We start from the raw sequence: 54587 nt of genomic DNA, 5'->3' as shown, positions 1-54587 counted from the left end.
GCCCCAGCGGAAGAAGGAGTCGTGGCCCTGGGGCTCCAGCGTTTCGACGGCGTAGCGCGCGTTGCCCTGCTTGAGCGGGATGAAGTAGTCACCCGGCTGCACGGTGAAGGTGGCGGTGCGTGCCTCCAACCGCACGTCGTCGTGGTACAGATGGCCTTCGTAGGCGTGCGGGCGCGAGCTCACGGAGACGATGTGGTAGTACTGTGCTTCCACCGTCTGCGCTTCGTCGAAGCGGGCCATTTCCACGCCGTTCCACTGCAGGCGCTCGATGGCTTCGCGCCACGCTTGCGGGACGATGTAGCCTTTCGGCGCGCGCACGGTGGCCGACGGCACGAAGCGGTTGTAGTAGGCGATGTCTTTTTCCCACGGCTGGCTGCGGTCATACGACAGGCGCTGGTAGTTGCCCAGCAGGCTGGCGCTGCGTTTGGCCGCGTAGCCCTTGAAGCAGAAGGTCGATGGATGGTCTTCGTCCATTTGCCAGCTGACGGTCCATTCGGTGGCGTTGGCCGCCTGCTCCTTGGCTTCGGCGCGCAGTTGCTTGATTTGTTCGCCGTGTGCGACCGTGAAGGCCAGGGTCACGTCCAGCAGCGCACGCATCGAGTCGTAGCGGTCCTTGAAGGGCTTGAGCATGTGCGTTTCCGGCATGAAGCCGATGACGTGGTGCAGGGCGGCGAAGCCGGTCGAGAAGCGCGGCACTTCGAGGAATTCGGCGATGCCGTCGTCCGGCGTGTCCTTGACCGGATTGACGTAGGGGCAGGTCGGCCAGCCCTTCGCTGCCATCTCCTGGTAGATGTGCGGCAGCATGGTGTCGCGCAGGAAGGGGCCGAGGCCGTAGCCCAGCTTGTCGGCCTGGGTGTGGATCAGCGTCATCGTGTACGGGTAGTCGGCGCCGTTGGAGGTGTGGGTGTCGACCATCACGTCCGGGTCCCAGCTGGTCAGCAGCTGGTTGAACAGCTGGGCGTTGTAGGTGTCGCACTTGATGAAGTCGCGGTTCAGGTCGAGGTGGCGGCTGTTGCCGCGGAAGCCGAACTGCTCGGGACCGTCCTGGTTGACGCGCGAGGTGTTGGCGCGGTTTAGCGCGCCGTCGACGTTGTACAGCGGCACGAACAGCAGCACGGTCTTGCCCAGCGCGGCCAGCTTGGCCGGGTCGAAGCACAGGTCGCGCACGATGGCCATGCAGGCATCCACGCCTTCCGGCTCGCCCGGGTGGATGCCGTTGTTGTTGAAGAAGACGGTGCGGCCCTCGGCCTTGATCTGGCTGCGGTCGTGGACGCCGTCGGCGCTGACCACGCCGGCGTGGATCGGGATGCCGGCGTCGGACAGGCCGATCTGCTCAAAGCGCAGCACGTGCGGGAAGCGCTGGGCCAGCGCCTCGTAGAAGGCGATGCATTCGCTCCACGTGGTGGTTTGGTTGTGATTGCCTTTTTCGTAAGGCGTCAGCATGTCGTGCATGGTGGTCTGAATCTCAGCGGGAATGGAAGGGAAGGCCGAGATTGTATCATCGTGCCCGTTTTTTGAGCGCCCGCAGCCGGTAGCTTGAGTTGCTTCAACGTAAATTTATCGCGGTCGTGCTGTACTGCTTGTCTGTTTCATTTGCCGGGAGAACAGCATGGGCTATGGCGTGCGAGCGGTACTGGTGGTGGCGTTGCTGGCGCTGGTGTGTCGCTGGGGCGTGGCGCAGGTGGGGCCGCGTTATGTGATCGAGTTGGCGGGCGCCACGGCGCCGGCAGCGTCGCGCGGGCAGTTGCAACTGGCTGGCAAGGGGCTGGTGCTGGTGCGCTTTCAGGATCTGCGCTTGCTGGTGGTGGAGGCGGATGGCGAGGCTTACAGCCAGTACGCGGTGCGGGGCTGGCCGGCTGCCGATCTGCTGCTGGTGCTGCCGGCCAGCGCCGGCCGTTACGACGGGCTGGCGCCGCTGCGGACGCTGCCGGATGGCATGCCGGTGGTGGTGGCGGAGCAGGGCGGGGCTGGCGCGGGCGATGGGGCGAAGGATGGGGCGACGGCCGGGGCCGGGGCCGGGCCGCGCTGGTATCCGATGCAGCCATGGAATGCGCTGGACTTGCGTAAGCACGGCACCCGGCTGCGCGTGACGGCCATGCCGGGCGCGGCGGGCACGGTCGCGATGGCAGGCTATCTGATCGAGGTGGGCAACAGCCGCGCGTCGTATCGGCTGTACGCGGGGGCGGCCGGTTTGACGGGCGTGACCGGCACAACCAGTGCGACCAGTGCGACCGGCGCGACCGGCACAACCGGCGCGACCGACGCAGCCGGAGCGCCCGGCGCCATTGGCGCGGCTGCGGCGGAGCTGGCCCGGCGTCTGCCCGGGGCGGACCTGGCGCTGCTGCCGGGGCAAGATGGCCCGCAACTGCTGGCGCTGAATCGCGGCGCGCCGCCGGCGCATGTGCAACCGGCCGCGCTGACGGCGGCCGGCCACGTCTTCACGCCGCTGCGGCGCTGATTACTTCGTCTTCGCGTTGGTCTCGACCCAGGTAGCGTAAGTGTCAATGAACTTCTTCAGGAACTGTTTGGTGCTGTCGTTGTTGATTTTGCCGTCGTCGCCCAGCAGCTTGGCGGCGCCGCCGATATACGCCTCCGGCTGCAGCAGGGTTGGCATGTCGAGGAACACCAGCGACTGGCGCAGATGGTGGTTGGCGCCGAACGCGCCGGTGGCGCCAGGGGAAACGCTGACGATGCCGGCTGGCTTGCCGCTCCAGATGCTGTGGCCGTAGGGCCGCGAGCCGACGTCCAGCGCGTTCTTCAGCGCGGCCGTGGTGGAGCGGTTGTATTCCGGCGTGAAGAACAGCACGCCCTCGTATTCCTTCATGCGGTCGCGGAATTGCGTCCACGCCTGCGGCGGCGTGACGCCATCGCCTTCCAGATCCTCGTTGTAGACGGCGAGTTCGCCGATTTCCACGATCTCCAGCTGTAGCGACTCCGGCGCCAGCGCCATGACTTCATGGGCAAACTTGCGGTTGAGCGACGCTTTGCGCAGGCTGCCGATGATGACGGCAATTTTCTTTGCGGACATAACATCTCCTTGCGATGGTGGACGGGACGTCGCCATACTGTAACCGATTATAATAAAAAGCCACGCTCTGTTTCCTGAGCGTGGCTTCCGACTATCGGGGGAAGACGCTTATTCGGCGCCCATTTCCTTCAGCAGGTTGTCGGCGTGGTCGACGTGCTTCATGTTCCACAGGATGTAGCGCAGGTCGACCTGGATGTCGCGGGTCATCTTCTTGTTGAAGTCCCAGTCCGAAATGATCGAATCCAGCGTGCCGTCGAATGCCAGGCCAATCCACTCGCCCTTGGCGTTCAGCGCGGCCGAGCCCGAGTTGCCGCCGGTGATGTCCAGCGTGGCCAGATAAGCCACCGGCACCGTCTTCAGGATCGGATCGGCGTACTTGCCGTATTCCTTGGCCTTGATCGCTTTCAGCTGCGCGGCAGGCGCATTGAACTCGCCCTGGCCGGTGGCCTTGGCGGCTACGCCCTCGACCGTGGTGAAGGCCTTCCAGGTGGTGCCATCGGCGCCCGGATCGCGGCCGGCGATCTTGCCGAAGGTCACGCGCAAGGTGCTGTTGGCGTCAGGGTAGACGGCCTGGCCCTTGCTGTGCATGTAGGCGATCTTGGCCTTCATGTAGTTGGCGTAAGCCTGCTGCAGCTTGCCGGCCAATTCCTCTTCCTGCGCCTCGTCCTTCAGGTCCGGCTCGTACAGCGCCACGGCAGCCTTGATGAAGCTGTCGTCGCTGGCCTTGAAGTCGGCCGGCTTGCGCTCCAGCCAGGCTTTGCGCTCGGCCGGATCGCCCAGCTTGCTGCCGGCGTACAGCTTGTCCAGCGCGGCTTGCAGGTCGGCCTTGCTCATGTTGTCCTTGATGCCGACCACGCTATCGAAGGCGGCGTTGCGCTGCGACGCCGGCTGGGCGGCGTACTTGGTCAGGCTGTTCAGCACCAGCGCCTTGTCGACCTTCTCGTCGTAGTTGCGTACCAGGCCATCGACCGAGGCCTTGATGCGCGGCACGTCACGCTGCTGGTAGCCGGCCTTGCGGTCGGCGTCTGGCTTGGTGTTTTCGTTGGCCAGGCGGTACAGCATGCGCGCGGTGTTCAGCAGGCGCGGCTTGGACGAGCCGAAGTAGTAGTCGCGCTTGATTTCAGCATCGCGCTGGGCGATCAGCTTTTCCACCAGGTCGATGTCGCCGGCGTACTCGGCCTTACGCTTGGCGTCGGCGTTGATCCACTGCTTGAGCGCCTCGTGCTCGGCGCTCTTACGCTTCAGCATGTCGCTGTTGGCGTAGGAATCCAGCATGCCCTGGCGGTTCTTGTAGTAGTTGTTGATGCCGGCCACTTGCGACGCGTATTTCAGCGCGGTGTCCTTGTTGTCCTTGGTGGTATCGGCGATGATGGCCAGGCTCTCGGCCGACTGCTTGACGAAGGCCGGATAGTTCCAGTCGAAGGTGAACGCCACTTCGGACGGCAGGCGGTGGCGGTTGGTGCGGCCCGGGTAGCCCAGCACCATGATGAAGTCGCCTTCCTTGACGCCTTCCTTGGCCAGCTTCAGGTAATGCTGCGGCACGTAAGGGACGTTGTCCTTGCTATAGTCGGCGGCCTTGCCGTCCTTGCTGACGTAGGCGCGGTAGAAGCCGTAGTCGCCGGTGTGGCGCGGCCACATCCAGTTATCGGTATCGCCGCCGAACTTGCCCACGCCCTCGGGTGGCGCGTGCACCAGGCGGACGTCGCGGATTTCCAGCTGCTTGATCAGGTAAAACTCCAGGCCGCCGTAATACGACGACACGGTGCAGCGGTGGCCGGGATCTTTTTCGCAGTCGGCCTGGATGGCCTTCTGGTTCTTTTCGATCGCATCGATGCGCGCCTTGCCGCTCAGCTTGGCCACTTCCGGCGTGATCACCTGCTTGCTGACGTCGGTCACCGCCTTGGTCACGAAGATGCGGCTGCCCGGCGCGGCCGGCAGTTCCTCGGACAGGTTATGGGCCAGGAAACCGTTGGCCAGCAGATTGCGTTCCGGCGTCGAGTTATGGGCGACGCTGCCGTAGACGCAGTGGTGGTTGGTGGCGACCAGGCCCTGCGGCGACACGAAGGACGCCGAGCAGCCGCCCAGGCTGACGATGGCGCCCATCGGGAATTCGGTCAGTTTGGTGAGGGAGGCGGGGTCCAGCTTGAGGCCGGCGGCTTTCAGTTCCTTGGCTACTTGTGGCAGCTGTTGAGGCATCCACATGCCTTCATCCGCGTGGGCGGCGGTGCTCAGGATGGCGAGCGCGATCAAAGATTTTTTCATGTCTCGTTGTGAAGTGGTTGAACGGCGCTCAACAGTATAACAACGAACTCCGGGGTCAGGTCCTCCATTTCTACACGGCCTCTGCCGTAGCGAACGCTACGGCAGAGGCCGTGTAGAAATGGAGGACCTGACCCCGGAGGGGGGCGGAGGGTTAGTCGGCCTTGATGGCTTCGATCTGGATCGCCAGTTTGACTTCCGGCGAGAAGGCTGGCAGGCCGAAGTTCATGCCGAAGTCGCTGCGCTTGAACTCGGCGCTGGCGTCGGCGCCGCATACTTCTTTCTTGTAGCGCGGGTGCATGATGCACTTGAACTTGTTGACCTTCAGCGCCACCGGCTTGGTCACGCCCAGCATGGTCAGCTCGCCGTCCACGCCCACCAGCTGGTCGCCGTCAAACTTGAACGATTTGCTGGTGTAGGTGATGGTCGGGAACTTGGCCACGTTGAACATGTCGTCGCCCTTGGCGTGCTTGTTCATCGCTTCCAGGCCGAAGTCGATCGAGGCCGGGTCGATCTTGATGTCCAGCGCGCCGGTCTTGGCAGCGCGATCCATCGTCACCGTGCCGCTGGTCTTGTCGAACTTGCCGCGCCATACCGACAGGCCCATGTGGTCGGCCTCGAAGCTCGGGTAGGTGTGCGTCGGGTCGATGTTGTAGGTGGCGGCGATGGCCGATGTGGCCGAGGCGGCCAGCAGCGTGGCGATCAGGATCTGTGCTTTCATCTTCTTCAGTCTCCGTGGTGGTGGTCAGTGGTCTTATTGGCCGGCGACGACGTGGAATTTGATGGTGACGTCGTCCGCCACCATGCTGGTGTCCTTCCATTCGCCTTCGCCGATGTTGTAGGTCAGGCGCTTGATCGGCAGCACGCCGTCAAACACCTGGTTCTTGCCGTCGGCCTTGACGGTCAGCGGGAAGCTGACGTCGGCGGTCTTGCCCTTGATGGTCAGCTTGCCGGTCACGGTCAGCTTGCCGGCGCCGGCGCTCTTGATCGACGATGATACGAAGGTCGCTTTCGGGAACTGGGCGGCGTTGAACCATTCTTTCTTGGCCACTTCCTTGTTGTACTCGGCGTCGCCCAGGTCCATGCTGCCGGTGTCGACTTCGACGGTGGCCTTGGCGGCGTCCGGCTTGGCGGCGTCGTAGTCGATGTTGGCGCTGAATTTCTTGAACTTGGCGTCCACCGGCACGTTCATTTGCTTGAAGGTGGCGGTGACGGTGCTCTTGGCCGGATCGGTTTTCAGCGCGGCGGCGCTGGCGGCAAAGGCGACACCCAGCAGCGAGACGAGGGCGATTTTTTTGATGGTGTTCATGTGAGGCTCCAGTGGGGGGGTGGGATTACAGCGGCAACATGCGCTTCAGCGTCACGTCGCGGTCGATGAAATGGTGCTTCAGCGCGGCCAGGGCATGGGCGACGACAGCAGCGGCCATGGTCATGGTCAAAACATAATGGACATTTTGTAAAACTGGCTTAAGCTCGGCATTGGCTGCCATCACCGCCGGCATCTGCCACAGGCCGAGGTAGACCACCGGCACGCCGGCGGCGTAGGTGTAGAAGTAGCCGGAGATCGGCACCGCGAAGATCAGGAAGTACAGCAGGTAGTGCATGCCTTCGGCGATCTTGTGCTGCCAGTCCGGAATCGACGCCAGCTTGGCCGGCGGCTGGTGGGTGACGCGCCACAGCACGCGCAGCACGGCCAGCGCGAAGACAGTGACGCCCATCCACTTGTGCCAGGAGAAGTACTTCAGCTTGGTGGGCGAGAAGCCGTGGATGGCAACCATCGACAGGCCGAGGAAGAAGGTGGCAATGATGAGCAAGGCAACTAGCCAATGCAGCAACATGGCAATTTTGGTATAGCGTGGCATAAAAGCGGCTCCGAAGAATTAGTACGTGTTAGAACTAAATATACCAAAGAAATCCCATTTGCGCTTGCCGAGACGAAAAAAAGCCCCGGACGTCGCCGGGGCTTTTAGTGTAGTGCAATTTTATTACGCGGATCAGATGGCTTTAGCCAGAGCCGCCGCGAGGCCGGTGTAGTTGGCCGGGGTCATGGCCAGCATCAGGTCCTTGGCTTCCTGCGGCACGGCCAGGCCGTTGATGAATTCCTGCAGCGCGGCTTTGGAGATGCCTTTGCCGCGGGTCAGTTCCTTCAGCTGCTCGTACGGGTTGGCGATGCCGTAGCGGCGCATCACCGTCTGCACCGGCTCGGCCAGCACTTCCCAGTTGGCGTCGAGGTCGGCTTCCAGGCGCTGCGGATTGACTTCCAGCTTGTTCAGGCCGCGCAGGCAGCTGTCGTAGGCCAGCAGCGCGTAGCCGAGGCCGACGCCGATGTTGCGCAGCACGGTCGAGTCGGTCAGGTCGCGTTGCAGGCGCGACACCGGCAGCTTCTCGGACAGGTGTTTCAGTACCGCGTTGGCCAGGCCCAGGTTGCCTTCCGAGTTTTCAAAGTCGATCGGGTTGACCTTGTGCGGCATGGTCGACGAGCCGATTTCGCCGGCCTTCAGCTTTTGCTTGAAGTAGCCCAGCGAGACGTAGCTCCAGATGTCGCGGTTCAGGTCCAGCAGGATGGTGTTGGCGCGCGCGAAGGCGTCGAACAGCTCGGCCATGTAGTCGTGCGGTTCGATCTGGATGGTGTACGGGTTGAACACCAGGCCCAGGCGCTGCTCGATGACGTTCTTGGAGAACGCCGGCCAGTCGAACGACGGGTAGGCCGACAGGTGGGCGTTGTAGTTGCCGACCGCGCCGTTCATCTTGCCCAGAATCTCAACCTGTTCGATGCGCTTGATGGCGCGCTGCAGGCGGGCCACAACGTTGGCCATTTCCTTGCCCAGCGTGGTCGGGCTGGCGGTCTGGCCGTGGGTGCGCGACAGCATCGGCAGTTCGGCGTTGGCGTGGGCGATTTCGGTCAGCTTGGCGATCACCTTGCGCAGCGACGGCAGCATGACGCTGTCGCGCGCGGCCTTCAGCATCATGCCGTGCGAGGTGTTGTTGATGTCTTCCGAGGTGCAGGCGAAGTGGATGAACTCCGACGCGGCCACCAGTTCCGGCACATCCTTGACCTGCTCCTTCAGCCAGTATTCCACCGCCTTGACGTCGTGGTTGGTGACGGCCTCGATTTCCTTGATGCGGGCGGCGTCGGCTTCGGTGAAGTCGGCGGCCAGCTTGTCCAGCAGGGCGTTCGCCGCGGCCGAAAACGGCTTGATTTCGGCGAAGCCGGCCTGCGACAGCGCTTGCAGCCAGGCGATTTCTACTTTGACGCGGTGGTGCATGAAGCCGGATTCGGACAGGATGGGGCGCAGCAGATCGGTTTTACCGGCGTAGCGGCCATCCAGTGGCGACAGCGCCGACAGCGTGGAGTAAGGAGTAGTGGTCATGATGGAAAGAACGGGAAGTTGAAAGAGCAGACCGTGATTTTACCATTGGCCGACGACCACCCCGCCGATGTTATACTGGGGCTTGTTCTTCCTCTCTAAGTGTCTATGAAACTCATCGGTTCCCTCGCCAGTCCTTATGTCCGCAAGGTGCGCGTTGTTCTGGCGGAAAAAAAGCTCGATTACCAGTTTGAACTGGAGAACGTGTGGGCGGCGGACACCACCATCAGCCAGCTGAACCCGCTCGGGAAGGTGCCGAGCCTGGTCATGGAAGATGGCACGGTGATGATCGACTCGCGCGTCATGGTCGAGTACCTCGACACGCTGACCCCGGTCTGCAAGCTGCTGCCGCCCAACGGCCGCGACCGCGCCGACGTCAAGTGCTGGGAAGCGCTGGCCGACGGCATGATCGACGCCGCCGTCAGCGTGCGCCTGGAGCGCACCATGCGCCCGAAAGAGCTGCAGAGCGAGGAATGGATGGCGCGCCAGATGCGCAAGGTCGAGCTGGGCATGAAGTCGCTCTCGGACAAGCTGGGCGACCAGCCGTACTGCACCGGCATCCATTACTCGCTGGCCGACGTGGCGGTGGGTTGCACGCTGGGCTGGCTGGCGTTCCGCTTCCCGGACATCACCTGGCGCGACGATTACCCCAACTTGGCGCGGCTGTACGACAAGCTGTCCGAGCGCCAGTCGTTCAAGGACACGGTGCCGGCCTGACGGGCGGCCGCCTTTCATGCCCAAATCCACGCCGCCAGAGGCCGAGAGCCGGCGCCTGCAAATGGCCGACATCGCGCGGCTGGCCGGCGTGTCCACCTCCACCGTCTCGCGCGCGCTGGCCGGCAGCAAGCTGATCAGTGAAGAGACGCGCACCCGCGTCATGGAACTGGCGCGCTCGCTCAAGTACAACATCAACATCGGCGCGCAGAACCTGCGCATGAAGCAGAACCGCACCGTGGGCGTGGTGGTGCCGTACGACCCGGCCACGCGCCAGCACCTGTCCGATCCGTTTTTCCTGTCGATGCTGGGCAGCCTGGCCGACGCGCTGACCGAGCAGGGCTTCGACATGCTGGTGTCGCGGGTCGACGCCAGCGAACTGGACGCCGCCGCCGCGCCGTTCGACACCGGCCGTGTCATCGGCATCGTGCTGATCGGCCAGTGGCGCCACCATGACCAGCTGAACCAGCTGGCGGCGCGCCATGTGCCGATCGTGGTGTGGGGCGCGCAATTGCCGCAGCAGCTGTACTGCACCGTCGGCGGCGACAACCTGGCCGGCGGCGAGCTGGCCGGCGCCCACCTGATCGCGCAAGGGCGCCAGCGCATCGCCTTCTTCGGCGACATCAACCTGCCGGAAATCGGCCAGCGCCACGAGGGCCTGTGCAACGCCTTGCGCAAGGCCGGCATGGCGGTCGATCCGCAATGGCTGATCCCGGCCTCGTTCGTGCCGGACGGCGGCCGGCTGGCGGTCGAGCAACTGCTGGCCAGCGGCGTGCCGTTCGACGCCATCTTCGCCGGCAGCGACCTGATGGCGATGGAAGCCATCAACGCCCTGCGCCAGCGCGGCATGGACGTGCCGGGCCGCGTGGCCGTGGTCGGCTACGACGATATTCCTCTCTCCAGCTACTTCCACCCGCCGCTGACCACGGTGCGCCAGCCGATGCCGGAGGCCGGCCGGGCACTGGTGGCGTCGCTGCTGGCGCTGGCCGACGGCCAGGCCGCGCCATCGGTCCGGCTCCCCACCCAACTGATCATCCGCGCCAGTACTGTGTGATTGATGCAACCGATTGCATCGCGGCTGAAAGCCGTTACAAAAAAGTATTTTGCATTTCAATGCAATCGATTGCATAATGCGTTCACCTGCTTAATAAAGCAGCAAAAACGACAATACTGGAGACGACACATGGAACATCGCACCCTTAAACTGGGCGGCATTGCCGCCGCCGTTGCAACCGCTGTCCTGCACCTGTCCGCGAGTGCGCAGGAGGCCGCGCCGGCCGCGGCCCCGGCCGACGGACTGAACATGGAACGCGTGGTGGTCACCGGCACCAGCGGCGCCTCGTCCAAAATGAAGAGCAGCGTGTCGATTTCCACCCTCGAAGGCGACGCCATCAAGAACGCCGCGCCGCTCAGCGCCGCCGAAGTGCTGCGCTCGGTGCCGGGCGTGCGCTCGGAATCGTCGGGCGGCGAGGGCAACGCCAACATCACCGTACGTGGCGTGCCGATTTCGGCCGGCGGCGCGCGTTACGTGCAGATCCAGGAAGACGGCCTGCCGGTGCTGCAGTTCGGCGACTTCAACTTCACCACGCCGGACAGCTTCGTCAAGATCGACGGCACGCTCGACCACCTGGAAGTGGTGCGCGGCGGCTCGGCCTCGACGCTGGCGACCAATGCGCCGGGCGGCATCGTCAACTTCATCACCAAGACCGGCGAGGAGAAGGGCGGCCACATCGGCATCAGCCGCGGCTTGGGCTATGACGAGACGCGCTACGACTTCGACTACGGCGCGCCGATCTCGGACAAGACCCGCTTCTTCATCGGCGGCAGCTACCGCACCGGCGAAGGCGTGCGCAACACCGGCATGAGCACCGAGGACGGCGGCCAGATTCGCGGCAACATCACGCATGACCTGGACAATGGGTGGATCCGCCTGTCCTTCAAGCACCTGGACGACAAGGCGCCGACCGCGCTGCCGGTGCCGGTGACGGTGGTGAACCAGCAGATCCGCGAAGTCCCCGGCATCGATCCGCGCACGGTCAGCTTCTACTCGCCGTACTGGGTGCGCGACGTGGTGCTGAGCAAGAACAACACGCCGGTATCGACCGACATCAACGACGGCCTGCACGTGAAGAGCAACACCTTCGGCATCGAAGGCTCGTTCGATCTGGGCGATGGCTGGAATCTGAGCGACAAATTCCGCACCGCGAATAACAGCGGCCGCTTCGCGGGCGTCTTCGCCGGCAACAGCGGCACGCTGGGCAATTACGTGTTTGCCACCGGCCCGCAGAAAGGCCAGGCCTACAATGGCCGCGCCTTCTCGGCCGTGGTGTTCAATACCTCGATCGACGATGCCGGCAACACGCTGAACGACACCAAGCTGGCCAAGACCTTCAAGCTGGCCGACGGCAGCAAGCTGACCACCACCGCCGGCTTGTACCTGTCGACCCAGAAGCTGGGCCTGACCTGGAACTTCAACGAATACCTGATGCAGGAAACCGGCGCCAAGCCGGCGCTGCTGCAAACGTCGAGCGCCACGCCCGGCCTGGTCGGCCCGGCCTTCGGCGGCTGCTGCTCGCGCGCGGTGGACATGGAATACAAGTTCACCTCGCCGTACGTGAACGTCGGCTACGAGACCGGCCCGCTGAGCGTGGACGCCAGCTTCCGCCAGGACCGCCAGCAGGCCACCGGCACCGCCAACATCGCCACCGCGTCCGCCGCGGCCGGCGGCGCGCTGCGCTACGATCCGGCCACGCAGCAGTTCATCGACTACAAGCTGAATCACAATTCGTACTCGGTGGGCGGCAACTACGCGTTCACCAGGAACCTGTCGGTATTCGCGCGCGCCAGCGACGGCGTGGCGTTCAATGCCGACCGCATCTTGTTTGGCACGCCGCTGGACGGCACGGCGCCGATCAACATCAACACCGTCAAGCAGATCGAGGGCGGCGTGAAATGGCGCAGCGGCGGCGTGAGCACCTTCGTCACGCTGTTCCAGGCCAAGACCGACGAGAGCAACTACGAAGCGACCACCCAGCGCAGCACTTCCAACAAGTACGACGCCAAGGGCGTGGAGCTGGAGGGCGCGTACAGCGCCGGCGGCTTCCGCGTTACCGGCGGCATGACCTACACCGACGCCAAGATCACCGGCACGGCGCCGGCGGACGTGGCCAACATCGGCAACACGCCGCGCCGCCAGGCCAGGTACATCTACCAGATCGCGCCAAGCTACAGCTTCGAGAACGCCACCGTCGGCGCCAGCCTGATCGGCACCGGCAAGTCGTGGGGCGACGATGCGCACACCATCATCCTGCCGGCGTATGAAGTGGTCAATGCTTTCGTCAACTACAACCTGACCATGAAAGCCACACTGTCGCTGAGCGTGAATAATTTGTTCAACAAGATCGGCTACACCGAAGTGGAAAGCGACGGCCACGCCGCGCGTTCGATCTCCGGCCGTGCCGCCAAAGTCAGCCTGACCTATGCTTTCTAACGTGATGTCGGATCGCCTGCTCGCGGTCCTGCCCGATGCGCTGCGGGCGCAAGCCTTGCGGCGCCTGGCCGTGCACGAGCCGGTGCTGCGCAAGCTGCTGGCCGGCCTGTATGGCCAGCAGGCGGATTTCGACGCCTGGCTGGGCGCCTTGATGGCGTCGCTGGGCGAGTTGTACGCGGCGCGCCCGGCGCCGTTGCGGGAGCTGGATGCGCAACGCGAGGCGCAGCCGGAATGGTTCCTCAGCCAGCGCATGCTGGGCTACTGCGCGTACGTGCAGAACTTCGGCGGCACGCTGAACGGCGTGGCGGAGCGCATCCCGTATCTGCGCGAGATGGGCGTCAGCTATCTGCATCTGCTGCCCTTCCTGCGCGCCCGCGAGGGCGAGAATGACGGCGGCTTTGCCGTCTCGGATTTTGATGACGTGGAGCCGGCGCTGGGCAGCAATGCCGATCTGGTGGCGCTGACCACGCGGCTGCGCGAGGCCGGCATCAGCCTGTGTTCGGACTTCATCCTGAATCACGTGGCGGACGACCATGCATGGGCGCTGGCCGCCAAGGCCGGCGACGAGCAGGCGCGCGCCATGTTCCTGTGCTACCCGGACCGCGAGATGCCGGACCGCTACGAGCGCACGCTGGGCCAGGTGTTCCCGCAGGTCGCGCCGGGCAATTTCACGCCGGCGCTGGGCGGCTGGGTGTGGAGCACTTTCTACCCCTACCAGTGGGACCTGAACTACGCCAATCCGGCGGTGTTTTCGGCGATGGCGGCGACGCTGCTGCGCCTCGCCAATCGCGGCATCGAGGTGTTCCGCCTGGATTCCACGGCCTTCCTGTGGAAGCGCGAAGGCACCAACAGCATGAACCAGCCGGAGGCGCACCAGATCCTGCAGGCGCTGCGCGCGATCGTCGACATCGTCGCGCCGGGCGTGCTGCTGAAGGCGGAGGCCATCGTGCCGACGCGCGAGCTGCCGGCCTACCTGGGCAGCGCCGACGCGCGCGAATGCCACATCGCGTATCACAGCAGCCTGATGGCGGCCGGCTGGCTGGCCTTATCCGAGCAGGGCACGGGCGTGCTGCGGGAAGTGATCCGCAACACGCCGACGCTGCCGCCGTCCGCCACCTGGCTCAGTTACGTGCGCTGCCACGACGACATCGGCTGGAACGTGCTGCGCGCCGAGGCGGCGGCCGATGGCAGCGACGCCACGGCGCGACTGGCGCGCGCGTCGCGCTTCTTCGCCGGCGCCGAGGGCAGTTACGCCGCCGGCGCGGCGTTCCAGAGCACCGATCCCAACGCCGCCCACGGCAGCAACGGTTCCGCAGCGTCGCTGGCGGGCCTGGAGCGCGCCGACTCGGAGGCCGCGCGCGCGCTGGCGCTGCGCAGGCTGCAGCTGCTGCACGGCCTGGCGCTGAGCTTCGGCGCCTTGCCGGTGCTGTACATGGGTGACGAGCTGGCGATGGAAAACGACTACAGCTACCGGCACCGCCCGCAGCATGCGATGGACAGCCGCTGGCTGCAGCGTCCCTTGTTCGACCAGGCGCGCTGGCGGGCGCGCGACGATGCCGGCGACAGCGCCGGCCAGATGTACCAGTCGCTGCTGCGCATGGTGCGGCTGCGGCGCCAGCACGACGCACTGGCGGCCAACGCCCCGCGCACCTTGCTGGACGACGCGCCGGACGCCGTGCTGGCGCTGGCGCGCGGCGAACGCTTTGTCACCCTGATGAATTTTTCCGGCGAACCGCAGGCCTATGCGCTGCAAGGCCGCTGGACCGACTGCATGGACGGGAGCATACTGGATGGCGCGCTGACGCTGGCGCCGTATGCGATGCATTGGCTGGAACGTGGAGCGACAGCATGAGCAAACAAACCATCGCCGTTTTTGGCGAGGCATTGGTGGACGATTTCGTCACCGAACAAGTGGTGGGCGGCGCGCCGTTCAACGTGGCGCGCAATCTGGCGGCGTTCGGCGTCGCCACGCTGATGGTCACGCGCATCGGCGCCGACAAGAACGGCGCGCGGATCTGCGACGAATTCACGCGCTTCGGCATGAGCGAGGCGGGCTTGCAGGTCGATGAGCGCGGCGCCACCGGCCGCGTGGTGGTCGAGCGCAGTGCGGGCGGCCACCGCTTCATCATCCTGCCCGACCAGGCTTACGATTACGTGGACACCGACCAGGCGCTGGCGGCGCTGGCCGCCGCCCAGCCGCGGGTGATCTATTTCGGCACCATGGCGCAGCGCCACGCGCAGTCGCGCGCCGCCTTGCGCGCCATGCTGGACGCCAGCGACGCGCAGCGCTACCTGGATCTCAACGTGCGCGAAGGCCAGGTCACCGAGCGCATCGCCCACGAGTCGCTCAAGCTGGCGGACATCGTCAAGGTCAACGAGGACGAGCTGAAGGACCTGTTCCGCTGGTACACCCACACCCAGCCCGGCACCGCCGCCGACAGCCCGGAAATGCGCGACGCCTGCCTGACGCTGATGCGCAGCTTCGGCCTGCAAGGCCTGATCGTCACGCTGGGCGAACGCGGCGCGATGTATTTCAGTGCCGACGGCGCGGTGGTCGCCAACCACGAGTGTCATGCGCCCGAGCGCATGGTCGACACGGTGGGCGCGGGCGACGCCTTCTCCGCCGTGTTCCTGTTCGGCCAGTCTCAAGGCTGGCCGATCGCAACCACACTGGCGCGCGCCAACGCGTTTGCCGGCGCCATGTGCGGCATCTCCGGCGCGGTGCCGGCGGACATGGCTTTCTACGCGCCGTGGGTACTGGCCTGGCGCGCGGGAGAGGACGCATGAAACCGCGCCTGTCGTTCTGGCAGATCGTCAACATGAACATTGGATTCTTCGGCATCCAGTTCAGTTTTGGCCTGCAGCAGAGCAGCATGAGCCCCATCTACAAATACCTCGGTGCCGATGAAGCCAGCCTGCCGTACCTGTGGCTGGCCGGACCGATGACCGGGCTGCTGGTGCAGCCGCTGATCGGCGCCATGAGCGACCGCACCGTCACGCGCTGGGGCCGGCGCACGCCGTACTTCCTGATCGGCGCCATCCTGTGCAGCCTTGGCCTGCTGGCCATGCCGTTCAGCCCCACGCTGTGGATGGCGGCCAGCCTGCTGTGGATACTGGACGCCGCCAACAACGTCACCATGGAGCCGTACCGCGCCTTCGTCAGCGACAAGCTGGCGCCGCAGCAGCATGCGGTCGGCTTCCTGACGCAGAGCGCCTTCACCGGACTGGGACAAACGCTGGCCTACCTGACGCCGTCGCTGCTGGTCTGGCTGGGGATGAACAAGGACGCCGTCAACGGCAGCCATATTCCGCACATCGTCATCGTCGCCTTCATGATCGGCGCGGTGTTCTCGATCGCCTCGGTGCTGTGGACGCTGAAGACCACCAAGGAGAATCCGCTGACCAGCGAAGAGCTGCAAGCCCTGCGCGCCAGGCCGTCCGGCTGGCGCCACGCGCTGGGCGACATCGCCAGCGCGGTGCGCGAGATGCCCGCTACCATGCGCCAGCTGGCTTGGGTCAAGCTGTTCCAGTGGTACGCCATGTTCTGCTACTGGCAGTACATCATGCTGTCGCTGGCGACCACCCTCTACGGCACCACCGACCAGTCGTCGCAAGGTTTTCGCGACGCCGGCCTGCTGGCCGGGCAGGTGGGGGCGTTCTACAACTTCATCGCGTTTGTCGGCGCGCTGGCGCTGGTGCCGTTCACGCGCCGTTATGGGCCCAAGCTCACGCACAGCGCCTGCCTGGCGCTGGCCGGCGTGGCCATGTTCAGCATCCCGATGATACACACGCCGGCGCTGCTGTTCGTGCCGATGGTCGGCATCGGCCTGGCATGGGCCAGCATCATGGGCAATCCGTACGTGATGCTGGCGGGTTGTATTCCACCGGAGCGCACCGGCGTCTACATGGGCATCTTCAACATGTTCATCGTGATCCCGATGATCATCCAGATCTTCACGCTGCCGCTGTACTACCGCAGCCTGCTGGGCGCCAATCCGGAGAATGTGATCCGGCTGGCCGGCGTGCTGATGTTGTGCGGCGCGGTGGCGGTGCTGATGGTGAAAATAAAAAAGCCGCAAGCAAGCTTGCGGCCTGTGGGTGAGCCGGCGCTGTAATTACTCGTCGCCACTCATCTGGCTTTGCAGGTAGTTCTGGATGCCCACTTTGCCGATCAGGTCGATCTGGGTTTCCAGCCAGTCGATGTGTTCCTCGGTGTCTTCCAGGATCATCAGCAGCAGGTCGCGCGACACGTAGTCGGCCGCCTTCTCGGCGGCGGCAATGCCTTCCTTGACGGTGATCTGCGCGCCTTTTTCCAGCTTCAGGTCGCAGTTCAGCATCTCCTCGGTGTTCTCGCCGACCAGTATCTTGTGCATCGCTTGCAGGTTGGGCAGGCCGTCCAGCATCAGGATGCGGTCGATCAGCTTGTCGGCGTGCTTCATTTCGCCGATCGATTCTTCGTACTCTTTCTTGCCGATCTTTTCCAGGCCCCAGTGCTTGTACATCTTGGCGTGCAGGAAGTACTGGTTGATCGCGGTGAGTTCGTTGGTCAGCTGTGCGTTGAGCAAGCGGATGACTTCTTGGTCGCCCTTCATGGGATGGTCTTTCTGTGATGGTTGCGAATGGCGCCATTGTGCCATGAATGCCATGGGCTGTGTGGCCAATGTCTGATAATTTCGGCGAACTACCCATTAAGTTCGGTGATTGAGAGCGCTGGCGCAAATGAAAACCATTAGCATTCGTAGTGGTGGCAGTGTGCGTCATCCCACTGTGCCGCCGGGCTGGCGCCGTTACCATCAAAGCTCAACCTTCAGGAGCTCACCATGGATTCGATCAACGCTAATCAACCAGAACACAATCACCAGGACTTGGTCGGTGAAGACGCCGTCCGCAAGATCCGCGATTTCGTCGACAGCACCCCGGGCTGCTTCTTTTGCACCAGCGACGCCAGCGGCGGTCCCGGCGACGCGCGGCCGATGACGGCGCTGCAGGTCGATGAGCTGGGCAATCTGTGGTTCATCAGCGCCAGCGACAGCCTGAAAAACCAGGAGCTGGCGGCCGACCCGTCGGCCACGCTGTACTTCCAGGGCTCGGCCCATTCCGAGTTCATGCACCTGGAGGGCATCGCCACCGTGCTGCGCGACCCGGTCAAGATCAAGGAGCTGTGGAGCTTCACGATGAAAACGTGGTTCACCGGCGGCGAGGACGATCCGCGCGTCACGCTGATCAAGTTCGCGCCGACCTACGGCTATTACTGGGATACCAAGCACGGCAAGGCGGTGGCCAGCGTCAAGATGCTGCTGGGCGCCGTGATCGGCAAAACCCTCGACGATTCCATCGAGGGCAGGCTGGACCTGTGAGCCGGGCCTAGCCGAGCTGGAAGTTCACCGGCACCAGCACGTACACGGGGATGGCCTTGCCGTCCTCGATGAACGGCTTGTACAGCGCGCGCAGCGCGGCCTGGCGGCCGGCTTCATCCAGGTTGGCGGAGCCCGATGATTTGTGCACCGTCACCTGTTCCGCATTGCCTTTTTCCCCGATCAGCACGCGCAGCATCACGATGCCGGTTTCGCCCATGCGTTTGGCGATGCTGGGATAGACCGGCTGCGGCGCGCGGATGTATTCCACCGCCGAGACCGTCCTGGGCGCCACCGGCGCCGGCGGCGCGGCCGGCGCCACCTGCGCGCTGGCCGGCGCGGCCTGCGCCGGTGCCGGATCGGCCGGGCGCGCTGGCGGCGGCGGCAGCGTGATGGTCGGCTCGGTCTGGACGATATTCATCTGCGGCAGCGGCGGCACAAAGGTCTGCTTCGGCTGCGCCAGCGGCACTTCCTTGGGCTGCGGGGCCGGCTTCAGCGGCTCCGGCGCGGCCACGAAGGTGACATTCACCACCCGCGGCGTGACCGCCTGCGTGACCGAGCGCAGCATGCCCGAATAGCCGAGGTAAAACACCACCACATGACCCACGACGATCGCCGCCAGCGGCGTCAGCTGGCGACGGCGCTTGCGCGCGCCGCCTTGATCGCCGGCGGACAGCGAGGTCGCCCGGCTGTAGGTCAGGGTGTTCATCATCAGTTGGAGAAGACCGGGCGTTTCAGCACCGTTTCCTGGATATTGGCGGCAGCGGCGACGGCCAGTTGTTCGTTGAGGATCTCTTCCGCGCAGGAGAAGCACTGGCCGCAGCACGTGGCCACGCCCAGCGCGTCACGCAGCTCGTCCATCGACGTGATTCCCAGTTCCATGGCTTGACGGATTTCGCGATCGGAGATGTTGTTGCACACACAAACAATCATTGATGCACCTTCTGGCTAGGCAAAATAAGGCAAAGAGGCAATAAGGCCCGGTTAAGACTCTTCTGACATGATTGCTAGTAACTTAATGCGAATCATTATCATTAAGCGTATACTGCCCTATTTTTCAGCGGTATGCAAGCTAAATAGAAGTCATTCGCATTACCGTTTATAATGCTAGTATTCATTCCGGCGGGAACGCACCATTGCATCCCCGCCGGCAGCGCCGCAGCCCTCCTTGCCAGCGGCCCTACGACTGGACTTTGCCATGACGCACGCTGTTCCCCCGATTACCCTCGACACCATGCCGGTCGGCGCGACCGCGACCGTGGTGCACGTTTCGCCTGGCGCCATCGCCGATGGCGGCGCCGGCCTGGCGCGCCGGCTGATGGAGCTGGGCTTTGTGCCCGGCGAAAAAATCCGCATGCTCAAGCGTGGCATGCCGGGCGGCGAACCGCTGGCGATCAAGGTCGGCAACGCCACTTTTGCCTTGCGCCGCTTTGAAGCCGCGCTGGTGTCGATTCAACCGGAATAAAACCATGGGTGCAGTAGATAAACAGGTGGCGCGGCCGCAGGCGGAGAGCCTGGCGCGGACGCCGATGATGGCCTTGCTGGGCAATCCGAATTGCGGCAAGACGGCCTTGTTCAACCGTCTGACCGGCGCGCGCCAGAAAGTGGCCAACTACGCCGGCGTGACCATCGAACGCAAGGAAGGCGCATTCACCACCAGCGGCGGCCACAACTTCCGCGTGCTGGACCTGCCCGGCGCCTACAGCCTCAACGCCCACACGCCGGACGAGGAAATCACGCGCGACGTGGTGGCCGGCCTGCGCAAGGGCGACGCCGCGCCGGACGTGGTGGTGTGCGTGGTCAACGCCACCAACCTGCGCCTGAACCTGCGCCTGGTGCTGGAAATCAAGCGCCTGGGCCTGCCGATGATCCTGGCGCTGAACATGGTGGACGTGGCCAAAAAACGCGGCATCAGCATCGACGCCGACCGCCTGGCGCAGGAACTGGGCATGCCGGTGGTGGAAACCGTGGCGGTGCAGGCCGGCGGCGAAAAGTCGCTGCTGCGCGCGCTCGACCAGATGTGGCCGCTGTCCGAGGGCAAGCCGCAGCCCTTGTCGGCCATCGACGCCGTCAGCGTGGAAGACACGCAGCGCGAGGTGCGCCGCATTCTCGACCTGACCGTCAAGGCGCCGGCCACCACCGACGACGCGCTGTCGGAGAAGATCGACAACGTGGTGCTGCACCCGGTGCTGGGCCCGATCATCCTGGCGGTGCTGATGTTCCTGGTGTTCCAGGCCGTGTTCACCTGGGCCACGCCGGTGATGGACCTGATCAAGGACAGCGTCGACCACCTGGGCGGCATGGTCCGCGACGCCATGCCGGACGGCGTGCTGCGCGGCCTGCTGGTGGATGGCATCCTGAGCGGCGCCGGCAGCGTGCTGGTGTTCCTGCCGCAGATCCTGATCCTTTTCTTCTTCATCCTGGTGCTGGAGGACTGCGGCTACCTGCCGCGCGCGGCCTTCCTGCTGGACCGGCTGATGGGCGGGGTCGGCCTGTCGGGCCGCGCCTTCATTCCGCTGCTGTCCAGCTTTGCCTGCGCGATTCCGGGCGTGATGGCGGCGCGCACCATCCAGAATCCGCGCGACCGCCTGGTGACCATCATGATCGCGCCGCTGATGACCTGCTCGGCGCGGCTGCCGGTGTATGCGCTGATCATCGCCGCCTTCATACCGGAGCGCCAGGTGTATGGCTTCCTCAGCCTGCAGGGCCTGGTGCTGTTCGCGCTGTACTTCGCCGGCATCTTCTCGGCGATGGCGGTGGCGTACTTCTTCAAGCGCGCGCTGGGCGCCAACCAGCAGCAGCCGCTGATGCTGGAGCTGCCGGCCTACCACTGGCCGCACCTGCAGAACCTGGCGCTGGGCCTGTGGGAACGCGCCAAGATCTTCCTGACCCGCGTGGGCACGGTGATCCTGACGTTGATGGTGCTGCTGTGGTTCCTCAGCTCCTTCCCCGGCGCGCCGGAAGGCGCGACCCATCCGCCGATTTACTACAGCCTGGCCGGGCTGCTGGGCCGCGGCCTGGAATACATCTTCGCGCCGATCGGCTTCAACTGGCAGATCTGCATCGCGCTGGTGCCGGGCCTGGCCGCGCGCGAGGTGGCGGTGGGCGCGCTGGGCACGGTGTACGCGCTGTCGCAGACCGGCGAGGAGCTGGCGCAGTCGCTGGAGCCGATCATCGCCTCGTCGTGGGCGCTGCCGACCGCGCTGTCGCTGCTGGCGTGGTATGTGTTTGCGCCGCAGTGCCTGTCGACGCTGTCGGTGGTGCGGCGTGAAACCGGCAGCACCCGTTATGCGCTGCTGATGGCCGGCTACATGTTTGCGCTGGCGTACATCGGCTCGTTCCTGACGTATCGTATTTCGCTGGCCGTTCTGGGAGGCTAATATGTGGCAAGAGATGATCGTGGCGTTGATCGTGGCGGCGGCGCTGCTGCACTTCAGCACCAAATACCTGCCGGTGGCGTGGCGCCGGCGCATTGTTTACACGCTGGGCAAGCGCGGCTTCAACGAAGTCAAACTGGCCAAATTTTTCAAGACGCAGGGCGGCGGCGGTTGCGGCGACGACGGCGGCTGCTCCAGCTGCGGCTCGTGCGACACCACGCCCACCAAGACCAACTCCGCCACCCAGCACCGCGTGATCAAGCTGCACGTGCAGCGCTGAATTTGTTCACGGTCTCAAAGGTCGGACCGAAGGAAGCTGCAACGACCGGCAATCCGGTCAGCATTTCGAGATCGCCCATCATGTGCCGCGCGCCGGTGATGATGTCCGGCGCCAGATCCTGCCCTGCGCTGAGGCGCAACTCCCTGATTCTTCCCTCATTATCGCGTACGCCGGGCAGGACCGGAGAACGTGGCCAGGGCCACTACCAGCTCATGCTCACTACCAGCTCATGCTCATGCAAGGCCGGCAGGACGGCGTCGACGGTGCAGTTTTTTTCTCGCTGTCCGCCGCTTTTAGCTTTGACTGGGATGACGCGGTTATCTGGCCGGCCCTTAGGTACCATTACGCGGAGCCACGAGAGTGCGCTTTGGGATTTGTGGGAAATCACCTTTATTTCTTGGTGTTTGTTGATGAGTCTTGCAGCAGGCGCATCATCAGTATGCGCCCTGCAAGCAAAGGAGAGGTGAAGAAATATGTACCGCAGAAAACGTGAAATCGTCTGGCCAACCGACGAGGAGGATGCGGCCATCGTCGCTGCGGCACTGTCCGATCCGGACGCGCAGCCATTGACGGAGGACGAACTGGCGCAGTTCAGGCCATGGCGGGCGCGCTTGCTGGCGCCGCCGGGGGCGCCGACAGTGACGCTGACCATGGAGTTTGACGCCGCCACCATCGCGGCCTTTCAGCGGTAGGGGGAGGACTGGCAACAGGGTATCAATGCCGTGCTGCGCGAGTGGGCCATCCGGCGCGGCTATGTGCCGTTTCCCGAATAATCAACCGCAGTATGGATCAAACGACTCGGCCTGCGCCATCGGCCAGTACTGGCCGAACACCGGCGGCAGGCGCGACAGCTGGCTCGGGTCGAGCAGCTGGCCGGCTTCCAGGTAGGGCAGCAGCGCCGAGGCCAGCTTGACCTGGTTCTCGGAAAGGCGCCGCACCAGGTGGCGCGGACGCAGCTGCGACGGATGCGTCAAGCCGGCGGCGGCGATCAGCTGGGCCAGCGCCTCCATCGTGTTCTTGTGGAAGTTGGCCACGCGCTCGATCTTGTCCGGCACCACCAGCGCGCGCTGGCGCCCCGGGTCCTGCGTCGCCACGCCGGTCGGGCAGCGGTCGGTGTGGCAGCTTTGCGACTGGATGCAGCCCAGCGCGAACATGAAGCCGCGCGCCGAGTTGCACCAGTCCGCGCCCAGCGCCAGCGTGCGCGCGATGTCGAACGCGGTGATGATCTTGCCCGAGGCGCCGATCTTGATCTTGTCGCGCAGGTTGGCGCCGACCAGCGTGTTATGCACCAGCAGCAGCCCCTCCTGCAGCGGCGTGCCGATGTGGTCGGTGAACTCGACCGGCGCGGCGCCGGTGCCGCCTTCGCCGCCATCGACCACAATGAAGTCCGGCACGATGCCGGTGGCCAGCATGGCCTTGACGATGCCGAAGAATTCCCACGGGTGGCCGATGGCCAGCTTGAAACCGGTCGGCTTGCCGCCCGACAGCGTGCGCAGGCGGTCGATGAATTCCAGCATTTCCACCGGCGTGCCGAACGCCGAGTGGCGCGCCGGCGAGATGCAGTCGCGGCCGACCGGCACGCCGCGCGTCTGCGCGATCTCGATGGTGACCTTGGCGCCCGGCAGCACGCCGCCGTGGCCGGGCTTGGCGCCTTGCGACATTTTCAGCTCGATCATCTTGACCTGCGGCGCGCTGGCGTTGGCGGCAAAGCGTTCTTCCGAGAAGCTGCCGTCGTCATTGCGGCAGCCGAAGTAGCCGGAGCCGATTTCCCACACCAGGTCGCCGCCGTGCTGGCGGTGATAGGGGCTGATGCTGCCCTCGCCGGTGTCGTGCATGAAGCCGCCTTTTTTTGCGCCGCCATTCAGCGCCAGGATGGCGTTGGCCGACAGCGCGCCAAAGCTCATCGCCGAGATGTTGAACACGCTGGCCGCGTAGGGCTGGGCGCGCGGGCAGTCCGGGTGGTTGCCGATCTCGATGCGGAATTCGGGGTCCTGTTCCAGCGCTGGCGCGATCGAGTGGTTGATCCATTCGTAGCCGGGGGCATAGACGTCGAGCTGGGTGCCGAACGGGCGCTTGTCGCTGTCCTGCTTGGCGCGCTGGTAGACGATGCTGCGCTGGTTGCGCGAGAACGGCTCGGCCACCATGTCGTCCTCCAGGAAGTACTGGCGGATTTCGGGGCGGATCGATTCGAAGAAGAAGCGGAAGTGCGCCAGGATCGGGTAGTTGCGGCGCAGCGCGCGCTTGGTCTGGACCAGGTCGCTGATGCCGACGATGGTGAGGAAGGCGGCGACAGCGGTGATTTCCCACGGCGCCTTCAGGGCCAGCGAGGCCAGCAGGGTGACGACAGATGCGGTGAAGGCGAGATAACGTGGCGACAGCAAATTCATGAATACTCCGGCGGCGGCTTTGAACTGTCGAGTGTACTGCTGTTTCTGGGAGGAAGCTATCTCCGAACTGGGGAGGCGCGGGCGGGCGCCGATAGTGCTAAGCTAGCGGGGTGACGGCGCACGGCCGTTCTTTTTCTCGGGATATGCCATATGATCGTTGTCCATCACTTGAATAATTCACGCTCGCAGCGGGTGTTGTGGCTGCTGGAGGAACTGGGCCTGGAGTACGAGATCGTGCGCTACCAGCGCGATCCGCAAACCATGCTGGCGCCGCCGGAACTGAAGGCCATCCATCCGCTCGGCAAGTCGCCGGTGCTGACCGACCATGGCGTGACGGTGGCCGAGTCGGGCGCGATCGTCGAATACCTGATCGAGACCTATGGCAACGGCCGCCTGGTGCCGCCGGCCGGCACCGAGGAGCGCCGCCGCTGGACCTACTTCCTGCACTACGCCGAAGGCTCGGCGATGGCGCCGCTGCTGATGAAGCTGATTTTCGACCGGGTCGAGACCAGCCCGGCGCCGTTCTTCGTCAAGCCGATCGCGCGCGGCATCGCGCAGAAGGTCAAGGGCAGCTACATCCTGCCGCAGATCGGCATGCACCTGGACTACCTGGAGAGCGAACTGGGCAAGGCGCCCTGGTTCGCCGGCAACGAGTTCACCGCCGCCGATATCCAGATGAGCTTCCCGCTGGAAGCGGCTTCCGCGCGCGGCGGCCTGGACGAATCGCGGCCCAACCTGGCCGCCTTCCTCAAACGCATCCACAGCCGCCCCGCGTTCCAGCGCGCGCTCGAACGCGGCGGCCCGTACGAGTTGCTGAAGTAAGCCTTGATGCGGCGCAGGCCGCCGCATCAGCCGGGTCGGGTAGAATGGCGGCTTGACCAAGCCCGGATGAAGTTGAACATGGGTAGACTCCTTGCCATCGACGGCCTCAATATTGTGCGCCGTGTCTACGAAGCCAGCCCCGAACCTGACAGCGCCGAAAAGGCCGAGATCGCGCTGCGCCACGCGCTGTCCTCCTTCCGCACCCTGGTCCACGACCATGAACCGACCCATGTGCTGCCGGCCTTCGACTTTGGCGGCCGCACCTGGCGCCACGACCTGTACGCCGGCTACCGCGAGGGCCGCGCGCCGATGCCATCGCCGCTGCGCGAGGCACTGCCGGCCTTTTACGACAAGCTGCGCGGCATCGGCATGCATGTGGTGTCGCTGCCCGAGGTCGAGGCCGACGACGTGATCGGCACCGTGGTGCTGCGCTGGCTGGCCGAGGGCCGCGGCGAGGCCACCATCGCCAGCACCGACAAGGACCTGCACGGCCTGATCGCCCACGGCGCCCGCGTGTGGGACCACTTCAAGAGCGAATGGCACGACCACGCCTGGGTCGAGAAGAAGTGGGGCGTGCCGCCCGACCAGCTGCCCGACCTGCTGGCGCTGATGGGCGATGTGACCGATGCCATCCCCGGCGTGTCCAAGGTCGGCGTCAAAACCGCCGCCAAACTGTTGCGTACATACGGCACTCTGGACGCGATCATGGCCGGCGCGGGCATTCTTAAAGATTCCCTCGGGGAAACGCTACGAAAAGAACGTGAAATGCTGTATCTTTCTCGACAACTGGTGCAGTTAAAAACAGATGTGCGGATCGGCGTCACGTGGAACATGCTGGCGTGGTCGCACTAAGAACAAGGTTTGCAAGATGTTAAAAGCAGTCATTATCGACTCCAGCGCCGTCGCGCGCGGCCTGCTCAACACCGTGCTGCTGGACGGCGGTTATGATGTTGTCGGCCAGGCCCACACGGTGGCCGCCGGCGTGACCCTGCTGATCAAGCACAATCCGCATATCGTGTGCATCGCCAAGGAGCAGGTGCAGGCCAATGAGCAGGAGGTGCGCGAGCTGCACGCGAAGTGGCCGAAGGCGCTGATTTTCATGGTGTCCAGCGAGATGGACGCGGCCACCATTCAGTCGGCGCATGCGATGGGCGTGAGCGGGTTTATCGTCAAGCCGTTCAAGGCCGATACGGTGCTGAATACGATCCGCAATGTGGTGATCGCCATGGTCAAGCGCCAGCGGGCGGCGATGGCCAAGGCCGAAGCGCCACCAGCCGCGGAAGGCGCGCCAGGCGGCGAGCCCGCGGCCTCTTGACCCGGGGCCTGCGGCCGTAAGGGGTCTGACCCCTGCGGGGTCAGACCCCGGTGTGCGCAGTGCGGGGTGAGACTGGTGTGCTACTGGCCGGTCAGGCGATGATGCCGCCGCCGAGGCAGACGTCGCCGTCATACAGCACGGCCGACTGGCCAGGCGTCACGGCCCACTGGGCGTCCATGAATTTCAGCGCGAAATCCGATTCGCCTTCCGGCGCCACTTCGCACGCCACGTCGGCCTGGCGGTAGCGCGTTTTGGCCGACAGCGCGCGCGCTTCCGGCGCCTCGCCGGCGATCCAGCTGGCCTGGTCGGCGCGCAGCGCCGATGACAGCAGCCATGGATGGTCGTGTCCCTGCACGATGTACAGCACGTTGTTGGCCACGTCCTTGCGCGCCACGTACCAGGCGTCGTTGCTGCCGTCGGCGTTCTTGTACGCCTTCAGGCCGCCGACGCCGATGCCCTTGCGCTGGCCCAGCGTGTAGAACGACAGGCCCACGTGCTCGCCCACCACCTTGCCGTCTGGCGTCATCATCGGCCCCGGCTTGTACGACAGGTAGCGGTTCAAGAACTCGCGGAACGGCCGCTCGCCGATGAAGCAGATGCCGGTCGAATCCTTCTTGGCCGCATTCGGCAGCTTGAGCTTCTCGGCGATCTTGCGCACTTCGGTTTTCGGAATCTCGCCCAGCGGGAACAGGGTCTTCGACAACTGCGCCTGGTTCAGGCGGTGCAAGAAGTAGCTCTGGTCCTTGGTGTGGTCGACCGCCTTCAGCAGCTCGCTCTTGCCGTCGTGGTGGCGCACGCGCGCGTAGTGGCCGGTGGCGATCAAGTCCGCGCCCAGCGACATCGCGTGGTCGAGGAAGGCCTTGAACTTGATTTCGGCGTTGCACAGCACATCCGGGTTCGGCGTGCGGCCGGCCTGGTATTCGCGCAGGAAGTCGGCGAACACGCGGTCCTTGTATTCGCTGGCGAAGTTGACCGCCTCGATGTCCACGCCCACCACGTCCGCCACCGAGGCGGCGTCGATCCAGTCCTGGCGGGTGGAGCAGTACTCGGAGTCGTCATCGTCTTCCCAGTTCTTCATGAACAGGCCGACCACGTCGTAGCCCTGTTCCTTCAGCAGCCACGCCGAAACCGAGGAGTCCACCCCGCCCGACATGCCGATCACGACCCTTTTTTTGCCCGACCCGTTGCTCATTACTTATCCATTCGCAGTGCTTACCGCTTCCCGATAGACGGAAGCGTGTGTTTGTACCAGTTCCAGCGGCGCCCGGTGGCCCGCCAGGTATTCGTCGACGCATTGCAGCACCGTCGGGCTGCGATGACGGTCGGCGCAGGCGGCCAGCTCGTCGCGCGTCAGCCACATGGTGCGCAGGATGCCTTCGTCCAGCGGACGGTCATGCTTCTCGCCTGGATAACCGCAGAAGGTGAAGCGCAGATACGTCACTTCCTCGCCGGTGCGGTTGGAGGTGTAGCGCGACATGTACATGCCCACCAGCGCGGTCGGCGTGAAGTCGTACGCGGTTTCCTCCAGCGTCTCGCGCACCACCGCCTGCTGCAGCGACTCGTACGGGTCGAGATGCCCGGCAGGCTGGTTGATGCGGATGCCATCGCTGGTCTCTTCTTCGATCAGCAGGAACTTGCCATCTTTTTCGACGATGGCGGCAACAGTCACAGAGGGTTTCCAGATACGCGGCATGTGTCATCCTTGAAAGAGCCGATATTTTAGCTTGTTCCAGGCTTTTGGTTTGCGCTGGAACAAATTTAGAGGGGAATTAATGACAAATAGTTATACTTGAATTGACGAAATCATTAAGTATGGGCAAAGAATTCCTCTCTAAGATTGTGTCCAAATGAGGGGCGCCACGCCCCACGTTCCATGTTAGATTGTAGTCAGTTTATTAATCGAATGGAGGCACCATGAGAATAAGCGTACCGGCCGAAACACGGCCGGGGGAAACCCGGGTGGCTGCCACGCCCGAAACCGTCAAAAAACTCGCCGCCAAGCACCAGGTGCTGGTGCAGGCCGGCGCCGGGCTGGCCGCCTCCGTCACCGACGCCGCCTACGCGGCGGCCGGCGCCCAGATCGTCGCCGCCAGCGAGGTGTGGTCGGCCGAAGTGATCCTCAAAGTCCGCGCGCCCAATGCCGAGGAGCGCGCCCAGATCCAGCCGGGCACGGTGGTGATCGGCATGCTCAACCCCTTCGACGCCGACAACAACGCCGCCATGGCGGCGGCCGGGCTGCAGGCGTTCGCGCTGGAGGCCGTGCCGCGCATCACGCGCGCGCAGTCGATGGACGTGCTGTCGTCGCAGGCCAATATCGCCGGCTACAAGGCGGTGATGGTGGCGGCCAATATTTACCAGCGCTTCATGCCGATGCTGATGACGGCGGCCGGCACGGTGAAGGCGGCGCGGGTGCTGATCATGGGCGTCGGCGTGGCCGGGCTGCAGGCGATCGCCACCGCCAAGCGCCTGGGCGCGGTGATCGAGGCGTCCGACGTGCGGCCGCCGGTCAAGGAGCAGGTGGAGTCGCTGGGCGCCAAGTTCATCGACGTGCCCTATCTGACCGATGAGGAAAAAGAGATTGCGCAGGGCGTGGGCGGCTACGCGCGGCCGATGCCGGCCGACTGGATGCGGCGCCAGGCCGAACTGGTGCACGAGCGCGCCAAGCTGGCCGACGTCATCATCACCACCGCGCTGATCCCGGGCCGTCCGGCGCCGGTGCTGATTTCCGAGGAGACGGTGAAGGCGATGAAGCCGGGCTCCGTGATCGTCGACCTGGCGGTATCGCAGGGCGGCAACTGCCCGCTGTCGGAGCTGAACAAAACGGTGGTCAAGCATGGCGTGCATATCGTCGGCGAGCCGGATCTGGCAACCCACGTGGCGGCCGACGCCTCGGCGCTGTACGCGCGCAATGTGCTGGACTTCCTCAAGCTGATCATCGACAAGGAAGACAAGTCGGGCGGCGAACCGCTGGTGATCGACCGCGAGGACGAGATCATCAAGGCCACGCTGCTGTGCAGCGGCGGCGAATTGCTGCGTAAATAAGGGGACGACAAATGGAAGTCAGCCACACCATCATCAATCTGATTATTTTTGTCCTGGCGATTTACGTGGGCTACCACGTGGTCTGGACGGTGACGCCGGCGCTGCATACGCCGCTGATGGCGGTCACCAATGCGGTATCGGCCATCATCATCGTCGGCGCCATGCTGGCGGCGGCGCTGACCGAGGGCCTGGTCGGGCAGATCGCCGGCACGGTCGCGGTGGCGCTGGCCGCCGTCAATGTGTTCGGCGGGTTCCTGGTCACACAGCGCATGCTGGAGATGTTCAAGAAGAAGGAGCCTAAAGCCAAAGCGGGAGAGAAAGAATGAATTTCATCTCCATGAATCTGGTGACGATGCTGTACCTGATCGCATCGGTGTGCTTTATCCAGGCGCTGAAAGGCCTGTCGTCGCCGGCCACGGCGCGCCAGGGCAATGCCTTCGGCATGACCGGCATGGCGATCGCGTTCGTCACCACGGTGGCGCTGATCCTCAAGCTGCGCGCGGAAGCGGCGGCCGGCACGGCGGGCCTGGGCCTGCCGCTGGTGGCGCTGGGCGTGGTGATCGGCGGCGGCATCGGCGCGGTGCTGGCCAAGAAGGTCGAGATGACCAAGATGCCGGAGCTGGTGGCGGCCATGCACTCGCTGATTGGCCTGGCGGCGGTGTGTATCGCGGTTGCGGCGGTGTCCGAGCCGCATGCGTTTGGCATCGCGGCGGTGGGCGAAGCGCTGCCGTTCGGGAATCGCATCGAGCTGTTTATCGGGACGTTTGTGGGCGCGATTACGTTCTCCGGTTCGGTGATCGCGTTCGGCAAGCTGTCGGGCAAATACAAGTTCCGCCTGTTCCAGGGGGCGCCGGTCAGCTTCGCCGGGCAGCATTTGCTGAACCTGATCCTGGCGATTGTGATGGTGGCGCTGGGGCTGGTGTTTGTGGCCGATAGCGGCACCGCGCCGGCGTGGGCGCCGTTCCTGCTGATGACGGCGATCGCGTTTGTGCTGGGGGTGCTGATCATCATTCCGATCGGCGGCGCGGATATGCCGGTGGTGGTGTCGATGCTGAACTCCTATTCCGGCTGGGCGGCGGCGGGCATCGGCTTCTCGCTGAATAACGCGATGCTGATCATCGCCGGTTCGCTGGTGGGATCGTCGGGCGCCATCCTGTCGTACATCATGTGCAAGGCGATGAACCGGTCGTTCTTCAATGTGATTCTGGGCGGCTTTGGCGGTGCGCCGGCGGACGCCGGTGCCGGCGGGGCGAAGGAGCAGCGTCCGGTCAAGTCGGGATCGGCGGATGATGCGGCCTTCATTCTGGCGAATGCGGAGAGTGTGATCATCGTGCCGGGCTATGGCCTGGCGGTGGCGCGCGCGCAGCATGCGCTGAAGGAGCTGGTGGCCAAGCTGACCCACAATGGCGTGACGGTGAAGTATGCGATTCACCCGGTGGCCGGGCGCATGCCGGGGCATATGAATGTGCTGCTGGCGGAGGCGGAGGTGCCGTATGACCAGGTGTTCGAGATGGAGGATATCAACGGCGAGTTCGGGCAGACTGACGTGGTGCTGATTCTGGGCGCGAATGACGTGGTCAACCCGGCCGCCAAGGACCCGAAGTCGCCCATCGCTGGGATGCCGATTCTGGAGGCGTACAAGGCCAAGAGCATCATCGTTAATAAGCGGTCGATGGCGTCCGGTTATGCGGGCCTGGACAATGAGCTGTTTTACCAGCCCAACACCATGATGGTCTTCGGCGACGCCAAGAAGGTCATCGAGGATATGGTGAAGGCGGTCGAGTAGCGCCTAACCCGCACGGCCTGGCGGGGTCTGACCCCGTACGGGGTCAGACCCCTAAGTGGTAGGGCATGCGTATCGCTAAAAGCGTGCGGGGTGGCTTTAGCGGCGGCCGTACATCATGAGTTCCGCCAGCAGGCCGCGCGCGGGACCCGCCATGTCGATGGCGGCCAGCGACAGGCCTAGCAGCGCCTGGGCCGGGGTGTCGTTGGCGAAGACGCGGGCCATGGTGTCGGTGAGGCGCACCGTCGTCCTGCGGTCGCGTTGGCGCATCACCACGTATTGCGACAGATGCTCCGGCGTCGCGCCTTGCGCCAGCAGGCGCGCCAGCACCGTGACGTCGCGCAGCCCCAGGTTCAGGCCTTGGCCGGCTACCGGGTGCAACGTCTGCGCGGCGTTGCCGATGGTGACGGTGCGCGCGGTGGCGTGGCCTGCCGCGTTCAGTCCCAACGGGAAGCCGAGACGCGGCGTGGTGTGCGTGAAAGCGCCCACGCGGTCGCCGAAGGCTTTGCCCAGCGCCGACAGGAAATCGGCGTCGTTCAACGCCAGCAGCGTTTGCGCGTTGTCCGGACGCACGCACCACACCAGCGAATATTCGTCATCCTGCGGCAGTAGCGCCAGCGGGCCTTGTTCCGTGAAGCGTTCGTAGGCGCGGTGCGGCGGCGGGGTGCTGCTGCGCACCTGCGCGATGATGGCGGTCTGCTGGTAGTCGCGGTTGATCGCGCGCACCTGCTGTTCGTTGAACAGCCCCCCTTCGGCTTGCACCACAATCGCCGCGCGCAGCGTTTGCGGCGTGCCGTTGACGTCCACAATCAGCGTGACGGCATCAGCGTCTTCGTCCAGCGTCAGCACGCGCGCGGGACGCAGCGAGGCGATGCCGGCGCGCTCGCACACGGCGCCCAGCGCGGTGACGATGTTGCCGTAACGGGTGACGTAGCCCAGCGCGGGCAGGTCGTAGTCCTTGCGGTCGATCAGGCTGCGGCCGAATTGTCCACGTCGCGATACGTGAATCTGTTCGATGGCGGTGGCCGCTGTCGGCCAGGCGTCGATCTCTTCGAGTATCTGCCGGCTGCCCCAAGACAGCGCCAGCGAGCGCGGGTCGGTGCTGGCCTGCGCCAGCGTCTTGGCGTCGATCAGGGCAATGCGGTGGGCGGCGACGCCGCGCTTGACCAACAGCGCCGCCAGCGCCATGCCGGCCGGGCCGGCACCGCAGATGGCGATGTCGTAGGTGATGTCTGTCATGGTTGCTGCATCAGTTGTTCGATGTCGGCCACGGTCTTGGGGGCGGCCGCGCTCAGGACGGTGTGGCCGTCGGCGGTCACCAGCACGTCGTCTTCGATGCGGATGCCGATGTGCCAGTATTCTTCCGGCACGCCCTCGGCCGGCCGCACGTAGATGCCCGGTTCCACCGTCACCACCATGCCCGGCTGGAGCGCGCGCGATGGCTTGTCGGCCTGCGTGACGTCGCGGTACTGGCCGACGTCGTGCACGTCCATGCCCAGCCAGTGGCCGGTGCCGTGCATGTAGAACTGCGTGTAGCGCTTGGCGGCGATGATGTCTTCCAGCTCGCCCTTCAGCAGGCCCAGGTCCAGCATGCCTTGCGCCAGCACCCGCACCGCCGCCTCGTGCGCGCCGGCGTAGGGCAGGCCGGGGGCGATGGCCTTGAAGGCGGCTTCCTGCGCGGCCAGCACCAGTTCATACAGGCGCTTTTGCGGCGCGCTGAATGTGCCGTTGACCGGGAAGGTGCGGGTGATGTCGGCGGCGTAGCCATCCAGCTCGCAGCCGGCGTCGATCAGCACCAGGTCGCCGTCGCGCGATGGCGCGTTGTTGGCGCTGTAGTGCAGCACGCAGGCGTTGGCGCCCGCCGCGACGATGGCGTTGTAGGCTGGCGCCTGGGCGCCGTTGCGGCGGAATTCGTACAGCAATTCCGCTTCCAGTTCGTATTCGTGTACGCCGGCGCGGGCGGCGCGCATGGCGCGGATATGCGCTTGCGCAGAGATGTCGGCCGCGCGTTGCATGATGGCTTGTTCGTGCGCGTCCTTGATCAGCCGCATTTCGTCCAGCAGCGGCAGCACGTCGGCGGCGACCGACGGCGCGGTCACGCCAGTGCGGGCCTTGGCGCGCACGGCGGACAGCCAGCCGGCCACGCGCACGTCGAGCGTGCCGCCCAGCGCGTAGTACAGCGCCGGCGCGTCGGACAGCAGCGCGGCCATGCGTTCGTCCAGCGTGCCGATGGCGTGGGCTTCGTCGAAGCCGAAGGCGGCGCGCGCGGCCTCCGGGCCGTGGCGGTAGCCTTCCCAGATTTCGCGCTCGATGTTTTTCTCGCGGCAGAACAGGATGGCGCGCGCCGGCGCGTCGCCGTCGGCGGCCACCAGCACCAGCGCCGCTTCCGGCTCGGTAAAGCCGGTCAGGTAGTAGAAGTAGCTGTCGTGGCGGTACAGGTATTCACTGTCGGCGTTGCGCGTGACTTCGGGCGCGGTCTGCAGCACCGCCACCGCGCCGGGCGGCAGTTGCGCCAGCAGGCGCGCGCGCCGGCCGGCGTAGATGCCCGCGTCGACAGCGGCCGCCATCACTGCACACCCTTGCTGGCCGGCGCCAGCGCGGCCAGCGGCGCGTTCAGCAGGTCGAGCTGCTGCACGGTGCCGACGTTGTGCCATTCGCCTTCGTACACTTCGCCGCCGACCTGCTGCTTGTCGGCGTATTCGCGGATCAGCGGGCCCAGCTTGGCGTACTCGCCGGCGGCGATGCGGTCGAACATCTCCATGCGGTAGACGCCGATATTCCCGAAGGTCCATTTCGGCGAGCCATCGTTGGTCAGCGAGTACATGGTCATGCCGAAGTCGCCCTCGGGATGCCAGTCGGGATTGGGCACCATGTACAGCCAGCAGATGTCGCGCTTGTCGGGCGGGTAGGGATTGCCCCACATGTCCTTGTCGTGCAACACGTCCTTGACCTGCTCGAAATCGAAGTAGGGCACGTAGATGTCGCCGGAGATGGCGACGAACGGTTCCTCGCCCAGCAGCGCGCGCGCCTGGGCGATGCCGCCGGCGGTTTCCAGCGCCTGTTCCTCGCGCGAGTACAGCAGTTTCGCGCCGAACTGGCTGCCGTCGCCCAGCGCCTGCTCGATCTGTTCGCCCAGGTGGGCGTGGTTGATGACGATCTCGGTGATGCCGGCCTTGACCAGGTTGAGGATGTGCCAGACGATCAGCGGCCGGCCGCGCACCTTCAGCAGCGGCTTGGGCGTGGTGTCGGTCAGCGGACGCATGCGTTCGCCGCGTCCGGCGGCGAATATCATCGCTTTCATGCGCGCCGCCTCAGAAGGTGTAGCCGACTTGCGGCTGGCGGTCTTCCAGCAGGTCCAGCAGCTTGATCAGCGGCTTCAGGTCCTTGTAACGCGACGCGGTCTTGCGCACGTAGTCCATCACGGTCGGCAGGTCGTCCAGGTACTGCGCCTTGCCGTCGCGGTAGTTGAGGCGGCAGAACAGGCCGAGGATTTTCAGGTGACGCTGCAGGCCCATGTACTCGAAGTCCTTGTAGAAGGCGTCGATGTCCTTGTTGACCGGCAGGCCCAGCGACTTGGCGTGTTGCCAGTAGCGGATCGCCCAGTCCAGCACCAGTTCCTCGTCCCACTGCACGTAGGCGTCGCGCAGCAGCGAGGCCAGGTCGTAGGTCATCGGGCCGTACAGCGCGTCCTGGAAGTCCAGCACGCCCGGATTGCCGGCGTCCACCACCATCAGGTTGCGCGAGTGGAAGTCGCGGTGCACGTACACCTGGGCCTGGGCGGTGACGTTGGCCAGGATGGCGTCGAACACGCCTTGCAGCTCGGCGGTCTGCTTGTCGGTCAGCGTGGCCTTCAGGTGCTGGCCGATGTACCACTCGGGGAACAAATTCATTTCGCGCAGCAGGAAGGCGCGGTCGTATTCGGGCAGCACGTCCGGGCGGCTGGTGATCTGGAACTTGACCAGCGCCTCCAGCGCCTCGGCGTACATGGTCGAGGCGTTGTCGTGGTCCAGCGCCGCCAGGTAGGTGGTGGTGCCGAGGTCGGACAGCAGCATCAGGCCGGCCTCGTAGTCGGTGGCGATGATGCGCGGCACGGTGACGCCGGCATGCGTGAGCATTTCGTCAACTTTGACAAAGCCGAGCACGTTCTCGCGCTCGGGCGGCGCGTCCATGGCGATCAGGGTGGCGCCCAGCGCCGCTTGTTGTTCCGGCAACACGTCGAGGCGGAAGTAGCGGCGGAAGCTGGCGTCGGCCGAAGCGGCGCGGATGCTGTCGACGTCGACCACGTTCAGGCCGCGCAGCCACGTGACCAGCAGTTGCAGACGGGTATCGGAAGTTAAATTCTGTAATAAAGACATTGAAGCGTGCCGCGGAAACCGGCGTGAGGTGAAGATTCCCATATAATAAGGGATTCACATTAAAAAATCGCCTTTCATGGTGTCTTGCTCCTTCTTTTCATGATCCGCATGCCCCAACCGAAGCGCTTGGCGTATGCCCTGTCCGCTATCTTCACTGTATCGGCGTTGCCGATCTACGCCCATGCCCAGAGCGCGCCGCCCAAGCAGCGCGCGCCGCGCGTCGAGGACAAGAGCGCGCCCACCATCGTCAAGGCCGAGGACATCAGCGGCCGCCCCGAGCGCGAGATCACGCTGGAGCGCAACGCCGAGGTGATCCAGGACAAAACCAAGGTCAACGCCGACAGCGCCTGCTACCGCCAGGTCGAGGACGAGGTCGAGGCCAGGAGCAACGTCCGGATCTGGCGCTACGGCGACTATTTCACCGGTGACGAGCTCAAGCTGAACATGGACACCGGCAAGGGCTATATGCTCAATCCGACCTACCAGCTGGAGGCCAACCAGGCGCGCGGCAAGGCCGAGCGCATCAACTTCGTCAACGAGGACGAGGCGGTGGTGGTCAACGGCACCTACAGCACCTGCCAGAGCCCGGACCCGGACTGGTATCTGAAGTCGGACACGATGAACCTCGATTCCGGCCGCGACGTCGGCACCGCCGGCAAGACGCTGATCTACTTCAAGGACGTGCCCATCCTCGGCACGCCGGCGATGTCGTTCTCGCTGTCGGGCGCGCGCCGCTCGGGCTGGCTGTCGCCGACGCCCGGCTTCGGCTCCAAGAACGGCGCCGAGCTGGTGGTGCCGTACTACGTCAACATCGCGCCCAACCGCGACCTGACGCTGTACCCGAAAATCATCGCCAACCGCGGTTTCCAGATCGGCGCGCTGGGCCGCTACCTGGGCGAGACCGACGGCGGCCTGTACAAGGGCGAGACCTACCTCGAGTTCATGCCGCACGACCGCGAGTACGCGCAGGCCAACCCGAACGAGAAGAGCGACCGCTGGATGGTGCGCTCCAGCCACAGCCAGGACATCACCCAGCAGTGGGACTTCAGCTGGAACTTCAACGCCGCCTCGGACAACAACTATCCGAACGACTTCTCCAAGAACGTCACCAGCTCGACCGACCGCCAGCTGCTGCGCGAACTGCGCACCGACTACCACGGCGACTTCTGGACGCTGACCGCGCGGGTGCAGAAGTACCAGGTGCTGCAGGACCCGGAATCGGTGGTCGACCCGACGCTGTTCGTGTCGCGCCCGTATGACCGGCTGCCGGCCATCAACTTCAACGCCGCGCAGTACGACGTCGCCGGCGGCTTCGACTGGGCCTTCAACGCCGAGCTGACCCGCTTCTACCACCCGACGCTGATCAACGGCACCCGGCTGGTGGCGATTCCGCAGCTGAGCTACCCGATCATCGGGCCGAGCTACTTCATCACGCCGAAGGTGATGCTGAACGCCGCCACCTACCAGCTGGACGCCTACCAGGGCGCGAGCTCGCAGAACCTGTCGCGCTCGGTGCCGACGTTCTCGCTGGATTCCGGCCTGGTGTTCGAGCGCGACATCAAGTTCCTCGGCAAGAGCATGACGCAGACGCTGGAGCCGCGGCTGTTCTACGTCAACACGCCGTACCGCGACCAGAGCAAGCTGCCCAACTTCGACACCGACCTGGCCACCTTCAACTTCAGCCAGATCTTCAGCGAAAACCGCTTCGTCGGCTCGGACCGCATCGGCGACGCCAACCAGCTGACCGCCGCGCTGACCTCGCGCTTCCTCGACGCCAACGGCGCCGAGGCGCTGCGGCTGGCGTTTGGCCAGCGCTTCTACTTCCGCGACCAGCGCGTGCAACTGGACTCGTCGACGCCGACCGGCGACAGCCGCTCGGACATCCTGCTGGCCGCCACCGGCCGCATCTCGGACACCTGGGCGTTCGACAGCGCGGTGCAGTACAACCAGGGCGAGCGCCGCGTGGTGTCGGAGAGCTATACCGCGCAATGGATACCCGGGCCGAAGAAGGTGCTGAACCTGGGCTACCGCTACCTGCGCGACAGCTTCAAGAACATCGAGCTGTCGAGCCAGTGGCCGATCTTCCAGCGCTGGTACGGCGTCGGCCGCATCAGCTACTCGCTGCAGGACAAGAAAATCCTGGAAAGCCTGGCCGGCCTCGAATACAAGGCCGACTGCTGGGTGTTCCGCACCGGCGCCCAGCGCTTCGTGACCACCTCCACCAAGGCCTCGACCCAGATCTTCTTCCAGCTGGAGCTGAACGGCCTGTCCCACCTGGGCCTCGGCAGTCCGCTGGAGGCGATGAAGGCCAGCATTCCGGGCTATCAGCGCCTGAATGAGGGCTATGGCCGCTAACCGATGTACACTTGGCGTCCGCCGCGCAAAAACGCGTCGGCGCCCCCTTGTCCTTTTTACACCTGACTCTTGAGCGTTCTACCATGCGTAATGCCAGTAAGTACCAGATGAAACTCCTCGCAGTCCTGTTGTGCACGGCCGCCCTGAGTGGTTGCAGCCTGTTCTCGTCGAAGAAGAAAGCCGAGCCGGCCCCGGCGCCGGCCGCCCCGGCCGCCGCTACGGCCGCCACCGCCGCGCCGGCCGCCACCGCCGCGCCGGCCGCCAAGCCGGCCGAGAAGAAGGACGGTGCCGGCTTCCTGCCGCCGGGCGAGTCGGGCAACGTGGCGATCGACTCGATCGTGGTGGTGGTCAATGACGACGTCATCACCCAGCGCGAGCTGAACAACCGCATCAAGACCGTCACCGCGCGCATGAAGGCGCAGAACGTGCAGATGCCGGACCCGGCCGACCTGCGCCGCCAGCTGCTGGAGCGCATGATCGTCGAGCGCTCGCAGCTGCAGATGGCCAAGGACATGGGCGTGCGCGTCGACGACCTGCAGCTCGACCGCGCCATCCAGCGCATCGCCGAGGCGCAGAAGATGACGGTACAGCAGCTGCGCGACCAGATGGAAAAGGACGGCACGCCGTTTGCCGGCTTCCGCGAGGAGATCCGCGAGGAAATCATCATGCAGCGCCTGCGCGAGCACGAGGTGGACGCCAAGATCCAGATTTCCGACGCCGAGGTGGACAGCTTCATCGCCGCCGAGAAGGCCGCCGCCGCCGAGCAGTTCGAGGTCAACATCTCGCAGATCATGGTGCGCATTCCGGACAACGCCTCGGCCGAGGTGATCGCCCAGCGCCGCGCGCGCGCCGAGGAGGTGATGCGCCAGCTGCGCACCGGCGCCGACTTCGCCAAGATGGCGGCCACCTATTCCGACGCCAGCGACGCGCTCCAGGGCGGCGCGGTCGGCTGGCGCCAGCTCGAGCGCCTGCCGCCGGTGTTCGCCGAGGCGCTGGCCAAGCTGCAGCCGGGCCAGGTGACGCCGATCATCAAGAGCGTGGGCGCGTTCCACATCCTGAAGGCGGTCGACCGCCGCAGCCTGGCCGACGCCCAGCAGGTGGCGGCCGTGCAGCAGACCCACGCGCGCCACATCCTGATCAAGGTGACGCCGACCATGAGCGCGGCCGACGCCAAGCGCAAGCTGCTGGAGCTGAAGGAGCGGCTGGACAACGGCGCCGCCAAGTTCGAGGACCTGGCGCGGCTGGTGTCGCAGGACAGCTCGGCCTCCAAGGGCGGCGACCTCGGCTGGTTGCAGCCGGGCGACGTCATGCCGGAGTTCGAGACCGCCATGAACGGCCTCAAGATCGGCGAGGTCAGCCAGCCGGTGGAAACCAGCTTCGGCGTGCACCTGATCCAGGTGCTGGAGCGCAAGAGCGACGACCAGTCCAAGGAGCGCGAGCGCAACAACGCGCGCGCGGCGCTGCGCGAACGCAAGCTGGAGGAAGCCACCGAGAGCTGGCAGCGCGAAGTGCGCGACCGCGCTTACGTCGAGTACCGCAACGACGACGACAAGCAGGCCAACGACAAGGCCAACAAGTAAGTCGGCCACCAAGCAGAAAGGGGAGCACGCGTGAGCGCCACTTCATCCAGACGGCGCCCGGGAGTGCGCCCCGCCATCGCGGTCACGGTCGGCGAGCCGGCCGGCATCGGGCCGGAAATCTCCCTGCGCGCGGCGTGGGCGCGGCGGCACGCGGTCAACTGCGTGCTGCTGGGCGACGCCGCCTTCCTGGCCATGACGGCGGCCGACATCGACCCGGCGATCCGGGTGTCGTCGCTGTCGCTGATGGCGGTGCGCAACGGCGGCCTGCCGCACTTCGGGCCCGAGCGCCTGACGGTGATCGACGTGCCGCTCAGCGCGCACGTCGTGCCCGGCCAGCTGGACAAGGAAAACGGCCGCGCCGTGCTGGCCACGCTGGACGCCGCCATCGAGGGCGTGGGCGCCGGCTGGTTCGAGGCGGTGGTCACCGCGCCGCTGCAAAAGAGCACCATCAACGACGCCGGCGTGCCGTTCTCCGGCCACACCGAATATTTTGCTGAAAAAACCGCCACGCCGCAGGTGGTGATGATGCTGGCCGGGCCGCAGGCCGTCGAGGGCGAGCTGAACGGCAAGCCGCTGCGGGTCGCGCTGGCCACCACCCACCTGCCGCTGAAGGACGTGGCGGCGGCGCTGAGCCAGCAGGGCCTGGCGCGCATCCTGGCCATCCTCGACGCCGACCTGCGCGGCAAGTTCGGCCTCGCCGCGCCGCGCATCCTGGTGTGCGGCCTGAACCCGCACGCCGGCGAGAACGGCTACCTGGGGCGCGAGGAGATCGAGGTCATCGCGCCGGCCATCGCGGCGGCGCGGGCGCGCGGCATCGACGCCCGCGGCCCGTACCCGGCCGACACGCTGTTCCAGCCGAAATACCTGCGCGACTCCGACTGCGTGCTGGCCATGTACCACGACCAGGGCTTGCCGGTGCTGAAGTACGCCACCTTCGGCCACGGCGTCAACATCACGCTCGGCCTGCCGCTGATCCGCACCTCGGTCGACCACGGCACGGCGCTGGACCTGGCCGCGCAAGGCCCGGGCCGGGCCGACTGCGGCAGCATGGAGCAGGCCATCAGCGCCGCGCTGGCCATGGCAAACCACTCTTTGGACAATCAGACATGAAACAACACGTAGCCCGCAAACGCTTCGGCCAGAACTTCCTGCATGACCAGCACGTGCTGGGCAGCATCACCGACTCGATTAACCCGCAGGTCGGCGACGCCATGGTCGAAATCGGCCCCGGCCTGGCGGCCATGACCGACCAGCTGCTGCGTACGCTCAAGCACATGCACGTGGTCGAACTGGACCGCGACCTGGTGGCGCGGCTGGAAAAAGCCTATCCGCGCGACAAGCTGACGATCCACTCGGGCGACGCCCTGAAGTTTGACTTCGGCACGATACCGGTGCCGGAAGGGCAAAAGCTGCGCATCGTCGGCAACCTGCCGTACAACATCTCCAGCCCGCTGCTGTTCCACCTGGCGAGCTTCGCGCCGCTGGTGCAGGACCAGCACTTCATGCTGCAGAAAGAGGTGGTGGAGCGCATGGTGGCCGAGCCGGGCAGCAAGGTCTACGGTCGGCTGTCGGTGATGCTGCAGTGGCGCTACGACATGTCGCTGCTGTTCGTGGTGCCGCCGGAAGCCTTCGATCCGCCGCCCAAGGTGGACTCGGCCATTGTGCGCATGATCCCGATCGCCGAGCCGCTGGCCTGCGACGCGGGCACGCTGGAAGCGGTGGTGCAGAAGGCGTTCTCGCAGCGCCGCAAGGTGATCCGCAACTGCCTGAGCGGCATGTTCACCGAAGCACAGATCATCGCCGCCGGCATCAACCCGACCGACCGGCCGGAAGCGGTGGGCCTGGCCCAATACGTCGCCCTGGCCAATCTGCTGAATTAAAAAACCGGGGTCAGTGCCGACATTCGGACATTCGGTCGCGCGCGACCGAATGTCCGAATGTCGGCACTGACCCCGGTTTGCAAAAAAAAACCCGCTCAAGGGAGCGGGCTTAAATCCATTTCCTTTGCAAGAAGTGGAGGAGACAGGTGCAGTATGGTGCGTTGTGCCATATCACGCCACTTTATTTTCCGAATATCAATTATCTTGATATTGAATATCTCCTCCACCTGCGCCGCCGGCCGGCGGCGCGTTCCCGTTTATTGGCAGGTCAGCACCATGTTGGTGACGGCAGCGTCGTGCATGACGCCGGTGCCGTTGGTCAGCGTGCAGTTCAGGCCGTTGGTTGGCGGCACGATGGTGACGCCATACGCCTGGCCGTCTGGCACCTGGCCGCTGAGCGTGAACTCGCCGCTTGGGGTCAGCGTGCTGGTGGTGGTCGAGGTGGCAGGGACGCCGCTGCTCAGCGTCACCGTGCCGCCGGTGGAACCGTTGATCAGGGTCACGGTGCGGGCGGTGCCGTCGGCGGCCGGGGTCAGGCCGCTGTACTGGCCGCCCAGCGTGTAGGCATTCTGGCTGCAGGCGATGACCGCCTGGATGGCGACGTTGTAGCCGGCCGAACCGGTGGCGCCGCCGATCTGGCAGGTCATGTGGTCAGGCTGCTTGACGAAGGTGATGTTGTAGTCGGTGCCGTAGCTGATCTGCTTGCTGAAGGCGAAGCTGGTGGCGCCCGACGGCACGCTGATCTGCTCACCGCCGTTGGCCAGCACCAGGCCGCTGTTATTCAAGCCGCTGATCGTGCCCTGTACAACGAACTGTTGCTTGCCGCCGCAACCGGCAATGGCGGCCACCATGGCCAGCGCCATACCGGCGCGTACGAACGAAAATTTCATGTATTTCTCCAAAAATTAGAAGGCGGCGGCTTATTGGCAGTTGACGATCAGACCCAGCTGGTCCGAACTGGCTGGCATGGTGCCTGGGTTCAGCGCCTTGTCCACAGTGCAAGTCTGGCCGCTAGGCTGATTCAGCACGGTCACGCCGTACGCGGCGCTGTTGGCCACCTTGGTCGGGAAGGTGAACTTGACATCGGCGCCGCCATTCGGCAGCACGGCGGTGGTGTCGGAACCGTTGGCCAGCACCAGACCGCTAGCGGTCAGTCCCTTGACCGTACCACCCAGAACGTACGGGTTGGAGGTGCAGATGAAGCCGGTCGAATAGACGGTGTATACGCTGGCGCTGGCGGTGTTGTTGATGCCAGTGGCTGGGTTGGGCTTGCAATTGGCGCCAGCTGGCTGAGAGAAGACCTGAAGATCGAATTTTTCATCGACGCCGAGCAGCTTGGTGAAAATGTAGCTGGTGACGCCCGGCTCGATGGTGAGTTTTTCGCCATTGCCGTTGTTGATCAGCACCAGCCCGTTCAGGCTCGCGTTATTAGGGATGTATTGGATCGTGCCGGACAGCGCCAGGCTGCCGTTGTTGCCGCCACAGGCGCTCAGGATCACAGCACACAGCAGGGAGACACCCGCACGCAGATACGAACTTTTCATAAAACTCTCTCTCCAAAACGAATAGGGCCCGGCAGCGCGCACGGGAGGCAGCATATTACACGTGTGGGGCGTATTTTAGTGCATTTGGTAACGCGGCCCCCGCAAATGGATGTAACAGCGTGTGTCCCGCCAGCTAACGCACCTGCGCCACCTCGCACGCCGAGCGGCGCCCGTCGAGGCGGCAGCGGTTGCGGATTTTGCCTTGCAAATCATGGACTTCGATATCCCACTGGTCGGCGCCGCGGCGCTCCATGGTCATGAAGCCGAAGCCGTCCACCCACGAGCTGAAGTGCTCGACCACCGCGCCCGGCGCCGGCGGCGGCGAGGGCGGCAGCCGCTCCGGCAGCGGCACGATGTCTTCCGCCGTGCCGGCAAAGCCGGCCACGAACTGGCTCGGGTGGCCGCTGCTGAAGCTTAGTTGCTCCCACAGGTGGATGTGGCCGGACAGCATGGCCTGTATCTGCGGCGGGAACAACTGCGGATTGAGCGAACCGAAACTGGCTTGCAGGCCGGCGTCGCCCGGCAGCAGCACGATGCGGCCGTCGGCCTTGCTGTCGGCGCCCATGCCCAGCAGCGGATGGTGCGAAATGCCGAGGTTGCGCGGCGCCCGCTGCGCCAGCGCCGCCAGCTTGCGGTAGTGGTCCTGGTAGCGGGCGTAGCCGGTGTCGCCCGGCTTCAGGCCCTTCCACGTGGTGTTGGCGGTGTCCAGCACCAGCAGCTGGGTGTCCTGGCCGATCGGCACGGCGTAGGGATCGCTGTAGTTGCCGACGTCGTCATCGGCAGCGGCGTTGCAGTCGCGGCCCGGGAGCAGAGGACGCGGATCGAGGAAGCGCCAGTAGCCCTGGCCGGCGCGCTGGCAGTTTTCGTGGTTGCCGCGCGTCATGATCCACGGCGCCGCGTCCAGCAGCCTGGCGCCGGGGGCGAAGAAGTCGTCGTCCCAGGCGTCCCAGCCGTAGCCCCAGGGACTGCCGGCGCAGCCGGGGTTGCCGTCGGGGCAGGCGTTTTCGCGGTAGTGGTAGTCGCCGACGTGGATCACCAGGTCCGGCTTCCACGCGGCGGCCTGGGCGGCCACGGTGGCGAACGGGTATTGGGCGGCTTCGTTGCAGGCTTGCCAGCTGTTGCTGCTTTTTTGCAGGCGGCAGCCGGTGTCGCCGATGACCACGATGCGGGTCGGCGCGGCTTTGGGCAGCGGCAGCTTGCGGCCCAGCACAGTCGCGCTGGTGGTGCCGGCCGGCAGCGTGGCCTCGCAGGTCAGCAGCGGGAAGTCGGCCGGCTTGGAGTCGGCCGGGGCGGACGGCGTGGGCCGCAGCGGGATGGTTTGCGCCGGCGCGCGCAGCGTCATCGGCTGGCTGTGCTGATCGAGCACGATGGCCGGGCAGGCCGGGGCGTCGATCAGCACGCGCGCCACGGCGGCGCCGTATTCGCCCAGCACCACGTAGGCAGTGAAGTCCGGCGCCGGCGGGGTGTTGGTGGCGGCGCAGCCGGTCAGCAGCAGGGCGGGTGCCCAGCGTTTCAGCATAGTAATATCCATGGTTATCGTTTGTTCCGTCGTTCCGGCGCAGGCCGGAACCCATAGAATGCTGGCTCAGCATGGATTCCGGCGTGCGCCGGAATGACGGCAAGGTTCAGCCGCGTAATTTACCATGGCCTTACAATATGTTTGTCTGCCATTTTTTCCGAGCCATCATGACCCCACGCCGCCCGCTAGCCCTGCTGTTCGATCTGGACGATACCTTGTGGCCCATTGGCCCGGTCATCATGGCGGCCGAGGCCAGCTGGCACGCCTGGCTGGCCGAGCACGCGCCGCGCGTGGCCCAGGCCTTCAGCGTGGCCGAGCTGCGGGTGCGCCGCATGGCGCTGCTGGAACGCCGCCCCGAGCTGCTGGCCGACCTGTACCAGCTGCGGCGCGCGGCGCTGGAAGAGGTGTTCGCCGAAACCGGCGAGGACCCGGCCCACATCGAGGGCTCGATGCGGGTGTTCGCCGCCCAGCGCAACATCGTGGTGCCGTACGCCGACGTCATGCCGGTGCTGCCGCTGCTGCAAGGCATGCTGCGGCTGGGCGTGATCACCAATGGCAACGCGGACCTTGAAGTGATCGGCATGGACCACCATTTCGAGTACACGCTGTCGTCCTCGCAGTTTGGCAGCGCCAAGCCGGACCCGCGCATCTTCCACGCCGCCTGCGACGCCATGGGCGTGGCGCCGGAAGATGCCGTCTACGTCGGCGACGACCTGCGGCTGGACGTGCAGGGTGCGCAGCAGGCCGGCCTGCGGGCGGTGTGGATGAACCGCGCCGGCAGCCAGGCGCATCTGGAGGCCGGCGTGGTGCCGGATGCCATTTGCGCCACGTTTGACGAACTGCTGGCGTGGATCCGTGGGCAGATGCAGCATAGCCGTGCATAATAAGCAGAAATCTCTACCAGCAATGACCGATACTTAGCATGCAACTCGACAACCGCGCACAAACCCTGCTCAAGGCCCTGATAGAACGCTACATCGCCGACGGCCAGCCGGTGGGCTCGCGCGCGCTGTCCAAAATTTCCGGCCTGGAGTTGTCGCCGGCCACCATCCGCAACATCATGGCCGACCTGGAGGAGCTGGGCTACGTGGCCAGCCCGCACACCTCGGCCGGCCGGGTGCCGACGCCGCGCGGCTACCGCATCTTTGTCGACACGCTGCTGACCGTGCAGCAGATCGACGAGCAGGCGGTGGGCGCGCAGCTGCGCCTGCAGTCGCCGCAGCCGCAGAAGATGATCACCAACGCGGCGCAGATGCTGTCGTCGCTGTCGCAGTTCGCCGGCGTGGTGCTGAGCCCGCGCCGCGAGTCGGTGTTCCAGCAGATCGAGTTCCTGCGCCTGGGCGAGAAGCGCATCCTGCTGGTGATCGTGGCGCCCAACGGCGACGTGCAAAACCGCCTGCTGCTGACCGAGGTCGACTACACGCCGGCGCAGCTGGTGCAGTCGGCCAACTACATCAACCAGAATTACGGCGGCCTGGCCTTTGACGAGGTGCACGCGCGCCTGCAGAACGAGGTGCGCCAGCTGCGCGACGACATGGGCCGGCTGATGCAGGTGGCGGTCGAGGCCGGCAGCGAGGCGATGAAGGACGATTCCGAGGACATGGTCATCGCCGGCGAGCGCAACCTGTTGTCGGTCAGCGATTTGTCGTCCAACATGACGTCGCTGCGGCAGATGTTCGACATGTTCGAGCAGAAGACCGGGCTGATGCAGCTGCTGGACGTGTCGACCAAGGCTAACGGCGTGCAGATTTATATCGGCGGCGAGTCCAGCCTGGTGCCGATGGATGAGATGAGCGTGGTGACCGCGCCGTACACCGCCAACGGCAAGATCGTCGGCACGCTGGGGGTGATCGGGCCGACGCGCATGGCCTACGAGCGGGTGATACCGATTGTGGATATTACGGCCAAGCTGTTATCGAATGCGCTGAGTCATCATTGAGTTGACCCCGGTAAGGCGGGGTCTGACCCCGTACGGGGTCAGACCCCAGTGCGGCCGCCGTGCGGGTTATTGCGGACGGTAGGGGCAGGCGGTCTTGGTGCAATTGCCGTAGATCGCCAGCGCGTGCTCGGCGATCTTGAAGCCGCGCTCGGCGGCGATGGCGTTCTGGCGCTCTTCGATGGCTTCGTCGAAGAATTCCTCGACACGGCCGCAATCGACGCACACCAGGTGGTCGTGGTGCGAGCCGGCGTTGAGCTCGAAAATGGCCTTGCCAGTCTCAAAGTGGTTGCGGTTCAGCAAGCCCGCCTGCTCGAACTGGGTCAGCACGCGGTAGACGGTGGCCAGGCCCACATCCATGTTGTCGGCCAGCAGGATCTTGTAGACATCCTCGGCGGTCAGGTGGCGCACTTCGCTATTCTGGAAAATATCCAGGATTTTGATGCGGGGCAGCGTGGCTTTCAGGCCGCTGGCCTTCAGATCGGTCGGATTGTTACCCATGTCGAGACTCTTCGTGTGGTTGGCGATAGCTAGGCGTTAGTTTAACGTACTCCGGGGCGCTCCGCACCACATTGCGAAATCCCATAACTTTCCCATAAGAATTTTCATTTACAAAGATTTGCACTTGTTTTGCGGGATAATGCCCCATCCCGCACCGTGTGCTTTATGATATAGCGTTTTTCGGCACTTCCGCTCGACCAGATTGAGGACTTTTATGCGCGTCACCCAGGCTTTTTCGCAGTCGTTGTTGCACCGTATTACTCCTGTCGCCGCCGCCGCGTCGTGCGTGACGCTGGCGCTGGCGCTGGGCGGCTGCGCGACCAAAACCACCCTGGGCGAGAAAGCCAGCGAGATCAAGGACACCGAGCCGACGCTGGACGCCAGCAAGGGCGCGCAGACCACCACCATCACGCGCCTGCAGCGCTTCATGTGGTTCTTCTCGCCGTACCGTCCGGACATCCAGCAGGGTAACTTCGTGTCGGAAGAAATGTTGTCGCAGTTGAAAGTCGGCATGACGCAGGACCAGGTCCGCTTCATCTTTGGCACCGCGCTGCTGACCGACCCGTTCCACGCCAACCGCTGGGACTACGCGTTCCGCCTGGCGCGCGGCAACGGCGAAGTGACCACCAGCCGCGTGATCGTGTTCTTCGACAAGAACGGCAAGGTCGAGCGCTGGGAAGGCGGCAACCTGCCGACCGAGAAGGAATACATCGCCCGCATCGCCGGCCCGGCGCCCAACGCCAAGAAGGAGGCCGCCACCGAGGCCGCGCTGGCCAAGCCGGCGCCGAGCGCGCCGCTGCCGTCCGGCACCGACAACCCGGCCGCCGCCTCGCCGGTGGGCGTGACGATCAGCAACGACAAGAAATAACAAGGATTTCAGCATGACCCCAATGAACATCGCCATTGCCGGCGCCGGCGGCCGCATGGGCCGCATCCTGATCGAGGCGGTGCAGAACGCCGACGACGCCCGCCTGTCCGGCGCGCTGGACCGCGCCGGCGCGGAGCAGCCGGACGCCGCCGCCTTCCTCGGCAAGCCGGCCGGCGTGCCGGTGGCGTCGGACTTCGGCAAGGGGCTGGCCGGCGCGCACTACCTGATCGACTTCACCCGCCCGGAAGCGACGCTGGAACACCTGAAGTACTGCGCCGAGCACGGCATCAAGCTGGTGATCGGCACCACCGGTTTCGACGACGCCGGCAAGGCCGCCATCGCCGCGGCCGCCAAGAAAACCGCCATCGTGTTCTCGCCCAACTTCTCGGTGGGCGTCAATGTCACCATGAAGCTGCTGGAGCAGGCCGCCAAGGCGCTGTCGACCGGCTACGACATCGAAATCGTCGAGGCCCACCACCGCTTCAAGGTCGACGCGCCGTCGGGCACGGCGCTGAAGATGGGCGAGGTCATCGCCGACGCGCTGGGCCGCGACCTGAAGCAGGACGGCGTGTTCGCGCGCGAAGGCGTGACCGGCGAGCGCGATCCGTCGTCGATCGGCTTTGCCACCATTCGTGGCGGCGACATCGTCGGCGACCACACCGTGCTGTTTGCCGGCATCGGCGAGCGCATCGAGATCAGCCACAAGTCCAGCAGCCGCGTCACCTACGCGCACGGCGCGCTGCGCGCCTGCCGCTTCCTGGCCGACAAGCCGACCGGCCTGTTCGACATGTACGACGTGCTGGGCCTGAAAAATCCATGAACCCGGGCGCCAGCGAATTCACGCTGTCCCGCTTCTGGGAGCAGGGCGACGCTGTCAGCCACGCGGTCGCGTTCGTGTTGCTGGGGATGTCGCTGGTGAGCTGGTTCTTCATCCTGTCCAAGGCGTTGGCGGCGTGGCGCATCCGCCGCAGCGCGCCGGCGGTGCGGGCGTTCTGGGACGCGCCGTCGATGCAGGACGGCGTGGCCGGCCTGACGCTGGCCGATCCCGAACAGATTTTCCTGCCGCTGGCCGAGCAGGGCGCGGCGCAGCTGCGCGCCGCCGCCCGGCCGTCGCTGGGCGGCGAGATGGACCGCGCGGCGCAAGTCACGCGCGTGCTGCGCGACGCGATCCAGCGTTCCACCAACCGGCTGGAGGGCGGCCTGACCTTGCTGGCGTCGATCGGCGCCACGGCGCCGTTTGTCGGCCTGCTGGGCACGGTGTGGGGGATTTATCACGCGCTGGCCAATGTGTCGTCGCACGGCACGGTGCAGATCGACAAGGTGGCCGGCCCGGTGGGCGAGGCGCTGGTGATGACCGCCATCGGCCTGACGGTGGCGATACCCGCCGTGCTGGCGTACAACGGCTTCAACCGCGTCAACCGCCTGACGCTGTCCGAGCTGGACGCGTTCGCGCACGACCTGCACGCGTATTTGACCAAGTAAGATCATGGCTTTCGGCGCGTTCAACCACCACCGCAATCCCGGCCCGATGGCCGACATCAACGTCACGCCGATGGTGGACGTGATGCTGGTGCTGCTGGTGATTTTCATCCTGGCCGCGCCGATGTTCACCGGCTCGGTGCAACTGGAGCTGCCGAAGGCGCAGGCGCCTGCCGCGCAGTCGGCGCCGGCGGCCACGGTCACGCTGTCGATCGACGGCAAGGGCAGGATTTTCTGGAATAACGATCCGGTCGACCAGGCGGCATTGGACGCGCGCTTCGTCGCCGCCGCGAAACTGGAGCCGCAGCCCGAACTGCAACTGCGCGCCGACAAGGATACGCGCTACGAAGTGGTGGCACAGGTGATGGCCGCCGCGCAGAGCAATGGATTAACCAAATTGGGCTTCGTCACCGATCCCAAGAAAGAGCAACAGTAAATGGCAACCGCGGAACTGAATGGCGCAGCCATCCAAGATGAAGCCAGCTTCCACGCCGCCTGCAAGGCGGCGATGGGCTTTCCCGACACCTACGGCAACACCATGGACGCGTGGGTCGACTGCCTGAGCTACCTGCGCGACGAGGACAGCATGAGCAAGTTCCGCCTGAAGCCGAACGAGGTGCTGGACATCGTCATCCAGGACGCCGCTGCCATGCAGCCGGACATCCTGGAAGAAGTGACCTACTGCGTGGCCGGCCTCAACGAGCGCTACGAGGACTACGGCGAGAAGCCGGCCCTCAAACTTACGCTGCGCTAGGCGCGGCGGGCGGCTCGACGCCGGCCGGCACGGCGTTCGGGATGTTGGCCTTGGCGCCGGTTTCGCCTGGCGCCAGCGTCAGCACCTCGAAACCGGTTTCGGTCACGTGCACCATGTGCTCCCACTGCGCGGACAGCGACTTGTCGCGCGTCTCGACGGTCCAGCCGTCGCTCAATTCCCGCGTGGCCGCCTTGCCGGCGTTGATCATCGGCTCGATGGTGAACAGCATACCCGGCTTCAGCACCATGCCCTGGCCGGGACGGCCGTAGTGCGTCACCTGCGGCTCCTCGTGGTAGACCTGGCCGATGCCGTGGCCGCAGTAATCCAGCACCACGCTGTAGCCGGCCTTCTCGGCCACGGTCTGGATGGCGAAGCCGACGTCGCCCAGCGTGGCCTTGGGCTTGACCGCGCGGATGCCGGCCCACATCGCCGCGTAGGTGGTTTCCACCAGCTTGCGGGTTGGCTTGGACGGCTCGCCGACGTAGTACATGCGGCTGGTGTCGCCGTGCCAGCCATCCTTGATGACGGCCACGTCGATGTTGATGATGTCGCCGTTCTTCAGCACCTGGGTGTCCGACGGAATGCCGTGGCACACCACGTGGTTGACCGAGCTGCACACCGTGGCCGGAAAGCCGCCATAGCCGACGTTGGCCGGAATCGCCTGCTGCACGTTGACGATGTAGTCGTGGCACAGCTGGTCGAGGTAGGCCGTGGTCACGCCCGGTTTGACGTGGGGCGCGATCATGGTCAGCACGTCGGCCGCCAGCTGGGCGGCGACGCGGGCCTGAACCATTTGCTCGGGCGTTTTGATGAGATTGGCGTTACGGCGGGACATGGACGACCTCTTTATTTGCAGAGGCGGTATTGTCCCACATCCGTTAGCGCACCGCTGTCAAATCGAAGTGCGGGTTGTGGATCAGGCAAAGCAGATTGCCGAACGGGTCGGCCAGTTCCACGGTCCTGATCTTGTCGCCGACGTCCTGGATGGCGCCGTGCACGGTGGCGCCCAAGGCGGTGATGCGGGCCACTTCGGCCTCGATATCGTCGACGCCCCAGTAGACCAGGGCGCCGGCTTGGGCGGGCGTGCCGCCGTCCGGCAGCAGGCCCAGTTCGAAGCCGCCGACGTTGTAGCCGACGTAAAACGGCTGGTCGAAATAGGGGCCGACGCCGAAGACCTGGGTGTACCAGTCCTTGGCCTTGGCCAGGTCGGCCACCGGGTAGATGGCGGTGCGCAGTCCGTTGATCATGGTGTGTCTCCTGTTGAAGAAAACACCATCTTGGCACATCAGGCGGCGGGATGATTGGAAAAATGGAATCGCTCGGGCGCGCTGCCGGCGAATTCCTGGAAGTCGTGGATCAGGTGGGATTGGTCGAAGTAGCCGCAGTCCAGCGCCAGTTGCGGCCAGTCCGGCGAGCGGGCGGACTTGAGGGCGGCCGTGGCCCGGCGGAAGCGGCAAATCCGCGCAAACAGCTTGGGCGACAGGCCGACGTGCTGGCGGAACTGCGCCGCCAGGTGCTGGCGCGACACGCCGAGTTCCGCCGCCAGGTGCTCGACGCGCAGCGCGCCGCCGCCGCTTTCCAGCGCGCCGAGCGCCTGCCGTACCAGCGTCAGGCTGGTGGCCGGATGCGCAGGGCCGGCGCGCAGGCGGCGCAGCAGTTCGCGCTCGATGACGGCCAGCCGCGCTCGCTCGGGTGCGTCGGTGGTCCATAGCGCATCGGCCAGCCGGTCGGCGTCGCTGCGGTCCCACAGCAAATCGATATCGGCGTGTTGGTCGGTCAGCGCCTGCAGCGGCGCCGGCAGGAACAAGCCCGCCATGCCGGGCTTGAAGCGCACCGCCAGCGTCCGCACCGGCCGCGCGCTCGGCACCAGCGAGGACGACGACATCATGCCGACCGCGAAGCCGGGCTGTCCGCCGTCCTGCCAAAGGATGTCGACACAGTTATCCGGCAGCACCCGGTGCACATGCGCCGAAGCCGGCGCCCGCGCCGCCCAGACGCATTGCAGGTACGGGGCCAGGGTTGGATGGGGTAAGTATTCGCGATAATACATGGCAGAAGCATATCATTTGCACAACCCCGCAGGGCCACACCGGGGTCTGACCCCGTACGGGGTCAGACCCCGGCGGCGACGCGCCGGTTTGGGGTGAACGCCAATGCGCGCTGATTTATCGAATCAGCGCGCCGCCACCCCGATGAATCGGCCAGCCTCAAGGTATAATGTAAGGTTCAATATTCACTCATGGCCGTACACCATCATGCAAGATAAATATAGTCCCGCCGACGTAGAAAAAGCCGCGCAATCCCACTGGAAAGCCATCGACGCCTACAAAGCCGTCGAGAACGACCCGCGCTTCCCGAAAGGGAAATACTATGCCTGCTCGATGCTGCCTTACCCATCGGGCAAGCTGCACATGGGCCACGTCCGCAACTATACGATCAATGACGTGATGTACCGCTACCTGCGCATGAACGGCTACAACGTGCTGATGCCGATGGGCTGGGACGCCTTCGGCATGCCGGCCGAAAACGCCGCCATGGCCAACAACGTGCCGCCGGCGCAGTGGACCTATTCCAACATCGCCCACATGCGCTCGCAGATGGAGCTGATGGGCCTGGCCATCGACTGGTCGCGCGAAATGACCGCGTGCAAGCCGGAATACTACAAGTGGAACCAGTGGATGTTCCTGAAGATGCTGGAAAAAGGCATCATCTACAAGAAGACCGGCACCGTGAACTGGGACCCGATCGACCAGACCGTGCTGGCCAATGAGCAGGTCATCGACGGCAAGGGCTGGCGCTCGGGCGCGGTCATCGAGAAGCGCGAAATTCCGATGTACTACGCGCGCATCACCGACTACGCCGAGGAACTGCTGGACCACGTCGACAACAAGCTGCCAGGCTGGCCTGAGCGCGTGCGCATCATGCAGTCCAACTGGATCGGCAAGTCGACTGGCGTGCGCTTCGCCTTCCCGCACGACATCAAGGACGCCGACGGCAAGCTGATCAACGACGGCAAGATGTACGTCTTCACCACCCGCCCGGACACCATCATGGGCGTGACCTTCTGCGCCGTGGCCGCCGAGCATCCGCTGGCCGTGCTGGCCGCGCAGAACAATCCCGAGCTGGCCGCCTTCAACGCCGAGTGCAAACTGGGCTCGGTGATCGAGGCCGACATGGCGACCATGGAGAAGAAGGGCATGCCGACCGGCCTGTTCGTCACCCACCCGATCACCGGCGACAAGGTCGAAGTCTGGGTCGGCAACTACGTGCTGATGACCTACGGCGACGGCGCCGTGATGGGCGTGCCGGCGCACGACGAACGCGATTTCGCCTTCGCCAAAAAGTACAACCTGCCGATCAAGCAGGTCATCACCACCGCCGACCACCCTGAGTACTCGACCGACGCCTGGCAGGAATGGTACGGCGACAAGGAAGTGGCGATCGTCACCAACTCCGGCAAGTACGACGGCCTGCGCTACAAGGAAGCGCTGGACGCGGTGGCCGCCGACCTGGCGGCAAAAGGCCTTGGCGAGAAGAAGACCACCTTCCGCCTGCGCGACTGGGGCATCTCGCGCCAGCGCTACTGGGGCACGCCGATCCCGATGATCAACTGCCCGGACTGCGGCTCGGTGCCGGTGCCGGAACAAGACCTGCCGGTGGTGCTGCCGGAAGACTGCGTGCCGGACGGCAGCGGCAACCCGCTGAACAAGTACGAAGCCTTCCTCAAGTGCGACTGCCCGCAGTGCGGCAAGCCGGCGCGCCGCGAAACCGACACCATGGACACCTTCGTCGATTCGTCGTGGTACTACATGCGCTATACCTCGCCGGGCGCGAACGACGCCATGGTCGACAGCCGCAACGACTACTGGATGCCGATGGACCAGTACATCGGCGGCATCGAGCACGCCGTGCTGCACCTGCTGTACGCGCGCTTCTGGACCAAGGTGATGCGCGACTTCGGCCTGGTCAAGTTCGACGAGCCGTTCGTCAACCTGCTGACCCAGGGCATGGTGCTGAACGAGACCTACTACCGCGAGGACGCCGCCGGCAAGAAGACCTGGTTCAACCCGGCCGACGTCGACCTGTCGCTGGACGACAAGGGCCGGCCGCAAGGCGCGCTGCTGAAGGACGACGGCCAGCCGGTGCAGATCGGCGGCACCGAGAAGATGTCGAAGTCGAAGAACAACGGCATCGACCCGCAGGCGCAGATCGAACAATACGGCGCCGACACCGCGCGCCTGTTCACCATGTTCGCCTCGCCGCCGGAGCAGACGCTGGAATGGTCGGGCAGCGGCGTGGAAGGCGCCAACCGCTTCCTGAAGCGCGTGTGGAACTTCGGCTACGCGCAGCGCGAGGCCATCGCCGCCGCCGGTTCGCCGCTGAGCGCCGCCGCCACCTCGGACGCCGGCAAGACCCTGCGCCGCGAAGTGCACAAGGTGCTGCAGCAGGCCGACTACGACGTCAAGCGCATCCAGTACAACACCGTGGTGTCGGCTTGCATGAAGATGCTGAACACGCTGGAATCGGCCAAGGACGTGGAAGCGGCCGTGCTGTCGGAAGGCTATGCGATCTTCCTGCGCCTGCTGAACCCCGTGGC

The 54587-nt window shown here is 65.2% G+C and carries 56 protein-coding genes (2 of these 56 running past the window's edge); 31 read left to right on the top strand and 25 right to left on the bottom strand.

The genetic code is table 11. The features are described from left to right. A protein-coding gene (locus FHW58_RS22495) for a M14 family zinc carboxypeptidase (RefSeq protein ID WP_179675412.1) crosses the window boundary here: on the bottom strand, window positions 1-1452 show its 5' portion. It extends 234 nt beyond the left edge of the window; the window shows 1452 of its 1686 coding nt (coding positions 1-1452); the start codon lies at window positions 1450-1452; its stop codon lies beyond the left edge, outside the window. Between the two features lie 157 nt (window positions 1453-1609). Between FHW58_RS22495 and FHW58_RS22490 the strand changes: the two genes are divergently transcribed. Beyond that, on the top strand, window positions 1610-2458 hold the full coding sequence (locus tag FHW58_RS22490) for a hypothetical protein (RefSeq protein ID WP_179675411.1): 849 nt from the start codon (window positions 1610-1612) through the stop codon (window positions 2456-2458). On the opposite strand, the gene FHW58_RS22485 is transcribed toward FHW58_RS22490, so the two are convergent. The 6 genes from FHW58_RS22485 to purB form a co-directional block, all read right to left on the bottom strand. Continuing rightward, complete coding sequence (locus FHW58_RS22485) at window positions 2459-3028, bottom strand: NADPH-dependent FMN reductase (protein ID WP_179675410.1); 570 nt, start codon at window positions 3026-3028, stop codon at window positions 2459-2461. Window positions 3029-3136: 108 nt separating this feature from the next. Next, window positions 3137-5290: a S46 family peptidase gene (locus tag FHW58_RS22480; protein ID WP_179675409.1), complete on the bottom strand. Its 2154-nt coding sequence runs from the start codon at window positions 5288-5290 to the stop codon at window positions 3137-3139. Between the two features lie 151 nt (window positions 5291-5441). Continuing rightward, window positions 5442-6008, bottom strand: a complete 567-nt coding sequence (locus FHW58_RS22475) for a YceI family protein (protein WP_179675408.1) — start codon at window positions 6006-6008, stop codon at window positions 5442-5444. A 33-nt stretch (window positions 6009-6041) separates the two neighbouring features. Further along, on the bottom strand, window positions 6042-6596 hold the full coding sequence (locus FHW58_RS22470) for a YceI family protein (RefSeq protein ID WP_179675407.1): 555 nt from the start codon (window positions 6594-6596) through the stop codon (window positions 6042-6044). Window positions 6597-6621: 25 nt separating this feature from the next. Next, window positions 6622-7149: a cytochrome b gene (locus FHW58_RS22465; protein ID WP_179675406.1), complete on the bottom strand. Its 528-nt coding sequence runs from the start codon at window positions 7147-7149 to the stop codon at window positions 6622-6624. Between the two features lie 132 nt (window positions 7150-7281). Then, entirely contained in the window at window positions 7282-8658 is a 1377-nt protein-coding gene (gene purB / locus FHW58_RS22460; protein ID WP_179675405.1) for an adenylosuccinate lyase, read from the bottom strand. Between the two features lie 105 nt (window positions 8659-8763). Here purB and FHW58_RS22455 point away from each other — a divergent pair, with 105 nt between their 5' ends. The 6 genes from FHW58_RS22455 to FHW58_RS22430 all read left to right on the top strand — a co-directional run bounded on the left by FHW58_RS22455 (window position 8764) and on the right by FHW58_RS22430 (window position 16974). Beyond that, window positions 8764-9372 carry a glutathione S-transferase family protein gene (locus tag FHW58_RS22455; RefSeq protein ID WP_179675404.1) on the top strand — a complete coding sequence of 203 codons (609 nt, stop codon included), beginning with the start codon at window positions 8764-8766 and terminating at the stop codon, window positions 9370-9372. Window positions 9373-9388: 16 nt separating this feature from the next. Next, window positions 9389-10423: a LacI family DNA-binding transcriptional regulator gene (locus tag FHW58_RS22450; protein WP_179675403.1), complete on the top strand. Its 1035-nt coding sequence runs from the start codon at window positions 9389-9391 to the stop codon at window positions 10421-10423. Window positions 10424-10552: 129 nt separating this feature from the next. Further along, on the top strand, window positions 10553-12859 hold the full coding sequence (locus tag FHW58_RS22445) for a TonB-dependent receptor domain-containing protein (protein WP_179675402.1): 2307 nt from the start codon (window positions 10553-10555) through the stop codon (window positions 12857-12859). Beyond that, window positions 12849-14711, top strand: coding sequence for an alpha-amylase family glycosyl hydrolase (locus FHW58_RS22440; protein ID WP_179675401.1), 1863 nt, complete (start codon window positions 12849-12851; stop codon window positions 14709-14711). Before FHW58_RS22445 ends, FHW58_RS22440 begins: the two co-directional genes overlap by 11 nt. Beyond that, window positions 14708-15646, top strand: a complete 939-nt coding sequence (locus FHW58_RS22435; protein WP_179675400.1) for a PfkB family carbohydrate kinase — start codon at window positions 14708-14710, stop codon at window positions 15644-15646. The genes FHW58_RS22440 and FHW58_RS22435 overlap by 4 nt, the downstream gene beginning before the upstream one ends. Continuing rightward, complete coding sequence (locus FHW58_RS22430; protein WP_179675399.1) at window positions 15643-16974, top strand: MFS transporter; 1332 nt, start codon at window positions 15643-15645, stop codon at window positions 16972-16974. Before FHW58_RS22435 ends, FHW58_RS22430 begins: the two co-directional genes overlap by 4 nt. On the opposite strand, the gene bfr is transcribed toward FHW58_RS22430, so the two are convergent. After that, window positions 16975-17451, bottom strand: coding sequence for a bacterioferritin (bfr, locus tag FHW58_RS22425; protein ID WP_179675398.1), 477 nt, complete (start codon window positions 17449-17451; stop codon window positions 16975-16977). A 228-nt stretch (window positions 17452-17679) separates the two neighbouring features. Here bfr and FHW58_RS22420 point away from each other — a divergent pair, with 228 nt between their 5' ends. Beyond that, window positions 17680-18216: a pyridoxamine 5'-phosphate oxidase family protein gene (locus tag FHW58_RS22420; protein WP_179675397.1), complete on the top strand. Its 537-nt coding sequence runs from the start codon at window positions 17680-17682 to the stop codon at window positions 18214-18216. A 7-nt stretch (window positions 18217-18223) separates the two neighbouring features. Here FHW58_RS22420 and FHW58_RS22415 read toward each other — a convergent pair whose 3' ends face one another. Together FHW58_RS22415 and FHW58_RS22410 are read right to left on the bottom strand one after the other, a co-directional pair. Continuing rightward, the gene (locus tag FHW58_RS22415; protein ID WP_229265452.1) at window positions 18224-18925 is read right to left on the bottom strand and encodes an energy transducer TonB; all 702 of its coding nucleotides are present in this window, start codon (window positions 18923-18925) and stop codon (window positions 18224-18226) included. Then, on the bottom strand, window positions 18925-19146 hold the full coding sequence (locus FHW58_RS22410) for a bacterioferritin-associated ferredoxin (RefSeq protein WP_179675396.1): 222 nt from the start codon (window positions 19144-19146) through the stop codon (window positions 18925-18927). Before FHW58_RS22410 ends, FHW58_RS22415 begins: the two co-directional genes overlap by 1 nt. 265 nt (window positions 19147-19411) lie before the next feature. Between FHW58_RS22410 and FHW58_RS22405 the strand changes: the two genes are divergently transcribed. Genes FHW58_RS22405 through FHW58_RS22395 form a run of 3 tightly spaced genes read left to right on the top strand, consistent with a single transcriptional unit; the run spans window position 19412 to window position 21870 of the window. After that, complete coding sequence (locus FHW58_RS22405; RefSeq protein WP_179675395.1) at window positions 19412-19678, top strand: FeoA family protein; 267 nt, start codon at window positions 19412-19414, stop codon at window positions 19676-19678. A gap of 4 nt (window positions 19679-19682) precedes the next feature. Beyond that, window positions 19683-21593, top strand: coding sequence for a ferrous iron transporter B (locus FHW58_RS22400; RefSeq protein ID WP_179675394.1), 1911 nt, complete (start codon window positions 19683-19685; stop codon window positions 21591-21593). Between the two features lies 1 nt (window position 21594). Then, on the top strand, window positions 21595-21870 hold the full coding sequence (locus FHW58_RS22395; RefSeq protein WP_179675393.1) for a DUF6587 family protein: 276 nt from the start codon (window positions 21595-21597) through the stop codon (window positions 21868-21870). On the opposite strand, the gene FHW58_RS22390 is transcribed toward FHW58_RS22395, so the two are convergent. Further along, on the bottom strand, window positions 21848-22009 hold the full coding sequence (locus FHW58_RS22390) for a hypothetical protein (RefSeq protein WP_179675392.1): 162 nt from the start codon (window positions 22007-22009) through the stop codon (window positions 21848-21850). The two genes, FHW58_RS22395 and FHW58_RS22390, sit on opposite strands and share 23 nt — an antisense overlap. Before the next feature lie 90 nt (window positions 22010-22099). Between FHW58_RS22390 and FHW58_RS27970 the strand changes: the two genes are divergently transcribed. Both FHW58_RS27970 and FHW58_RS22380 read left to right on the top strand, forming a co-directional pair. Next, window positions 22100-22363, top strand: a complete 264-nt coding sequence (locus FHW58_RS27970) for a BrnT family toxin (RefSeq protein ID WP_179675391.1) — start codon at window positions 22100-22102, stop codon at window positions 22361-22363. After that, window positions 22344-22562, top strand: coding sequence for a hypothetical protein (locus FHW58_RS22380; protein WP_179675390.1), 219 nt, complete (start codon window positions 22344-22346; stop codon window positions 22560-22562). The genes FHW58_RS27970 and FHW58_RS22380 overlap by 20 nt, the downstream gene beginning before the upstream one ends. A gap of 81 nt (window positions 22563-22643) precedes the next feature. Here the strand turns inward: FHW58_RS22380 and FHW58_RS22375 are convergent, their stop codons facing one another. Next, on the bottom strand, window positions 22644-24257 hold the full coding sequence (locus FHW58_RS22375) for an FMN-binding glutamate synthase family protein (protein ID WP_179675389.1): 1614 nt from the start codon (window positions 24255-24257) through the stop codon (window positions 22644-22646). A gap of 150 nt (window positions 24258-24407) precedes the next feature. Here FHW58_RS22375 and FHW58_RS22370 point away from each other — a divergent pair, with 150 nt between their 5' ends. The 3 genes from FHW58_RS22370 to FHW58_RS22360 all read left to right on the top strand — a co-directional run bounded on the left by FHW58_RS22370 (window position 24408) and on the right by FHW58_RS22360 (window position 26394). Then, window positions 24408-25079, top strand: a complete 672-nt coding sequence (locus tag FHW58_RS22370) for a glutathione S-transferase (RefSeq protein ID WP_179675388.1) — start codon at window positions 24408-24410, stop codon at window positions 25077-25079. Window positions 25080-25157: 78 nt separating this feature from the next. Further along, the gene (locus FHW58_RS22365) at window positions 25158-25931 is read left to right on the top strand and encodes a 5'-3' exonuclease H3TH domain-containing protein (RefSeq protein ID WP_179675387.1); all 774 of its coding nucleotides are present in this window, start codon (window positions 25158-25160) and stop codon (window positions 25929-25931) included. Between the two features lie 16 nt (window positions 25932-25947). Continuing rightward, on the top strand, window positions 25948-26394 hold the full coding sequence (locus FHW58_RS22360) for a response regulator (RefSeq protein WP_179675386.1): 447 nt from the start codon (window positions 25948-25950) through the stop codon (window positions 26392-26394). A gap of 91 nt (window positions 26395-26485) precedes the next feature. On the opposite strand, the gene mnmA is transcribed toward FHW58_RS22360, so the two are convergent. Together mnmA and FHW58_RS22350 are read right to left on the bottom strand one after the other, a co-directional pair. Beyond that, the gene (gene mnmA, locus FHW58_RS22355) at window positions 26486-27586 is read right to left on the bottom strand and encodes a tRNA 2-thiouridine(34) synthase MnmA (protein WP_179675385.1); all 1101 of its coding nucleotides are present in this window, start codon (window positions 27584-27586) and stop codon (window positions 26486-26488) included. A 3-nt stretch (window positions 27587-27589) separates the two neighbouring features. Further along, window positions 27590-28087, bottom strand: coding sequence for an NUDIX hydrolase (locus FHW58_RS22350; RefSeq protein ID WP_179675384.1), 498 nt, complete (start codon window positions 28085-28087; stop codon window positions 27590-27592). A gap of 221 nt (window positions 28088-28308) precedes the next feature. Here FHW58_RS22350 and FHW58_RS22345 point away from each other — a divergent pair, with 221 nt between their 5' ends. Genes FHW58_RS22345 through FHW58_RS22335 form a run of 3 tightly spaced genes read left to right on the top strand, consistent with a single transcriptional unit; the run spans window position 28309 to window position 31222 of the window. After that, window positions 28309-29436 carry a Re/Si-specific NAD(P)(+) transhydrogenase subunit alpha gene (locus FHW58_RS22345; protein ID WP_179675383.1) on the top strand — a complete coding sequence of 376 codons (1128 nt, stop codon included), beginning with the start codon at window positions 28309-28311 and terminating at the stop codon, window positions 29434-29436. An 11-nt stretch (window positions 29437-29447) separates the two neighbouring features. After that, the gene (locus FHW58_RS22340) at window positions 29448-29762 is read left to right on the top strand and encodes an NAD(P) transhydrogenase subunit alpha (RefSeq protein WP_179675382.1); all 315 of its coding nucleotides are present in this window, start codon (window positions 29448-29450) and stop codon (window positions 29760-29762) included. After that, window positions 29759-31222, top strand: coding sequence for an NAD(P)(+) transhydrogenase (Re/Si-specific) subunit beta (locus tag FHW58_RS22335; RefSeq protein ID WP_179675381.1), 1464 nt, complete (start codon window positions 29759-29761; stop codon window positions 31220-31222). Before FHW58_RS22340 ends, FHW58_RS22335 begins: the two co-directional genes overlap by 4 nt. Before the next feature lie 96 nt (window positions 31223-31318). On the opposite strand, the gene FHW58_RS22330 is transcribed toward FHW58_RS22335, so the two are convergent. The 4 genes from FHW58_RS22330 to FHW58_RS22315 are packed head-to-tail and all read right to left on the bottom strand — an operon-like array spanning window position 31319 to window position 35574. Then, a complete protein-coding gene (locus FHW58_RS22330; RefSeq protein WP_179675380.1) occupies window positions 31319-32458 on the bottom strand; it encodes an FAD-dependent monooxygenase in 1140 nt (379 codons plus the stop codon). Then, window positions 32455-33786 (bottom strand): Xaa-Pro aminopeptidase, encoded by a 1332-nt coding sequence (gene pepP / locus FHW58_RS22325; protein ID WP_229265451.1) that lies wholly within the window; start codon window positions 33784-33786, stop codon window positions 32455-32457. The genes FHW58_RS22330 and pepP overlap by 4 nt, the downstream gene beginning before the upstream one ends. Next, window positions 33786-34520: an N-acetylmuramate alpha-1-phosphate uridylyltransferase MurU gene (gene murU, locus FHW58_RS22320; RefSeq protein WP_179675378.1), complete on the bottom strand. Its 735-nt coding sequence runs from the start codon at window positions 34518-34520 to the stop codon at window positions 33786-33788. Before murU ends, pepP begins: the two co-directional genes overlap by 1 nt. Before the next feature lie 10 nt (window positions 34521-34530). After that, window positions 34531-35574, bottom strand: a complete 1044-nt coding sequence (locus FHW58_RS22315) for an aminoglycoside phosphotransferase family protein (protein WP_179675377.1) — start codon at window positions 35572-35574, stop codon at window positions 34531-34533. 108 nt (window positions 35575-35682) lie between these two features. Here FHW58_RS22315 and FHW58_RS22310 point away from each other — a divergent pair, with 108 nt between their 5' ends. The 4 genes from FHW58_RS22310 (at window position 35683) to rsmA (ending at window position 41389) form a co-directional block, all read left to right on the top strand. Next, on the top strand, window positions 35683-37929 hold the full coding sequence (locus tag FHW58_RS22310; RefSeq protein ID WP_229265450.1) for an LPS-assembly protein LptD: 2247 nt from the start codon (window positions 35683-35685) through the stop codon (window positions 37927-37929). Window positions 37930-38036: 107 nt separating this feature from the next. Continuing rightward, the gene (locus FHW58_RS22305) at window positions 38037-39509 is read left to right on the top strand and encodes a peptidylprolyl isomerase (RefSeq protein ID WP_179675375.1); all 1473 of its coding nucleotides are present in this window, start codon (window positions 38037-38039) and stop codon (window positions 39507-39509) included. Window positions 39510-39572: 63 nt separating this feature from the next. Beyond that, the gene (gene pdxA / locus FHW58_RS22300) at window positions 39573-40619 is read left to right on the top strand and encodes a 4-hydroxythreonine-4-phosphate dehydrogenase PdxA (protein ID WP_373996723.1); all 1047 of its coding nucleotides are present in this window, start codon (window positions 39573-39575) and stop codon (window positions 40617-40619) included. Further along, complete coding sequence (gene rsmA, locus FHW58_RS22295) at window positions 40616-41389, top strand: 16S rRNA (adenine(1518)-N(6)/adenine(1519)-N(6))-dimethyltransferase RsmA (protein ID WP_179675373.1); 774 nt, start codon at window positions 40616-40618, stop codon at window positions 41387-41389. The genes pdxA and rsmA overlap by 4 nt, the downstream gene beginning before the upstream one ends. Before the next feature lie 257 nt (window positions 41390-41646). On the opposite strand, the gene FHW58_RS22290 is transcribed toward rsmA, so the two are convergent. From FHW58_RS22290 to FHW58_RS22280, 3 genes are all read right to left on the bottom strand, one after another. After that, a complete protein-coding gene (locus FHW58_RS22290) occupies window positions 41647-42279 on the bottom strand; it encodes a hypothetical protein (protein ID WP_179675372.1) in 633 nt (210 codons plus the stop codon). 30 nt (window positions 42280-42309) lie between these two features. After that, complete coding sequence (locus tag FHW58_RS22285) at window positions 42310-42933, bottom strand: hypothetical protein (RefSeq protein ID WP_179675371.1); 624 nt, start codon at window positions 42931-42933, stop codon at window positions 42310-42312. 133 nt (window positions 42934-43066) lie between these two features. After that, window positions 43067-44452 (bottom strand): metallophosphoesterase, encoded by a 1386-nt coding sequence (locus FHW58_RS22280; protein WP_229265449.1) that lies wholly within the window; start codon window positions 44450-44452, stop codon window positions 43067-43069. Window positions 44453-44619: 167 nt separating this feature from the next. On the opposite strand from FHW58_RS22280, the gene FHW58_RS22275 reads away from it, so the two are divergent. After that, on the top strand, window positions 44620-45336 hold the full coding sequence (locus tag FHW58_RS22275; protein WP_179675369.1) for an HAD family hydrolase: 717 nt from the start codon (window positions 44620-44622) through the stop codon (window positions 45334-45336). A 38-nt stretch (window positions 45337-45374) separates the two neighbouring features. Then, window positions 45375-46391, top strand: coding sequence for a heat-inducible transcriptional repressor HrcA (hrcA, locus tag FHW58_RS22270; RefSeq protein WP_179675368.1), 1017 nt, complete (start codon window positions 45375-45377; stop codon window positions 46389-46391). A gap of 66 nt (window positions 46392-46457) precedes the next feature. Here the strand turns inward: hrcA and fur are convergent, their stop codons facing one another. Next, on the bottom strand, window positions 46458-46889 hold the full coding sequence (gene fur, locus FHW58_RS22265; RefSeq protein WP_179675367.1) for a ferric iron uptake transcriptional regulator: 432 nt from the start codon (window positions 46887-46889) through the stop codon (window positions 46458-46460). A gap of 214 nt (window positions 46890-47103) precedes the next feature. Between fur and FHW58_RS22260 the strand changes: the two genes are divergently transcribed. From FHW58_RS22260 to FHW58_RS22240, 5 genes are read left to right on the top strand one after another with little or no spacing between them, the layout of a single operon-like run. After that, window positions 47104-47757 (top strand): outer membrane protein assembly factor BamE, encoded by a 654-nt coding sequence (locus FHW58_RS22260; protein ID WP_179675366.1) that lies wholly within the window; start codon window positions 47104-47106, stop codon window positions 47755-47757. Window positions 47758-47770: 13 nt separating this feature from the next. Continuing rightward, the gene (gene dapB / locus FHW58_RS22255; protein ID WP_179675365.1) at window positions 47771-48577 is read left to right on the top strand and encodes a 4-hydroxy-tetrahydrodipicolinate reductase; all 807 of its coding nucleotides are present in this window, start codon (window positions 47771-47773) and stop codon (window positions 48575-48577) included. Continuing rightward, a complete protein-coding gene (locus FHW58_RS22250) occupies window positions 48574-49239 on the top strand; it encodes a MotA/TolQ/ExbB proton channel family protein (RefSeq protein ID WP_179675364.1) in 666 nt (221 codons plus the stop codon). Before dapB ends, FHW58_RS22250 begins: the two co-directional genes overlap by 4 nt. 4 nt (window positions 49240-49243) lie before the next feature. Then, window positions 49244-49672: a biopolymer transporter ExbD gene (locus FHW58_RS22245; protein WP_179675363.1), complete on the top strand. Its 429-nt coding sequence runs from the start codon at window positions 49244-49246 to the stop codon at window positions 49670-49672. Further along, the gene (locus FHW58_RS22240) at window positions 49673-49990 is read left to right on the top strand and encodes a barstar family protein (protein ID WP_179675362.1); all 318 of its coding nucleotides are present in this window, start codon (window positions 49673-49675) and stop codon (window positions 49988-49990) included. Here the strand turns inward: FHW58_RS22240 and map are convergent. The 3 genes from map to FHW58_RS22225 are packed head-to-tail and all read right to left on the bottom strand — an operon-like array spanning window position 49977 to window position 52040. Next, the gene (gene map, locus FHW58_RS22235) at window positions 49977-50825 is read right to left on the bottom strand and encodes a type I methionyl aminopeptidase (protein ID WP_179675361.1); all 849 of its coding nucleotides are present in this window, start codon (window positions 50823-50825) and stop codon (window positions 49977-49979) included. The two genes, FHW58_RS22240 and map, sit on opposite strands and share 14 nt — an antisense overlap. A 43-nt stretch (window positions 50826-50868) precedes the next feature. Further along, window positions 50869-51237, bottom strand: a complete 369-nt coding sequence (locus tag FHW58_RS22230; RefSeq protein ID WP_179675360.1) for a VOC family protein — start codon at window positions 51235-51237, stop codon at window positions 50869-50871. A 38-nt stretch (window positions 51238-51275) separates the two neighbouring features. After that, window positions 51276-52040 (bottom strand): helix-turn-helix domain-containing protein, encoded by a 765-nt coding sequence (locus FHW58_RS22225; protein ID WP_179675359.1) that lies wholly within the window; start codon window positions 52038-52040, stop codon window positions 51276-51278. A 205-nt stretch (window positions 52041-52245) separates the two neighbouring features. Here FHW58_RS22225 and leuS point away from each other — a divergent pair, with 205 nt between their 5' ends. Then, window positions 52246-54587: the 5' portion of a leucine--tRNA ligase gene (gene leuS, locus FHW58_RS22220; RefSeq protein ID WP_179675358.1), read on the top strand. Its footprint extends 283 nt past the window's final position; only the first 2342 of its 2625 coding nucleotides appear in the window; its start codon is at window positions 52246-52248; its stop codon lies beyond the right edge, outside the window.

Origin of the sequence: Duganella sp. 1224, assembly GCF_013408245.1 — a bacterium.
GTDB lineage: Bacteria > Pseudomonadota > Gammaproteobacteria > Burkholderiales > Burkholderiaceae_D > Rugamonas.
This window is presented reverse-complemented; position numbering and strand designations above follow the sequence as displayed.

What these genes read in the sequence shown, in the direction of transcription:
- bfr (WP_179675398.1), bottom strand. Translation starts at nt 17,451, where the DNA reads ATGAAGGGCGACCAAGAAGTCATCCGCTTGCTCAACGCACAGCTGACC.
- pepP (WP_229265451.1), bottom strand. Translation starts at nt 33,786, where the DNA reads ATGGCGGCCGCTGTCGACGCGGGCATCTACGCCGGCCGGCGCGCGCGC.
- mnmA (WP_179675385.1), bottom strand. Translation starts at nt 27,586, where the DNA reads ATGAGCAACGGGTCGGGCAAAAAAAGGGTCGTGATCGGCATGTCGGGC.
- FHW58_RS22275 (WP_179675369.1), top strand. Translation starts at nt 44,620, where the DNA reads ATGACCCCACGCCGCCCGCTAGCCCTGCTGTTCGATCTGGACGATACC.
- FHW58_RS22485 (WP_179675410.1), bottom strand. Translation starts at nt 3,028, where the DNA reads ATGTCCGCAAAGAAAATTGCCGTCATCATCGGCAGCCTGCGCAAAGCG.
- FHW58_RS27970 (WP_179675391.1), top strand. Translation starts at nt 22,100, where the DNA reads ATGCTCATGCAAGGCCGGCAGGACGGCGTCGACGGTGCAGTTTTTTTC.
- FHW58_RS22490 (WP_179675411.1), top strand. Translation starts at nt 1,610, where the DNA reads ATGGGCTATGGCGTGCGAGCGGTACTGGTGGTGGCGTTGCTGGCGCTG.
- rsmA (WP_179675373.1), top strand. Translation starts at nt 40,616, where the DNA reads ATGAAACAACACGTAGCCCGCAAACGCTTCGGCCAGAACTTCCTGCAT.
- dapB (WP_179675365.1), top strand. Translation starts at nt 47,771, where the DNA reads ATGACCCCAATGAACATCGCCATTGCCGGCGCCGGCGGCCGCATGGGC.
- FHW58_RS22470 (WP_179675407.1), bottom strand. Translation starts at nt 6,596, where the DNA reads ATGAACACCATCAAAAAAATCGCCCTCGTCTCGCTGCTGGGTGTCGCC.
- FHW58_RS22340 (WP_179675382.1), top strand. Translation starts at nt 29,448, where the DNA reads ATGGAAGTCAGCCACACCATCATCAATCTGATTATTTTTGTCCTGGCG.
- FHW58_RS22375 (WP_179675389.1), bottom strand. Translation starts at nt 24,257, where the DNA reads ATGAATTTGCTGTCGCCACGTTATCTCGCCTTCACCGCATCTGTCGTC.
- FHW58_RS22335 (WP_179675381.1), top strand. Translation starts at nt 29,759, where the DNA reads ATGAATTTCATCTCCATGAATCTGGTGACGATGCTGTACCTGATCGCA.
- FHW58_RS22285 (WP_179675371.1), bottom strand. Translation starts at nt 42,933, where the DNA reads ATGAAAAGTTCGTATCTGCGTGCGGGTGTCTCCCTGCTGTGTGCTGTG.
- purB (WP_179675405.1), bottom strand. Translation starts at nt 8,658, where the DNA reads ATGACCACTACTCCTTACTCCACGCTGTCGGCGCTGTCGCCACTGGAT.
- FHW58_RS22290 (WP_179675372.1), bottom strand. Translation starts at nt 42,279, where the DNA reads ATGAAATTTTCGTTCGTACGCGCCGGTATGGCGCTGGCCATGGTGGCC.
- FHW58_RS22410 (WP_179675396.1), bottom strand. Translation starts at nt 19,146, where the DNA reads ATGATTGTTTGTGTGTGCAACAACATCTCCGATCGCGAAATCCGTCAA.
- FHW58_RS22230 (WP_179675360.1), bottom strand. Translation starts at nt 51,237, where the DNA reads ATGATCAACGGACTGCGCACCGCCATCTACCCGGTGGCCGACCTGGCC.
- FHW58_RS22475 (WP_179675408.1), bottom strand. Translation starts at nt 6,008, where the DNA reads ATGAAAGCACAGATCCTGATCGCCACGCTGCTGGCCGCCTCGGCCACA.
- FHW58_RS22465 (WP_179675406.1), bottom strand. Translation starts at nt 7,149, where the DNA reads ATGCCACGCTATACCAAAATTGCCATGTTGCTGCATTGGCTAGTTGCC.
- FHW58_RS22370 (WP_179675388.1), top strand. Translation starts at nt 24,408, where the DNA reads ATGATCGTTGTCCATCACTTGAATAATTCACGCTCGCAGCGGGTGTTG.
- FHW58_RS22250 (WP_179675364.1), top strand. Translation starts at nt 48,574, where the DNA reads ATGAACCCGGGCGCCAGCGAATTCACGCTGTCCCGCTTCTGGGAGCAG.
- FHW58_RS22360 (WP_179675386.1), top strand. Translation starts at nt 25,948, where the DNA reads ATGTTAAAAGCAGTCATTATCGACTCCAGCGCCGTCGCGCGCGGCCTG.
- FHW58_RS22455 (WP_179675404.1), top strand. Translation starts at nt 8,764, where the DNA reads ATGAAACTCATCGGTTCCCTCGCCAGTCCTTATGTCCGCAAGGTGCGC.
- FHW58_RS22280 (WP_229265449.1), bottom strand. Translation starts at nt 44,452, where the DNA reads ATGCTGAAACGCTGGGCACCCGCCCTGCTGCTGACCGGCTGCGCCGCC.
- FHW58_RS22435 (WP_179675400.1), top strand. Translation starts at nt 14,708, where the DNA reads ATGAGCAAACAAACCATCGCCGTTTTTGGCGAGGCATTGGTGGACGAT.
- FHW58_RS22260 (WP_179675366.1), top strand. Translation starts at nt 47,104, where the DNA reads ATGCGCGTCACCCAGGCTTTTTCGCAGTCGTTGTTGCACCGTATTACT.
- FHW58_RS22245 (WP_179675363.1), top strand. Translation starts at nt 49,244, where the DNA reads ATGGCTTTCGGCGCGTTCAACCACCACCGCAATCCCGGCCCGATGGCC.
- FHW58_RS22240 (WP_179675362.1), top strand. Translation starts at nt 49,673, where the DNA reads ATGGCAACCGCGGAACTGAATGGCGCAGCCATCCAAGATGAAGCCAGC.
- hrcA (WP_179675368.1), top strand. Translation starts at nt 45,375, where the DNA reads ATGCAACTCGACAACCGCGCACAAACCCTGCTCAAGGCCCTGATAGAA.
- FHW58_RS22350 (WP_179675384.1), bottom strand. Translation starts at nt 28,087, where the DNA reads ATGCCGCGTATCTGGAAACCCTCTGTGACTGTTGCCGCCATCGTCGAA.
- murU (WP_179675378.1), bottom strand. Translation starts at nt 34,520, where the DNA reads ATGAAAGCGATGATATTCGCCGCCGGACGCGGCGAACGCATGCGTCCG.
- FHW58_RS22305 (WP_179675375.1), top strand. Translation starts at nt 38,037, where the DNA reads ATGAAACTCCTCGCAGTCCTGTTGTGCACGGCCGCCCTGAGTGGTTGC.
- FHW58_RS22480 (WP_179675409.1), bottom strand. Translation starts at nt 5,290, where the DNA reads ATGAAAAAATCTTTGATCGCGCTCGCCATCCTGAGCACCGCCGCCCAC.
- FHW58_RS22445 (WP_179675402.1), top strand. Translation starts at nt 10,553, where the DNA reads ATGGAACATCGCACCCTTAAACTGGGCGGCATTGCCGCCGCCGTTGCA.
- FHW58_RS22420 (WP_179675397.1), top strand. Translation starts at nt 17,680, where the DNA reads ATGGATTCGATCAACGCTAATCAACCAGAACACAATCACCAGGACTTG.
- FHW58_RS22400 (WP_179675394.1), top strand. Translation starts at nt 19,683, where the DNA reads ATGGGTGCAGTAGATAAACAGGTGGCGCGGCCGCAGGCGGAGAGCCTG.
- FHW58_RS22380 (WP_179675390.1), top strand. Translation starts at nt 22,344, where the DNA reads ATGTACCGCAGAAAACGTGAAATCGTCTGGCCAACCGACGAGGAGGAT.
- FHW58_RS22225 (WP_179675359.1), bottom strand. Translation starts at nt 52,040, where the DNA reads ATGTATTATCGCGAATACTTACCCCATCCAACCCTGGCCCCGTACCTG.
- FHW58_RS22430 (WP_179675399.1), top strand. Translation starts at nt 15,643, where the DNA reads ATGAAACCGCGCCTGTCGTTCTGGCAGATCGTCAACATGAACATTGGA.
- FHW58_RS22330 (WP_179675380.1), bottom strand. Translation starts at nt 32,458, where the DNA reads ATGACAGACATCACCTACGACATCGCCATCTGCGGTGCCGGCCCGGCC.
- FHW58_RS22440 (WP_179675401.1), top strand. Translation starts at nt 12,849, where the DNA reads ATGCTTTCTAACGTGATGTCGGATCGCCTGCTCGCGGTCCTGCCCGAT.
- FHW58_RS22365 (WP_179675387.1), top strand. Translation starts at nt 25,158, where the DNA reads ATGGGTAGACTCCTTGCCATCGACGGCCTCAATATTGTGCGCCGTGTC.
- FHW58_RS22345 (WP_179675383.1), top strand. Translation starts at nt 28,309, where the DNA reads ATGAGAATAAGCGTACCGGCCGAAACACGGCCGGGGGAAACCCGGGTG.
- FHW58_RS22395 (WP_179675393.1), top strand. Translation starts at nt 21,595, where the DNA reads ATGTGGCAAGAGATGATCGTGGCGTTGATCGTGGCGGCGGCGCTGCTG.
- FHW58_RS22415 (WP_229265452.1), bottom strand. Translation starts at nt 18,925, where the DNA reads ATGATGAACACCCTGACCTACAGCCGGGCGACCTCGCTGTCCGCCGGC.
- FHW58_RS22310 (WP_229265450.1), top strand. Translation starts at nt 35,683, where the DNA reads ATGCCCCAACCGAAGCGCTTGGCGTATGCCCTGTCCGCTATCTTCACT.
- FHW58_RS22315 (WP_179675377.1), bottom strand. Translation starts at nt 35,574, where the DNA reads ATGTCTTTATTACAGAATTTAACTTCCGATACCCGTCTGCAACTGCTG.
- FHW58_RS22405 (WP_179675395.1), top strand. Translation starts at nt 19,412, where the DNA reads ATGACGCACGCTGTTCCCCCGATTACCCTCGACACCATGCCGGTCGGC.
- FHW58_RS22450 (WP_179675403.1), top strand. Translation starts at nt 9,389, where the DNA reads ATGCCCAAATCCACGCCGCCAGAGGCCGAGAGCCGGCGCCTGCAAATG.
- map (WP_179675361.1), bottom strand. Translation starts at nt 50,825, where the DNA reads ATGTCCCGCCGTAACGCCAATCTCATCAAAACGCCCGAGCAAATGGTT.
- fur (WP_179675367.1), bottom strand. Translation starts at nt 46,889, where the DNA reads ATGGGTAACAATCCGACCGATCTGAAGGCCAGCGGCCTGAAAGCCACG.